General features: G+C 75.9%; 49 protein-coding genes and 3 pseudogenes (2 of these 52 cut by a window edge). 20 read left to right on the forward strand and 32 right to left on the reverse strand.

Annotated features, from left to right (window positions below; genetic code table 11):
• Positions 1-2,327: the 5' portion of a TM0106 family RecB-like putative nuclease gene (locus BJP59_RS16080; RefSeq protein WP_228485124.1), read on the reverse strand. It extends 1,483 nt beyond the left edge of the window; 2,327 of the gene's 3,810 nt are visible here — the first part of the coding sequence; the start codon lies at positions 2,325-2,327; its stop codon lies off the left edge, out of view.
• A gap of 378 nt (positions 2,328-2,705) precedes the next feature.
• Here BJP59_RS16080 and BJP59_RS16085 point away from each other — a divergent pair, with 378 nt between their 5' ends.
• Together BJP59_RS16085 and BJP59_RS16090 are read left to right on the forward strand one after the other, a co-directional pair.
• Complete coding sequence (locus tag BJP59_RS16085) at positions 2,706-3,728, forward strand: hypothetical protein (RefSeq protein ID WP_194521424.1); 1,023 nt, start codon at positions 2,706-2,708, stop codon at positions 3,726-3,728.
• Positions 3,729-3,810: 82 nt separating this feature from the next.
• Positions 3,811-4,023, forward strand: coding sequence for a hypothetical protein (locus BJP59_RS16090; RefSeq protein ID WP_128082896.1), 213 nt, complete (start codon positions 3,811-3,813; stop codon positions 4,021-4,023).
• A gap of 97 nt (positions 4,024-4,120) precedes the next feature.
• On the opposite strand, the gene BJP59_RS16095 is transcribed toward BJP59_RS16090, so the two are convergent.
• The 8 genes from BJP59_RS16095 to BJP59_RS16130 all read right to left on the reverse strand — a co-directional run bounded on the left by BJP59_RS16095 (position 4,121) and on the right by BJP59_RS16130 (position 12,563).
• Positions 4,121-4,885, reverse strand: coding sequence for an amino acid ABC transporter ATP-binding protein (locus BJP59_RS16095; RefSeq protein WP_043656078.1), 765 nt, complete (start codon positions 4,883-4,885; stop codon positions 4,121-4,123).
• Between the two features lie 74 nt (positions 4,886-4,959).
• The gene (locus BJP59_RS16100) at positions 4,960-5,967 is read right to left on the reverse strand and encodes an amino acid ABC transporter permease (RefSeq protein WP_034655424.1); all 1,008 of its coding nucleotides are present in this window, start codon (positions 5,965-5,967) and stop codon (positions 4,960-4,962) included.
• 144 nt (positions 5,968-6,111) lie between these two features.
• Positions 6,112-7,062, reverse strand: coding sequence for an ABC transporter substrate-binding protein (locus BJP59_RS16105; protein WP_021483556.1), 951 nt, complete (start codon positions 7,060-7,062; stop codon positions 6,112-6,114).
• 246 nt (positions 7,063-7,308) lie between these two features.
• On the reverse strand, positions 7,309-7,476 hold the full coding sequence (locus BJP59_RS16110; protein WP_076404313.1) for a methionine/alanine import family NSS transporter small subunit: 168 nt from the start codon (positions 7,474-7,476) through the stop codon (positions 7,309-7,311).
• Complete coding sequence (locus tag BJP59_RS16115; protein ID WP_194521425.1) at positions 7,473-9,137, reverse strand: sodium-dependent transporter; 1,665 nt, start codon at positions 9,135-9,137, stop codon at positions 7,473-7,475. Before BJP59_RS16115 ends, BJP59_RS16110 begins: the two co-directional genes overlap by 4 nt.
• A gap of 128 nt (positions 9,138-9,265) precedes the next feature.
• Positions 9,266-10,558, reverse strand: a complete 1,293-nt coding sequence (locus BJP59_RS16120) for an FAD-binding protein (RefSeq protein ID WP_228485125.1) — start codon at positions 10,556-10,558, stop codon at positions 9,266-9,268.
• 127 nt (positions 10,559-10,685) lie between these two features.
• Positions 10,686-11,837, reverse strand: coding sequence for a DNA glycosylase AlkZ-like family protein (locus tag BJP59_RS16125; RefSeq protein WP_194521427.1), 1,152 nt, complete (start codon positions 11,835-11,837; stop codon positions 10,686-10,688).
• Between the two features lie 36 nt (positions 11,838-11,873).
• Complete coding sequence (locus BJP59_RS16130) at positions 11,874-12,563, reverse strand: LmeA family phospholipid-binding protein (protein WP_194521428.1); 690 nt, start codon at positions 12,561-12,563, stop codon at positions 11,874-11,876.
• Positions 12,564-12,681: 118 nt separating this feature from the next.
• On the opposite strand from BJP59_RS16130, the gene BJP59_RS16135 reads away from it, so the two are divergent.
• Positions 12,682-13,467, forward strand: a complete 786-nt coding sequence (locus tag BJP59_RS16135; RefSeq protein ID WP_194521429.1) for an LLM class F420-dependent oxidoreductase — start codon at positions 12,682-12,684, stop codon at positions 13,465-13,467.
• Between the two features lie 108 nt (positions 13,468-13,575).
• On the opposite strand, the gene BJP59_RS16140 is transcribed toward BJP59_RS16135, so the two are convergent.
• Positions 13,576-13,716 carry a hypothetical protein gene (locus BJP59_RS16140; RefSeq protein WP_157446567.1) on the reverse strand — a complete coding sequence of 47 codons (141 nt, stop codon included), beginning with the start codon at positions 13,714-13,716 and terminating at the stop codon, positions 13,576-13,578.
• A 51-nt stretch (positions 13,717-13,767) separates the two neighbouring features.
• Positions 13,768-14,541 (reverse strand): DUF1266 domain-containing protein, encoded by a 774-nt coding sequence (locus tag BJP59_RS16145; protein ID WP_194521430.1) that lies wholly within the window; start codon positions 14,539-14,541, stop codon positions 13,768-13,770.
• Between the two features lie 235 nt (positions 14,542-14,776).
• On the opposite strand from BJP59_RS16145, the gene BJP59_RS16150 reads away from it, so the two are divergent.
• The 3 genes from BJP59_RS16150 (at position 14,777) to BJP59_RS16160 (ending at position 19,818) form a co-directional block, all read left to right on the forward strand.
• Positions 14,777-17,320, forward strand: a complete 2,544-nt coding sequence (locus tag BJP59_RS16150; RefSeq protein WP_194521431.1) for a tetratricopeptide repeat protein — start codon at positions 14,777-14,779, stop codon at positions 17,318-17,320.
• A 76-nt stretch (positions 17,321-17,396) separates the two neighbouring features.
• Positions 17,397-18,875, forward strand: a complete 1,479-nt coding sequence (locus BJP59_RS16155; protein WP_194521432.1) for a multidrug effflux MFS transporter — start codon at positions 17,397-17,399, stop codon at positions 18,873-18,875.
• 127 nt (positions 18,876-19,002) lie between these two features.
• A complete protein-coding gene (locus BJP59_RS16160; protein ID WP_194521433.1) occupies positions 19,003-19,818 on the forward strand; it encodes a uracil-DNA glycosylase in 816 nt (271 codons plus the stop codon).
• Between the two features lie 204 nt (positions 19,819-20,022).
• Here the strand turns inward: BJP59_RS16160 and BJP59_RS16165 are convergent, their stop codons facing one another.
• Positions 20,023-20,187, reverse strand: coding sequence for a hypothetical protein (locus tag BJP59_RS16165; RefSeq protein ID WP_157446563.1), 165 nt, complete (start codon positions 20,185-20,187; stop codon positions 20,023-20,025).
• Between the two features lie 279 nt (positions 20,188-20,466).
• Complete coding sequence (locus BJP59_RS16170) at positions 20,467-20,919, reverse strand: VOC family protein (protein ID WP_228485126.1); 453 nt, start codon at positions 20,917-20,919, stop codon at positions 20,467-20,469.
• A 59-nt stretch (positions 20,920-20,978) separates the two neighbouring features.
• Between BJP59_RS16170 and BJP59_RS16175 the strand changes: the two genes are divergently transcribed.
• The gene (locus BJP59_RS16175; protein WP_194521434.1) at positions 20,979-21,752 is read left to right on the forward strand and encodes a helix-turn-helix domain-containing protein; all 774 of its coding nucleotides are present in this window, start codon (positions 20,979-20,981) and stop codon (positions 21,750-21,752) included.
• 18 nt (positions 21,753-21,770) lie between these two features.
• Here the strand turns inward: BJP59_RS16175 and BJP59_RS16180 are convergent, their stop codons facing one another.
• The 7 genes from BJP59_RS16180 to BJP59_RS16210 form a co-directional block, all read right to left on the reverse strand.
• Positions 21,771-24,899: an AAA family ATPase gene (locus BJP59_RS16180; RefSeq protein ID WP_194521435.1), complete on the reverse strand. Its 3,129-nt coding sequence runs from the start codon at positions 24,897-24,899 to the stop codon at positions 21,771-21,773.
• Positions 24,899-26,185, reverse strand: coding sequence for an exonuclease SbcCD subunit D (locus BJP59_RS16185; protein WP_194521436.1), 1,287 nt, complete (start codon positions 26,183-26,185; stop codon positions 24,899-24,901). The genes BJP59_RS16180 and BJP59_RS16185 overlap by 1 nt, the downstream gene beginning before the upstream one ends.
• Before the next feature lie 65 nt (positions 26,186-26,250).
• Positions 26,251-26,625, reverse strand: coding sequence for an STAS domain-containing protein (locus tag BJP59_RS16190; protein WP_021483854.1), 375 nt, complete (start codon positions 26,623-26,625; stop codon positions 26,251-26,253).
• A 337-nt stretch (positions 26,626-26,962) separates the two neighbouring features.
• Positions 26,963-27,496 (reverse strand): aminoacyl-tRNA deacylase, encoded by a 534-nt coding sequence (locus tag BJP59_RS16195; RefSeq protein ID WP_194521437.1) that lies wholly within the window; start codon positions 27,494-27,496, stop codon positions 26,963-26,965.
• Positions 27,497-27,556: 60 nt separating this feature from the next.
• Positions 27,557-28,090 (reverse strand): DUF2087 domain-containing protein, encoded by a 534-nt coding sequence (locus tag BJP59_RS19930; RefSeq protein ID WP_228485127.1) that lies wholly within the window; start codon positions 28,088-28,090, stop codon positions 27,557-27,559.
• Between the two features lie 128 nt (positions 28,091-28,218).
• Entirely contained in the window at positions 28,219-29,958 is a 1,740-nt protein-coding gene (locus BJP59_RS16205; RefSeq protein ID WP_194521438.1) for an ABC-F family ATP-binding cassette domain-containing protein, read from the reverse strand.
• Positions 29,959-30,177: 219 nt separating this feature from the next.
• The gene (locus tag BJP59_RS16210; RefSeq protein WP_194521439.1) at positions 30,178-32,238 is read right to left on the reverse strand and encodes a D-alanyl-D-alanine carboxypeptidase family protein; all 2,061 of its coding nucleotides are present in this window, start codon (positions 32,236-32,238) and stop codon (positions 30,178-30,180) included.
• A gap of 197 nt (positions 32,239-32,435) precedes the next feature.
• Between BJP59_RS16210 and BJP59_RS16215 the strand changes: the two genes are divergently transcribed.
• Both BJP59_RS16215 and BJP59_RS16220 read left to right on the forward strand, forming a co-directional pair.
• Positions 32,436-32,954, forward strand: a complete 519-nt coding sequence (locus BJP59_RS16215) for a hypothetical protein (RefSeq protein WP_194521440.1) — start codon at positions 32,436-32,438, stop codon at positions 32,952-32,954.
• A 175-nt stretch (positions 32,955-33,129) separates the two neighbouring features.
• Positions 33,130-33,702 (forward strand): hypothetical protein, encoded by a 573-nt coding sequence (locus tag BJP59_RS16220; RefSeq protein ID WP_021482147.1) that lies wholly within the window; start codon positions 33,130-33,132, stop codon positions 33,700-33,702.
• 243 nt (positions 33,703-33,945) lie between these two features.
• Here BJP59_RS16220 and BJP59_RS16225 read toward each other — a convergent pair whose 3' ends face one another.
• Positions 33,946-34,755, reverse strand: a complete 810-nt coding sequence (locus BJP59_RS16225) for a tetratricopeptide repeat protein (protein ID WP_194521441.1) — start codon at positions 34,753-34,755, stop codon at positions 33,946-33,948.
• A gap of 198 nt (positions 34,756-34,953) precedes the next feature.
• Between BJP59_RS16225 and BJP59_RS16230 the strand changes: the two genes are divergently transcribed.
• Positions 34,954-36,129: a GAF domain-containing sensor histidine kinase gene (locus tag BJP59_RS16230; RefSeq protein ID WP_228485128.1), complete on the forward strand. Its 1,176-nt coding sequence runs from the start codon at positions 34,954-34,956 to the stop codon at positions 36,127-36,129.
• A 21-nt stretch (positions 36,130-36,150) separates the two neighbouring features.
• On the opposite strand, the gene BJP59_RS16235 is transcribed toward BJP59_RS16230, so the two are convergent.
• The 3 genes from BJP59_RS16235 to BJP59_RS16245 form a co-directional block, all read right to left on the reverse strand.
• Positions 36,151-36,663 carry a GNAT family N-acetyltransferase gene (locus BJP59_RS16235; RefSeq protein ID WP_228485129.1) on the reverse strand — a complete coding sequence of 171 codons (513 nt, stop codon included), beginning with the start codon at positions 36,661-36,663 and terminating at the stop codon, positions 36,151-36,153.
• 28 nt (positions 36,664-36,691) lie between these two features.
• Positions 36,692-37,165, reverse strand: coding sequence for a pyridoxamine 5'-phosphate oxidase family protein (locus BJP59_RS16240; RefSeq protein WP_081599918.1), 474 nt, complete (start codon positions 37,163-37,165; stop codon positions 36,692-36,694).
• Between the two features lie 145 nt (positions 37,166-37,310).
• A complete protein-coding gene (locus BJP59_RS16245) occupies positions 37,311-38,039 on the reverse strand; it encodes a response regulator (protein ID WP_081599919.1) in 729 nt (242 codons plus the stop codon).
• Positions 38,040-38,252: 213 nt separating this feature from the next.
• Between BJP59_RS16245 and BJP59_RS16250 the strand changes: the two genes are divergently transcribed.
• Together BJP59_RS16250 and BJP59_RS16255 are read left to right on the forward strand one after the other, a co-directional pair.
• The gene (locus BJP59_RS16250) at positions 38,253-39,152 is read left to right on the forward strand and encodes a universal stress protein (protein ID WP_194521442.1); all 900 of its coding nucleotides are present in this window, start codon (positions 38,253-38,255) and stop codon (positions 39,150-39,152) included.
• A gap of 51 nt (positions 39,153-39,203) precedes the next feature.
• Positions 39,204-40,223 carry an arginase family protein gene (locus BJP59_RS16255; protein ID WP_194521443.1) on the forward strand — a complete coding sequence of 340 codons (1,020 nt, stop codon included), beginning with the start codon at positions 39,204-39,206 and terminating at the stop codon, positions 40,221-40,223.
• A 117-nt stretch (positions 40,224-40,340) separates the two neighbouring features.
• On the opposite strand, the gene hutI is transcribed toward BJP59_RS16255, so the two are convergent.
• From hutI to BJP59_RS19935, 8 genes and pseudogenes are all read right to left on the reverse strand, one after another.
• The gene (hutI, locus tag BJP59_RS16260; protein ID WP_194521444.1) at positions 40,341-41,636 is read right to left on the reverse strand and encodes an imidazolonepropionase; all 1,296 of its coding nucleotides are present in this window, start codon (positions 41,634-41,636) and stop codon (positions 40,341-40,343) included.
• Positions 41,633-43,312, reverse strand: a complete 1,680-nt coding sequence (hutU, locus tag BJP59_RS16265; RefSeq protein ID WP_194521445.1) for a urocanate hydratase — start codon at positions 43,310-43,312, stop codon at positions 41,633-41,635. The genes hutI and hutU overlap by 4 nt, the downstream gene beginning before the upstream one ends.
• 31 nt (positions 43,313-43,343) lie before the next feature.
• A complete protein-coding gene (gene hutH, locus BJP59_RS16270) occupies positions 43,344-44,957 on the reverse strand; it encodes a histidine ammonia-lyase (protein ID WP_194521446.1) in 1,614 nt (537 codons plus the stop codon).
• Positions 44,958-45,411: 454 nt separating this feature from the next.
• Positions 45,412-45,633 (reverse strand): annotated as a pseudogene (locus tag BJP59_RS20440) (Abi family protein); the annotation flags it as partial.
• A 74-nt stretch (positions 45,634-45,707) separates the two neighbouring features.
• Positions 45,708-46,043, reverse strand: a pseudogene (locus tag BJP59_RS20445) (Abi family protein); the annotation flags it as partial.
• Between the two features lie 173 nt (positions 46,044-46,216).
• The gene (locus BJP59_RS16280; RefSeq protein WP_194521448.1) at positions 46,217-48,601 is read right to left on the reverse strand and encodes an ATP-binding cassette domain-containing protein; all 2,385 of its coding nucleotides are present in this window, start codon (positions 48,599-48,601) and stop codon (positions 46,217-46,219) included.
• Between the two features lie 237 nt (positions 48,602-48,838).
• Complete coding sequence (locus BJP59_RS16285; RefSeq protein ID WP_031316030.1) at positions 48,839-49,249, reverse strand: VOC family protein; 411 nt, start codon at positions 49,247-49,249, stop codon at positions 48,839-48,841.
• A 226-nt stretch (positions 49,250-49,475) separates the two neighbouring features.
• Positions 49,476-49,874 (reverse strand): annotated as a pseudogene (locus BJP59_RS19935) (helix-turn-helix transcriptional regulator); the annotation flags it as partial.
• Here BJP59_RS19935 and BJP59_RS16295 point away from each other — a divergent pair.
• From BJP59_RS16295 to BJP59_RS16330, 8 genes are all read left to right on the forward strand, one after another.
• Positions 49,873-50,691 (forward strand): IclR family transcriptional regulator, encoded by an 819-nt coding sequence (locus BJP59_RS16295; protein WP_194521450.1) that lies wholly within the window; start codon positions 49,873-49,875, stop codon positions 50,689-50,691. The pseudogene BJP59_RS19935 and the gene BJP59_RS16295 overlap by 2 nt on opposite strands.
• Before the next feature lie 161 nt (positions 50,692-50,852).
• Positions 50,853-51,821, forward strand: a complete 969-nt coding sequence (locus tag BJP59_RS16300) for a metal ABC transporter substrate-binding protein (protein WP_085387088.1) — start codon at positions 50,853-50,855, stop codon at positions 51,819-51,821.
• A complete protein-coding gene (locus BJP59_RS16305) occupies positions 51,818-52,582 on the forward strand; it encodes a metal ABC transporter ATP-binding protein (RefSeq protein ID WP_021482568.1) in 765 nt (254 codons plus the stop codon). The genes BJP59_RS16300 and BJP59_RS16305 overlap by 4 nt, the downstream gene beginning before the upstream one ends.
• Entirely contained in the window at positions 52,579-53,451 is an 873-nt protein-coding gene (locus BJP59_RS16310; RefSeq protein ID WP_061267940.1) for a metal ABC transporter permease, read from the forward strand. Before BJP59_RS16305 ends, BJP59_RS16310 begins: the two co-directional genes overlap by 4 nt.
• Positions 53,452-53,585: 134 nt before the next feature.
• The gene (locus BJP59_RS16315) at positions 53,586-54,086 is read left to right on the forward strand and encodes a hypothetical protein (protein ID WP_168946229.1); all 501 of its coding nucleotides are present in this window, start codon (positions 53,586-53,588) and stop codon (positions 54,084-54,086) included.
• Positions 54,087-54,162: 76 nt separating this feature from the next.
• A complete protein-coding gene (locus tag BJP59_RS16320; protein ID WP_194521451.1) occupies positions 54,163-55,821 on the forward strand; it encodes a bifunctional phosphatase PAP2/diacylglycerol kinase family protein in 1,659 nt (552 codons plus the stop codon).
• Positions 55,822-55,991: 170 nt separating this feature from the next.
• Positions 55,992-56,291 (forward strand): hypothetical protein, encoded by a 300-nt coding sequence (locus BJP59_RS19940; protein ID WP_021483060.1) that lies wholly within the window; start codon positions 55,992-55,994, stop codon positions 56,289-56,291.
• Positions 56,292-56,485: 194 nt separating this feature from the next.
• Positions 56,486-57,171, forward strand: partial view of an LLM class flavin-dependent oxidoreductase gene (locus BJP59_RS16330; RefSeq protein ID WP_194521452.1) — the 5' portion only. The gene runs 406 nt beyond the window's last position; only the first 686 of its 1,092 coding nucleotides appear in the window; the start codon lies at positions 56,486-56,488; the stop codon falls past the right edge of the window.

Below are 57,171 nucleotides of genomic sequence, written 5' to 3' on the forward strand. Positions count from 1 at the left end.
TCGCGCACGACCAGCACGTCGCGCTCGCCCGCCGGCGTCGCGCGGCGCCGGGCGTCGAGGATCGCCCCGCCGGTGAGCCAGCCCCGCACGCCGTCGACCGCCGTCCGGGCGCAGGGCGGCAGCGGCGGGTCGTAGAGCACGAACGGGGCGACGCCCACGCGCAGGTCGCTGCCCTCGGGCAGCCGTCCGACGAGCTCGAGGCGCCGGGACCACGTGCGCCGTCCCGGCTCGACCTCCCACCCCGAGACGACCTCGGCCTGCTCGACGAGGAACGCGTTCCGCCGCCCCAGCCACTCGTCCGGCGGGAGCGCGAGGCGGGAGTAGTGCTCGTGCCAGAACGGCTTGGCCTCGCGCCGGTGGTACCCGGCCGCCGCCCCGTACATCGCGAGCGCCTGCTCGTCCGCCGTGCGCCGCGCGCGGTCCTCGCCGACGGCCTGCCGGATCTCCTCCTCCAGCAGCACCGCGGAGGACCGCTCGCGCTCCCCGGCCCCGGTCTCGGTCTCGGTCTCGGCGAGCGCACCGGTCGTGGCAGCCGCGGCGCTCGCGACGCCCGGGCCCGCCGCGACGCCGGTCGTCGTGGCCGTGCCAGCCGTCGTGGCCGCGGCGTCGGCGTCGCGACCCGCGGTCCCGGCGACCGCCGCGGCCGCCTCGCGCAGCCACGCGGCGAGGCGCAGCGTCGACACGCAGTCGTACCGGTTGTAGTCCGCGATCCCCTGCAGGAGCTCGGCCGCCTCCTCGCTGCGGCCCGCGTCGCGCAGGGCGGTGTACTCGGCGTACGCGACGACGGACGCGGCGCCCGTGGTCACGTCTCCGGTGCGCAGCTCGTCGCCCATGTAGAGCGGCTCGAGCTTCTTGATGGACCGCGAGCGGTCGGACACGTGCAGCGCCTGCCGCACGACGGCGTACAGGTCGACGAGGACGCCGTCGCGCAGGAGGTCGTCGACCTCCTCCTCGTAGACGCCGTGCCGCGCGGCGATCGCGAGCAGGTGCGCGCGCTCGTAGTCGGCGTAGTGGTAGACGTGCAGGTCGGGGTGGACGCGGCGGCGCGCGTTGACGTGGTCGACGAACGCGACGAGCGCGTCCCGCTCCGCCGCGAGGTCGTGCGCCCACAGGGCGTGGAACGGCGGCCGGTCCTCGGGCGTCGCCGGACGCTCGACCCACCCGAACAGGTAGTCGATCCCCCAGCTCGTGCCGCCCGCGTCCGTCCACAGCGGGTCGCCCTCGAAGTCGAAGAAGAGGTCGCCCGGGCTGGGCTCCGGCAGGGCGAGCACGGGCGCCGGGTCGTCGATGCGCCACGACAGCTCGTGCGGCCCGGATGCGTCGGCCCACACGACCGTGCCGTCGGACGGGCCGGTGCCGAGCTGGAGCGCGGCCTGGCGTCGCACGCGCGCGAAGGTCGACCGGCTCATCCCGGCCGGGACCGGCGTCTCGTCGGTCGCGGCGGCGAGCTCGTCGATCGTCCGGATCCCCGCCGCGTGCAGGGCCGCGCGCTGCGACTCGTACACGCCACCGACGAGGAGCACGTCCCGGCGCGCCTCCACCTGGGCGCGGCAGTCGGCGCAGCGCCCGCACGCGCGGACCGCCGGGTCGTCCCACGGGGCGCGGCCCTCGCGCGCGACGTGCTCGGCCGTCAGGCGCACGAGCCGCTCGCGCCGGTCCCGGTAGACGGGCAGAAGGTCGGCCAGGCGGTGCGACGTGCGCTCGCGCGTGCCGAGGACGAGCGAGACGTCCGGGTCCACGGGGACGCCCGCGGCGAGGAGCTGGTCGCCGTAGGCCGCGAGCTGGAGCAGGGCGGGGACCTTGGCGCGGCGCGCGAGCTTGGCGTCCACGACGGCGTAGCGCGCCGCGCCCGCGTCGTCCGTGCCGGTGCGCACGAGGAAGTCGGCCCGGCCGTGGAACGCGCCGTCGAAGAAGGCGGCCTGGTGCACGACGTCCGCCCCCGCCTCGACCGCGGCGAGCGTGCGCGCCTGTGCGGCGACGAGCTCGTCCCACGAGGTGCCGCGCGGCGGCTCGACGTGCACGACGCCGCGGCCGGTCGCCGGGTCGAACAGGCCGTGCTCGGCCTCGTAGCCCGCGAGCACCGCGCGCTCGTGCCTGGCGCCGAGCTCGGCCGTGCGGGCCAGCATCGCGTCCTCGCCCTCGTCGCGGCGGGGCGCCCGCCCGAGCTGCTCGTCGAGCCGGCACAGGAGCCGGTACTCGCAGTCCGCGGCGACGACGAGGTCGCTCGCCGACAGCACGAGCGCCTGCTCGCGGGGTGGCGCCGCGCCGGCACCGGCCCGGTCGGCCACGGTCGCGGCCCGCAGCACCGGCTCGTCGACGAGGAACACGCACACCTCCGGTTCGGGACGGCCGCCGACGGCCGTCGCCGCCGACCGTCCGTCGGTCTGCGTCCGTTCTACCAGCGGCCACCCACGCGTCCGCGCCACCCACCCGCACCGGCCCCTCCGCCCGCCGCGCCCACCGACCACCCGCTGAGCACCCAGGACCGCCCGCCGTCCTCCGCGTCCCCATCACGCATCCCCGGCCGACCCGTGCCCGGGATGAGGCGATTCGTGCCGACGGGCGGGGCTCCCCTACTGTTCCCGTCGGACGTCCCGCCCGGACGTCGTCGTCGGACGTCGCCGCGGCACGTCCACGCCGGACGGGAGCCCCGCGGCTCCCGGCGCCCCCGCCCTCGCCCGGCGGGCGCCACCGAAGGAGGACCCATGGCCGTGCGCTTCGTACCGCCGCCGGGGTGGCCCGTGCCCGCGGGCTTCACCCCGACGACCGAGTGGCACCCGGACCCGTCCTGGCCGCCGCCCCCGCCCGGGTGGGTGTTCTGGGCCGACGACGCCGCCCCCGCGCCCGGCCCCGTGCCGCCCCCGGAGGCGCCCGTCCTGCACAGCACCGAGCCGCTGCCCGTCGGGTCCGGCGCGCCGACCCGCCGGTCGTTGCGCGCCCGCTCGTCGGGCGCGACCCCGGCGGTCGGCCCCGAGGCCGACAGGACGCGCGTCGCGGCCGCCGTCCCGGCCGCCCCTCCGGCCCCGGGCGCCGTGGAGGACCACCCCGTGGCGAGCTCGACGATGATCCTCCCCGCGCTCGGCGGGATGCTCGACGACCCGGCCGCGCGCCCGTCGCCCGTCCCCGTCCCGGCCGCCCGCCCGGCGACGCCCGTCCCCGCCGCCCGCCCGACGCCGTCCGCCACCCCGGGTGCAGCCCCGGCGGTCCCGGCCCGGGCCGGGCGCTCCGGCGTCGTCCCGGTGGGGCCGCTCGCCCTGCCCGCGGCCGACGACGACGGCGACCACGCGCCGGAGCGGGGGCGGCGCTGGCTCGTCCCGACGGCGGTCGGCCTCGCGGGCGTCGCGGTCGGCCTGCTCGTGGGCATCGGCCTCACGCTCTCGGCGCAGGGCGAGGCGCAGCGCGAGCGGGCCGAGGCGCAGCGCGTGCAGAGCGAGGTCGCGGCGGAGCGCGAGCAGCTCGAGTCCGAGCGGGCCGACCTCGACGCCCAACGTGCCGAGCTCGACGCCGCGACGGCCCGGCTCACGGAGCGCGAGGAGGCCGTCGCGCAGGCCGAGGAGGACGCGGCGAAGCGCTCGCAGGAGCTCGACGACCGCCAGAAGGAGCAGGACGACCGCGAGCAGGAGGAGCGTCCGGGGAACGGACCCGGGAACGGCGGCGGCAACGGGAACGACGGCGGCGACGGGGACGGCGGCGGGGGCGGCTGGGACTGGGGCGACTGGGGCTGGTGACCCGGCGGTCTCCACGAACGCCTCACGGACACGTCACCGCTTCCGGTCGCGGAACACACGTCCCTCACCGACAGTGGGAGGCGTGCTGACGCGATCTTCCTCTCCCACCCCCGACAGCGAGACCCCGATCTACGACGCCCTCGTGGTCGAGCACGAGAACATGCTGCCGCTCGTGCACCTCGGCCGGGCGCTCAGCGGGGAGATGGTCACGGTCGCCCGCCCCACGGGGCTCTCGCCCCGCCTCGCGCCCGCCCACGGGGCGCCCGCGCTCCCGCGCCGCCGCCGCGCCGGCTGAGCGCGAGACCGACCCGCCTGCCCGCGGTCGGCCCGTCGAGGGTCGGCCCGGGCGCCGGGCCGGTCTCGCGAGGCTGCCCCGCCGTGCGGGGCGACGCCTACAGCACGTGGGCGAGGAACGACCGCGTGCGCTCGTGCTGCGGGTCCCCGAGCACCTGCTCCGGGCTGCCCTGCTCGACGATGACGCCCTCGTCCATGAAGACCACGGTGTCGGCGACCTCGCGCGCGAACCCGATCTCGTGGGTCACGACCATCATCGTCATGCCGGACCGCGCGAGGTCGCGCATGACGGCCAGCACCTCGCCGACGAGCTCGGGGTCGAGGGCCGACGTCGGCTCGTCGAACAGCATGAGCTCGGGATCCATGGCGAGCGCCCGCGCGATGGCCACGCGCTGCTGCTGACCGCCGGAGAGCTGCGCCGGGTAGTGGTCGGCGCGGTCCGCGAGGCCCACGCGGTCCAGGAGCTCGGACGCGCGCGCCCGCGCCTGCGCCTTGCTCAGCCCGCGCACCTGGACGGGCGCCTCGGCGACGTTCTCGAGCGCCGTCATGTGCGGGAACAGGTTGAAGCGCTGGAACACCATGCCGATGCGCGAGCGCTGCCGCGCCACGACCTTGGGGTGCAGGCGGTGCAGGCGCGTGCGGCCGTCCTTGGTGACCTCGCGGTAGCCCATGAGCTCGCCGTCGACCCGGACGCGGCCGCCCGTGATCTCCTCGAGCTCGTTGACGCAGCGCAGCAGCGTCGACTTGCCCGAGCCCGACGGGCCGAGCACGACGCACACCGAGCCGCGCGCGACCTCGAGGTCCACGCCCTTGAGCACGTGCAGGTCGCCGAACATCTTGTGCAGGCCCTCGACCTGCACCATCGGGGTGGCGTCGGTGGAGCGGCCCGCCTCCGGGGAGGTCCGGGGCGCCGCGGATGCCGTGTCGTGCGTCCCGCTCACGGGGTCACCTCCAGGAAGGGGTCGTCCTTCGTCGTGCCGGACGCGGCGATGAGGTCCTGCCGGTTCGGCTTGCGCCCGCGCCCGCCCGGGCCGCGCCCGCGGCGCCGCGTCGGCGTCTGCGTGCCGAACCCGCGGCCGTAGTACCGCTCCACGTAGTGCTGGCCGACCATGAGGACGCTCGTGATGAGCAGGTACCAGATGGCGGCGACCATGAGCAGCGGGATCGGCAGGAAGAGGCGGTTGCCGATCGCGTTCGTCGAGTACTGCAGGTCGAGCGTGAACGGCACCGCGAGGACGAGCGACGTCGTCTTGAGCATGGAGATCGTCTCGTTGCCCGTGGGCGGCACGATCACGCGCATGGCCTGGGGCAGCACGATGCGCGTGAGGATCTTGCCGTCCTTCATGCCGAGCGCCTTCGCGGCCTCGGTCTGGCCCGGGTCGACCGACCCGAGGCCCGCGCGCACGATCTCCGCGAGGTACGCCGCCTCGTTGAGCGAGAGCCCGATGAGCGCGCACACGAACGCGGTGAACAGGTCCGCCGTGCGGAACTCGAAGAACTCCGGCCCGAACGGGATGCCGAGGCTCAGGCGCGGGTAGAGCACCGAGATGAGGCCCCAGAACACGAGCTGCGTGTAGATCGGCGTGCCGCGGAAGAACCAGATGTAGCCCCAGCTCACCGACCGCATGACGGGGTTGTCCGAGCGCCGCATGATCGCGAGGAGCACGGCGAGGACGATCGCGATGAGCATCGAGCCGAACGTCAGCACGAGCGTCCAGCCCACGCCGCGCACGACCGTCACGTCGCGGAAGTACAGCCAGACGACGTCCCACCGGAACTTCTCGTTCGTCAGCAGGGCGTTGGCCGCCATCGCGGCGAGCACGAGCAGCAGGGCGGCGGAGATCCACCGCCCGGGCCGGGGGACGGGGACGGCGTGGATGCGGTCGGGGACCGGGTCGTCGGCCGGTCCGGCGGCGGCGCCGCGGGGGGAGCTACCGGTCGTCATGGTGCACCTCGGGGGGTCGGGGCTCGGGAGACGAGCCGGGCCGCGCGGTCGTCGTCGTCCGCGCGGTCGTCCCGGCCGCCGGCCGCGGGCGCCGGGTGGGCGCCCGCGGGACGGCGGGACGGACGGGAGCTGGCGAGGGGGTCGTCAGCCGACGGACGGGTTGAGCTCGGCCGTCTCCAGGGCCGCGTCGCCGCTGCCCCAGGCCCCGAGGATCTCCTCGAGCTGGCCGCTGTCCATGAGCGACTGCAGGGCTGCCTGGATCGCGGCGGCGAGCTCCGTGTCGTCCTTCGCGACGACGACGCCCTGCGGCGCGCTGTCGAACACGTCGCCGAGCTGCTCGAGCTGGCCGCCCGTCTGCTCGACGGCGTAGCCGATCACCGGCGAGTCGGCGTAGAGGACCTGCGCCTTGCCGCCCGCGACGTTCGTCGTGGCGTCGGACTGCGAGTCGTACTGGAGGATGTCGATCTTCTCCTCGCCGGCGTCGGTGCACGCCTGGCTCTGCACGGCGATGTCCTCGTCCTGGACCGTGCCCGTCTGCACGGCGACGGTCACGCCGCACAGGCTCTCGGGGTCGATGTCGTCCGGGTTGCCCGACGCGACCGCGTACGCGGAGCCCGCGTTGAGGAAGGCGATCATGTTCGCCTCCTGCATGCGCTCCTCCGTGATGGTGAACGAGGAGATCCCGGCGTCGTACTTGGTGCCGAGCGCGGGGATGATCGCGGGGAAGTCGGCCGACTGGACCTCGACGTCGAGCCCGAGCGTCGCGCCGACGGCCTTGATGACGTCGATGTCGAACCCGATCGGGGTCTTGCCGTCGGCGTCGATGAACTCGGCGGGCGCGTACTCGGTGTTCGAGCCGACGACGAGCGTCCCCGCGGACGCGACGTCCTCGGGCAGGAGCGCGGCGGCCGCGTCGTCGACCTCGACGGTCGACGGGTCGAACGACGGCGCCGCCGACGTCTCGTCACCGGAGCCCGACGTGCTGCCGTCCGTCCCGGTCTGGGACGCGTCGGTGCACGCGGCGAGCAGGAGGGTGCTCGTCGCGGCGAGCGCGACGAGACCGGTGAGGGGGAGCTTGCGCGGGGTCGTACGCATGGTGTCTCCGATCGGTGGGGGCCGGGCAGGGGCAGCGTAGACACCGATCGTCTCCGTCGTGTTACGTCAGCACCCGGCCCGTGAGGGCAGAGGAACGTACGGGGAACAGAGGACCCGGCGGTGCGCGGCACCTGCGCACGAGTGTGGGGCCGTTCGGCCCCGCTCACCAAACCGGCGGGGACATCGAGGCCTAACCGTGACGAACCGCACCCGGCCTCGGCGCGGTCCGGCGCGGCGCGGCGCGGTCTACGTGTCGCGTGCGGCGGGCGCCTCGTCCTCGCGGTGGTCGTCCTCGTCCCCGGGCGGGTAGTCCGCCCGCTCGGGCTGGGCGCGCAGTCGCAGGATCGCGACGAGCAGCCCGCCCCACACGACGACGATCGCGAGCACGAGCAGGATCACGGCCGAGGTGGTCATCGGGTCTCCTCCCGGTCGGCACCGGTCGCGGCCGTCGTCGCGCGGCCTGCCGTCGCACGGCCCGTCGTCCCGCGGCCCGACGGCGCCCGGCCCGGCCCCGCCGCGGCGTCACCCGGCGGGTACGGCGGCCAGGGGACGAAGTCGTCGGGGCTGCGGCGCCAGCGCATCGCGGTGAGCACCAGGGCGGCGAGCACCATGAACGCGATCGCGCCCCAGCCGACGAGCGCGAGGTACCAGGCGGGGTACCCCTCGTAGCCGTCGACGACGAGCGTGACGATCCTGGACACGAGCATGTAGCCGAGCACGAGCGGGGCCAGCACGGCGACGAGCACCTGCCACCAGGGGCCGAGGCGGAACGTCGAGACGGCGTTGAGGTGGTAGCGCAGCTCCGGTCCGCGCCGCAGCACCCACAGCACGAGGACGGACATGAGCACGGCGGACCCCACGATGCCGATGTTGTTGGCCCACTGGTCGGCGGTGTCGAGGGCGACGAGGCCGGTGGTGGTGGAGAAGAGCAGGACGGAGATGACCGCGCTCACCACGCCGAGGCGCACGGACGCCTGTCGCGGGGTCCAGCCGAACTTCTCCTGGAACCCCGCGGACACGACCTGGAGGATGGACAGCAGCGACGTGAACCCCGCCATGGCGAGGGACCCGAAGAACAGCGCACCGAAGATCGGGCCGCCCGGCATCTGCGACACGATCGCGGGGAACGTGACGAACGAGAGGATCGGCCCGCTGATGCCCTCGAGCTCCCCCACGCCGACCCCCTGCTCGTGCGCGAGGAAGCCGAGCGTCGCAAAGACGCCGATGCCGGCGAGGATCTCGAACGAGGAGTTGGAGAACGCGACGACGAGCCCCGGCGTCGTGAGGTTGGACCGGCGTCGGCGGTAGGACGCGTACGTGACCATGATCCCGAACGCGATCGACAGCGAGAAGAAGATCTGGCTGTAGGCGGCGATCCACACGTTGGCGTCGCCGAGCGCCGACCAGTCCGGGGTGAACAGCGCGTTCAGCCCGTCCGCCGCGCCCTCGAGGAACAGCGAGCGCACCACGAGCACCGCGAACGCCACGACGAGCAGCGGCAGGAACACCGTGTTCGCGCGCTGCACGCCCTTCGCCACGCCGAGCGCGAGGACGACGATCGTCACGACCCAGACCGCGACGAGCGGCACGAGCACCGCCGGCACGAACTCGAGGCTGACGCCCGGGTCGGCGAGCCGGAGGTAGTCGCCCGTGAAGAACGCGGCCGGGTCGTCGCCCCAGCGCAGGTCGAACGAGAAGACGAAGAAGCTCACGGCCCACGCGATGACCGCGGTGTAGTAGAGCGCGATGACGAAGCAGATCATCACCTGGAACCAGCCCAGACCCTCGAGCCACCGCGCGATCCGCCGGAACGCCGTCGGGGCCGAGCCGCGGAAGCGGTGCCCGATCGCGTAGTCGAGGAACAGGATGGGGATGCCCGCGGTGAGCAGGGCGACGAGGTACGGCACGAGGAACGCCCCGCCCCCGTTCTCGTACGCCACGCCGGGGAACCGCCAGATGTTCCCCAGCCCGACCGCCGAGCCGATGGCCGCGATGATGAAGCCGACCTGCCCGGTCCACTCCTCGCGCGGCTGCTGGGTCGCGGGGTCGCCGCCGGCCGTGTCGGTCGCTGCCACAGTTCTCCTCGGTACCTCTGTCGTGCCGTGCCCGCGCGGGCGCCGCGCGGGTCGGCGCGGCGGCGAGCCTCTCGGTGCTCGGACGACCGTAACGACCGGTCGGGCACCGTGCGAGCCGACGGCGGTGCTCAGCCCGCGAGCAGACGCTCGACGTACCCGCCGAGGAAGCGGCCCTGCGGGTCGTACCGCTGCGCGAGCGCGCCGAAGTCGTCGACGCGCGGGTAGAGCGCGGCGACGGAGCCCGGGTCGTGGACGAGCGCGTGCGAGAGCTTGCCCCAGTGCGGGCGCGCGCCGAGCGGGAGGAGCGCGGCCTCGACGTCGGGCAGGACGCGCGCGACGTCGTCGGGCAGGGGCCTCCACGTGAGGTGCACGCCGACGGCCGGGCCGTCGAACGGGCTGAGCCACAGCGGCTCGGGGTCGGGCGCGACCGTGCGGATCTCCCCCACCTGGAGCAGCGGGGTGACGCGCGGGCCGAGGTCGCGCATCGCGGCGAACGCCTCCTGGGCCCGCGCGCGTGGCACGAGGTACTCCGACTGCAGCTCGGCGCCGTTGCTCGGCGTGAAGTCGAGCCGGAAGTGCGGCAGCCGCTCGTTCCACGGGCCGGGCTCCCCGAGCTGGGGCGTGCAGTGCACGGGGTCGATGCCGGGCAGGGGGTGCAGCATCGTCGTGGCGGGTGTCGCACCGAAGAGGTCCGCCCGCGCCGCGCCGGCCTCCCCCGGCGCGAGGCGGGACTTGCGCCAGACCTGCTGGACGCCGTCGGGCCCCCAGTCCGTGAAGAGGCTCACCGAGTACGCCGACGCGGTGATCTCGTCGTAGTGCGCCGTCACCGCGTCCCACGGCAGCCCGACGTGCGCGTCCTGGCGCACGTCGAACGTCGGGACCGTCTCCAGCTCGACGCGCGTCACGACGCCCAGCGCCCCGAGCGCCACGACCGCGCCGGGGAGGTCCGCGTCGCCGCGTCGCAGCGTCCGGCGCTCGCCGTCGCCGGTCACGAGCTCCAGCCCGACGACGGCGCTCGCCAGCGAGCCGACCGCGTCGCCCGAGCCGTGCGTCGCCGTCGCGACCGACCCCGCGACCGAGATGTGCGGGAGCGACGCGAGGTTCGCGAGCGCCCGGCCCGCCGCCTGGACGTGCCGCGTCACGTCGCCGTACCGCAGGCCCGCCGCGACCGACACCACGCCCGAGGCCGGGTCGACCTCGACGGGGGCGCGGCCGTCGTCGTACCGGTCGAGGACGACGTGCGTGCCCGTCGTGTCCGCGACGTCCCCGAACGAGTGCCGCGACCCCAGCGCCTTGACCCGCGCCGACCGCCGCACGACGTCGGCCAGCTCCTCCGGGTTCGCGGGGTGCGCGACCCCGGAGGACCCGTAGGTGAGGTTCCCGGCCCAGTTAGCGAGACGCGGAGCGTCGACGTTCGTCACGCCCTCCACCCTGCCACTCCCCCCTCCCAGACCACCCATCCCCCGCCCCCGGTCTCACCACCCCGAGCACGGGGTCGGCGACCGTCTCGGGGCCGATCCGGTCGCGGATCCCGTGCTCGGCGGCTCGTCACGCGCGGAGCGTGGCCCAGTGGGCGCGGACCGCGTCCGCCTGGGCGGCGAACGCCGCCTCCTCCGCGGGCGACGGCGCGCGGCGCCACTGCGGCTCGACGACGACGTCGCGCGTCCCGACGACCCAGCGCCACCGCCCGACGACGACGCCGTCGACCGCGACGGCATGGATGAAGGACCCGAGCCGGTCGCCGAGGTCGACGCCGTCGGCCACGACGACCCTGCGCGACTCGCCGAAGGACTGGAAGAGCTCGTCGTAGCTCTGCAGCAGGTCGACGACCGGCCGGGCGGGGTCGCCGTCGGGCGCGAGCGCACCGACGAACGGCGCGGGGTCGAGCACCCGGTCGCCGGGGTCCGCGAGCCGCCAGAGGGTCAGCCCGTCGAGCGCACCCGCCCCGGGCACGGCCACGACCTCGTCGTCGAGCAGGTCGAGCGCGCGCCGCACGTCGGTGAGCGTGAAGCCCGACCACTGGGCGACGTCCTTGACCGTCGCGTACGCGCGGCTCGCGAGGTAGCGACGCAGCAGCTCGACGAGCGCGGCGTCCCGGTCGAACCGCTCGCCGAGCGGCCCGTAGCCGGGCGGGACGCGGTCGTCGAACGCGGCGTACGTCTGCTGCTTGCCGTCGAGCGGCCCGCTGACCAGCAGCCGGTCGAGCTCGGCGCGCATGAGCACGTAGCCGAGCGCGATGCCCTCGAGCGGGCGGCCGTGCGCAACGAGCAGTCCCGCGAGCTCGCGGCGCGTGCGGGGCCGCTCCTGCACGGCCGCGACGACGAGATCGGTCTCCGGCCCGTGCCCGGCGGTCCCCACCTGCCGGTACAGCGTCCCGTTGGCCTGGTGCACGCGGGGCGCGCTGAGCTCGAGGAGCCAGCGTGCGTCGTCGGGCCGGACCAGGTGCCAGGTGGGCCGCAGCACGTGCGTGCGCAGCACCTCCCCGCGGTCGCACGCGGCGACCGCGCCCGCCGCGCCGGGCCGCGCGTCCGGCCGCAGCCGCCGCGTGAGGCCCCACAGAGAGGGGTGGAACTCCTGCCCTTGCACCGCGACGAGGTGCCCGACGGCGGTCGGCAGGTCGGGCAGGTCGGGCGAGCGGAGCCGCTGCGCGGCGAGGCGCGCCGTGAGGACGCGGCACCCGTCGACCGCCTCGGTGCTCACGACCCCGCCCCGCTCACGACGGTCGCACCGCCCGGGTCACGAGGCCACCAGGTCCGCGGCGACGACGTCGGTCCCCGTCACCGCGACGCGCACGCCGCCCTCGACGGCGGACACGGAGTCGAGCGCGACGCCGTCGGGCAGGTCGAGCGGGACGCGCAGGTCGGACAGCGCGCCCGAGAGCCCGGACGGCAGGTCGTCGACCGAGACCGTGCCGAGGCCGGTGCGGACGGCGACGACGTCGACGGCGAGCTCGGCCGGTCCGGACACGCGCGGCGTCACGTCGACCGTGATCGTGGTGCCCAGGACCTCGAAGCCCAGGGAGAGCACGCCGCCGGTCGCGGTGACGTCGACGTCGAGACCGCTCTGCTCGGCGACGACCTGCTGCAGCGACTCCGCCGCGATGACGCCCGACGCCGTGCCGGACGCGATCCGGTACGGCTCCGACGTGCTCACGCCGTCGGCCTCGACCTGGAGGTCGGAGATCGCGTAGCCGCCGAACGACGCGGAGTCCGCGGAGCCCGTGACGTGCGTCAGCGACCCGCGCACGAGCTGCGTGAGGAACGGGAAGCCGGTGATGTCGATCTGGGCGCCGGACACGTCGTCGGCCTGCTGCTCGAACGCCGTGACCGCCCCGCGCTCGGTGGCGCGCACCGCCACCCGGTCGGCCACGACGGCGACCGCCACGAGCACCACGAGCGTCACGAGCAGGCCCACCAGTCGCTTCATGCGCCCCACCCTAGGTCCGCCGACCACGACCTTGCCGTCGTTCTGACGCTCGTGGCGCCGACGAGGTCGTGCTCGACGCGGGGTGTCGTCGTTCTCGGCCCGGACGTAGATTCCGAGCATGACCTCTCCTCGGCACCCCTTCCGCATCGGCGTCCAGCTCCAGCCGCAGCACGCCGACTACGCCCAGATCCGCGACGCCGTGCTGCGCGCGGAGGACCTGGGCGTCGACATCGTTCTTAACTGGGACCACTTCTTCCCGCTCACGGGCGACCCCGACGGCAAGCACTTCGAGTGCTGGACCATGCTCGGGGCGTGGGCCGAGCAGACCGAGCGCGTCGAGATCGGCGCCCTCGTCACGTGCAACAGCTACCGCAACCCGGACCTCCTCGCCGACATGGCGCGGACGGTCGACCACATCAGCGGCGGTCGTCTGATCCTCGGGATCGGGGCGGGCTGGTTCGAGAAGGACTACGACCGGTTCGGGTACGAGTTCGGCACCGCGGGCGGCCGCATCGCCGACCTCGCCGCGGCGCTCCCGCGCATCAAGGCCCGCTGGGCGGCGTCGAACCCGACGCCGACGCGCGACATCCCCGTCCTCGTCGGCGGGGGCGGCGAGCGCAAGACGCTGCGCGTCGTCGCGGAGCACGCGGACGTCTGGCACTCGTTCGGCGACGCGGAGACGCTCGCGCGCAAGAGCGCGATCCTCGACGAGCACGGCGCGGCCGTGGGCCGCGACACCGCCGCGCTCGTCGAGCGCTCGGTCGCCGTGTCCCGGCCGCCGGCGGAGTCCGCGGACGCGCTCGTCGCCGCGGGCGCGACCCTGTTCACCGTCGGCACGAGCGGGCCCGACTACGACCTGTCCCTCGTGCGCGAGTGGATCACCTGGCGCGACGCCCAGGGCTGACCGCGGCGCTGCCCCAGGCGCCGGCCCCGCCCACGGCGCCGAGCACGAGGTTGCTGTCGCTCTGACGCCCAGGACGACAGCAACCCCGTGCTCGGCGGTACGGTCTGGTCAGAAGAGGGCGCGCGCCAGGTTCGACAGGGCCGCGTGGACCTCCGAGCGCAGGCCGTCGTCGGCCGCGACCACCGCGACGCCGACGCCGACCACGACGAGCAGGAGCCCTGCGCGCCACCACCACGCCGACCGGTGCACCGTCCGCCCTCCCGTCCTGTCGCTCTCGTCCCGTCGCTCTCGTCCCCGCCGTCAGTACGACAGTGTGCGCCAGGGCGACGACTCGGTGTCGAGCAGCCGCCGGACCGCGCGCTTGAAGTCGGGCAGGTCCTGGTCGACCGGGGTGCGGTTGCCCGCGGACCAGAACGCCCGTCCCGCGAGGAACCCGTCGCCGAACTGCTCCCACGACGCGTACGCCGGGCGCGACATCGCGACGGCCTCCTCGATCGCGGCCCACGCCCGCTCCGGGGTGACGTAGCCGGCGTCGACCGCGAGCCGGCTCACGTGCACGACCCGCGCCGCGTCCCACGCCGCGATCGACGGCGGCAGCGGGTCGGCCAGCTCGCCGTGCCCGCCCATCTGGGCCGACGCGCTCCACCCCTGGTAGAACGCGACCGCGCGCTCGGGGTCGAGGCCCCGCGCCGTCGCCTCCTGCCGCGCCTGGGCGACGTGCTGGTCCGCCGCACCCTTCGCGTCGCGACGGCTCAGACGGCCCGAGTACAGCTCCTCGACCTTCGGCATCGCGATCGCGTAGTAGCCCCGGTGCCCCTGGGTGAGCAGGAGCTCGTACGTGCGCTCGACGTCGTCGGCGCCCCGCACGTCCCACCCGGCCGCGAGCGGCTTCGCGGCCGTGCGCGCGTCGGCCTCCACGGTCAGCGCGTTGATCGGCAGCACGCCCTCGACGGCGTAGACCGCACCGAGCGCGAGCCCGCGCTGCTGCGCCGGCGTGAGCGCGGGGGCGTCCTCCTTCGCGTAGAGGTCCGCCGTCGTCGAGAACATCTCCTTGAGCTTGTCGAACAGCCCCACCGGTCGCTCCTTCGTCCCGCCGCGCCCCGCGCGGACCCGTCGTGCCGCGGTCGTCGCGGCCTGCGGAGAGCCTGACGACGCCGCGCGCCCGCGGCACGCATCCCGAACGATCCCGAACGGGCCGGGCGTGCGCGTCACCCGGACCAGGGTCACCGCCGACCCGCCCGCACCCCGCCGCCACGTCACCGGGCGAGCACGCCGCGCAGCGGCGGGCGGCCGTCGCTAGCCTGACGCCGTGCCCCCCGACCCGCCGCCGTCCCCCGTGGGCGCAGGGTCGGTGGACGAGCTCGCCGCTCGGCTGCGGGCGCTGCGGGCGTGGGCAGGAGACCCCTCGTACACCGAGATCGCGCGGCGCGTCGGCGCGCTCCGCACGGCCCGGGGCGTCCCCGCCGCGGAGGCGCGCCCCGGCCGCGTCACCGTCTACGACGTCTTCCGGGCGGGCCGCTCGCGGCTCGACGTCGATCTGCTCGCGGACGTCGCGCACGTCCTCGGCGACCGGCAGCCTGCGGCGTGGCGCGCCGCGTACCGGACGGCGACCGTCCCCGCGGCCGTTCCGGAGCCCGCTCTCCCGCCGACCGTCCGGCTGGGACCGTTCACGCCCGACGGGCCGCTCGTCGGTCGGGCCGACGACGTCGCGCGGCTCGCGGCGGCGCTCACCGGCCCGCCTCCTGCACCCTCGCAGGAACAGCCGCGCGTCGTGACGGTCACGGGCCTGCCCGGGTCGGGAACGACGAGCGTCGCGCTCGCCGCGGCCCGCGAGGTCCCGGCGGACGTCGTCGCGCTCGTCGACCTGCACGGGGAGGCGGACGGCCCGCGCCCGGCCGCCGTCGTGCTCGACGCGCTGCTCCAGGCGCTCGGCGCACCCCCGCCCGACGCGCAGGCGCGCGACCTCCCCGCCCTCGCCGCCGCGCTCGCGACCGCGCTCGACGGGCTGCGCGCGACGATCGTCCTCGACGACGTGACCGACGGCGCCCAGGCCGCCGACGTCGTTGCGCACCTGCCCGGCACCGCGCGCGTGGTCGTCGCGGCGCACCAGGTCGTCGGGCTCCCCGGCGAGACCGCCACGACCCTCGCACCGCTCGGCGAGGACGACGCCCGTGCGCTGCTCGCGGCACGCGTCGGCCAGGGCCGCACCGCCGCGGAGCCGGAGGCCGCCGCGCGGCTGGTACGCGCGTCCGGAGGCCTCCCCGCGGCGCTGGCGCAGATCGCCGACGACGTCCGCGCGCGCCCCGGCTGGTCGCTCGCCGACCACGTCCGCCGGGTCGAGGACCTTCCCGGACCGGCCCTCCACCCCGCGCTCGCCGTCGTGCACCGCCGTCTGCCCGCCGACCACGCCCGCGCCCTGCGCCTGCTCGCCCTCGTCCCGGTGCCGCTCGACTCGATCGAGGTCCCCGTGCTCCTCGGCGTCTCGACGAGCGAGAGCCGCGACGCGCTCGCCGCCCTGGGCCGCGCGCACCTCGTCGCGGCCGGGCCGCGCGGGGAGGTCGTCGTGCCCGACGCCGTGCGCGCCCTCGCCGCCGACCTCGCCCGCACGGACGACCCGTTCTCGGCGCGGGCCGCCGTCGTCGGGCGGCTCGCCGCGCGGCTGCTCGACGACGCCCGGCCCGCCGTGCGTGCGACGTCGCCCCACCACGACGCAGCCGCGCCGGGCGTCGGAGCGGGCGGAGTACCGGGCGAGGCGCCTCCCGGTCGCACGGCGGACGCCGCGGTCGCGTGGCTCGACGCGCACCGCGACCTGCTCGTCGCGACGTCGGCGCTCGCCGCGGAGCACGAGCTGCCCGACGCCGTGACCGACCTCTCCGCGCTCCTCGCCCCGTACCTGGACTCGGCGGGGCACGGGGACGACGCGGTCGCGGTGCACACGGCCGCCGTCGAGCACGGACGGCCGTCGGGCCGGTCCCAGGCGGGGCGCGACCTCGGCCGGGCGCTCGAACGGCTCGGCCGGTACGACGAGGCGCTCGCGCAGCTCGTCCGCTCGCTCGAGCGCGGCGACGACCCCCGGCCCGGCCAGACGCTCAACCGCGTCGGCAACGTGTACAAGCGCCTCGGGCGGTTCGACGATGCCGAGACCGCGTACCGCGACGCCGCCGCCGGGGCGCGGACCGCGGGCGACCCGGTGAGCGAGGGCCGCGCCGTCGGGAACCAGGCGGACGTGCACCGCATCCTCGGCCGGCACGACGACGCGCGCGCCGGCTACGACCGCGCGCTGGCGCTGTCGCGGCGGGTCGGCGACGCCCTCAACGTCGCCATCGTGTCGAGCAACGCGGCGATCCTCTCGGAGGCGGAGGGCGGGCTCGACCGCGCGCTCGCGCTCCACCGGGACGCGCTCGCGAGCGCGACGTCGCTCCGGGACGCAGGCCTCGGGACGCGCAGCCGGGTGCACGTGGGGCGGCTCCTCGCCCGCACGGGCGAGGCCGCCGCGGGCGTCGCGGAGCTGCGGGCCGCCGTCGCGGCGGCCGTCGACCTCGGCGACCCCGACGCCGAGGCCGAGGCCCGCAGCGCGCTCGGCACCGCGCTGCTCGCCGCGGGCGAGGTCACGGCCGCGGTCGCCGCGGGCGAGGAGGCGCTCGCGCTGGCCCGCCGGGTCCGGGCCCGGCTCGTCGAGGCCGAGGCGCTCAACGCGCTCGGGGAGGCGGTCCGCGCGGCCGGCGACGCCGAGCGCGCCGCACACCTGCACGACGCCGCGCTCACCCTCGCGGGCGACCTCGACGACCGGCTGGAGCACGCGCGGGCCCTGCGCGGGCTGGCCGCCGCCCGGGCCGACGTCGGCCGCGCCTGACCCGCCGCACGTCTCAGCATCCGATCACGTACGCCGTGCGGGAACACGCGGCGCACCACCGGTGGTTGCCGCTGTCATGGCCTCCACCCCACCCGCGACCCCGGCGCCGACCGCGCCCGTCGCCGCCCGCCCGGGCACCGCACCCTCGCCGAGCCCCGCGGCCCGCACCGGGCGCATCAGCGCCGGTCTCGTCCTGCTGCTCTCCGCGCTCACCGCCGTCGGGCCGCTGACGATCGACCTCTACCTCTCCGCGTTCCCGCGCATCGTGGACGAGCTCGGCACGACCGAGTCCCGCGTCCAGCTCACCCTCACCGCGACCCTCGCGGGCCTCGCCCTCGGCCAGCTCCTCATCGGGTCGGTCTCGGACGCGGTCGGCCGCCGCGCTCCCCTGCTGGTGTCCCTCGCGGTGTACGTGGCGGCGTCCGTCGGGATCGTCTTCGCCGGCTCGGTCGCAGCGCTCACGGGCCTGCGGTTCGTCCAGGGCCTCTCCGCGGCCGCCGGGATGGTGCTGTCCATGGCGATCGTGCGCGACTCGTTCGAGGGCTACCAGATCGGCAAGGTCATCGCGCGGCTCATGCTCGTCGTGGGCGTCGCGCCCATCCTCGCGCCGACCATCGGCGCGCAGTTCCTGCGCCTCGGGTCGTGGCGCGGCATGTTCGTCGCGCTCGCCGTCGTGGGGGCCGTGCTCTTCGTGCTCGTGCTCCTGCGGCTGCGCGAGACGCTGCCCGTCGAACGCCGCCGGAGCGGGGGGACGGTCGCGGCCCTGCGCTCGTACGGCTCGCTCCTCGGGGACTGGTCGTTCATCGGCCTCGCGCTCATCGCCGGCTTCTACATGGCCGCGATGTTCACCTACATCTCCGCGTCGACGTTCGTGTTCCAGGACTTCTACGGGATGTCCGCGCAGCAGTACGCGATCGTCTTCGGCGTGGGCGCGGTATCCGTGACGGCGGGCAGCCAGATCAACGGCGCGCTCGTCGGGCGCGTCACGCCCGAGCGCATCCTCCGGGGTGCGGTCGCGGCCGGGTTCGTCCTCTCGGGCGGGCTCCTCGTCGCCGCGCTCGCCGGTGGCGGGCTCGCGTGGCTCGTCCCGCTCATCGTGCTCACGCTCGGCACCGCAGGCTTCGTCATGCCGTCCGTCCCGGCCATCGCGCTCGAGCGCAACGCGCACCGCGCCGGCAGCGCCGCGGCCCTCATCGGCGCGTTCCAGTTCGGCGTCGGGGCGGTCGTCGCGCCGGTGACCGGCCTGCTCGGCGGGTCACCGCCGGTGACCATGGCCGCGGTGATGTTCGGCGTCGTCGTGGTCGCGGGCGCCGTGCTGCTCGGCCTACGGCACACGTTCGGCGCACCGCTCCCGGCCGACGCCGCGGGCTCCCTCGGCACGCCCGACCCCGCCGTCGGCGTCCCCGCCCCGGCCACGGACCTCCCGGACGCGCCCGCCGAGGCCACGGTCCCGGCCGCCGTCGAGCCCCACGACGGCGCCGTCTCGGCTGCCGACGCTCCCCACGACACTGCGGCGCTCGCCGGCGCGACGGCGCCAACGAACCGCCAGGCCTGACGGCCGACCACGGCCCTGCCGCCCGCTGAGCACGGGGTCGGCGACCGGATCTCGCGGATGTCGGTCGCCGGTCCCGTGCTCGGCGGGCGGGGGCGCGAGCAGGTGGGGGCGCGGGCAGGATGGGCGGGTGACGCCCGACGACCCCGACTACCCGCTCGCGGCCCGGACGGCGCCGACGCTCGCGGCGCTGGACGCCCACCTCGTCGAGTGCCGGGCGTGCCCACGGCTCGTGGCCTGGCGCGAGCACGTCGCCGACGTCAAGCGGGCGTCGTTCCGCGACGACGACTACTGGGCCCGCCCCGTCCCCGGGTTTGGCGACGAGCGCGCGGGGATCGTCGTCGTCGGGCTCGCGCCCGCCGCGCACGGGGCCAACCGCACCGGACGCATGTTCACGGGCGACCGCAGCGGCGACTTCCTCTTCGCCGCCATGCACCGCACGGGCCTGGCCAACCAGGCGACGTCGGTCTCCGCCGACGACGGCCTCCGCCTCACCGGGATCCGCGTCACAGCACCGGTGCGGTGCGCACCCCCGGACAACAAGCCGACGCCGGAGGAACGACGCCGCTGCGGCCCGTACCTCGCGCGCGAGGTCGAGCTGCTGGGCGCGACGGTGCGCGTCGCCGTCGTCCTCGGCGGGTTCGGGTGGCAGGCGCTGCTCTCGACGCTCGCCGAGCAGGGCTGGGCCGTGCCGCGTCCGCGGCCCCGGTTCGCGCACGGTGCGGAGGTGACGCTGCGCCGGGCCACCCCTCGCCCCGGCCCGGGGGCGTCGCTCCCCGGCGTCGTGCCCGACGGCGGCTCCCCGCCCCCGGAGCAGACCCTCACCGTGCTGGGGTGCTTCCACGTGAGCCAGCAGAACACGTTCACCGGCCGGCTCACCCCGCAGATGCTCGACGACGTGCTGCTGCGGGCGCGCGAGCTCGCAGGCCTCGGCGCACCGGTCTGACGTGCGCGCGCTCCCGACCGCGCACGGTGGTGAGCCGGCGGACGTTTCCGGGCTGCGGTCGCCCGACCCACGGTGAACGGTGGCGAGCCGCCGGACCGTACCGGGGCGCGGTCGCCGGGCCCAAGGCCTGCGGCTCACGGCTCACGGCTCACGGCTCACGATGAGGAGCCGCCGGACGCTCCGGGCCGCGAGCCCCGGCCGCCGCTAGCGGGCGGCGGTGGCCGGGGACTGGCGGCGCGGTGCGTCGGCCCAGCGGCGGCGCTCCGCCACGCGCGGGGCGACGCGGCCGACGAGACGGAGCTGCTCCCGGCGCGCGATGACCTCCATGCGCCGCAGCTCGCGCTCGAGCGGGGACGATGCTGCTGACATTGCTGCTCTCCTTCGACGGCTCCCGGACGACGCCGCCGGACGCGGCCGTTCCCGGGAGAGGACGCGACGACCGGGCCGTCGCTCTGGTCCTCGAGGAGGGACGGACACGCGGCCGGTTCGTGACATCCCGACTCCTGGGGTCATGTCACGGCCTCCGTGGTGGTGCGCCCGGCCACGCCTCGTCCGGCCGAGCCGTGAGCAGCAGCCCTGCACCCCGGGCCTGGGGTCCTGAGCCCGGAGCCCGGAGCCCGGAGCAACCCTCGGGAACCCACGCGCCGGCTACGCCGTCGGGAGGGCGGACTCCTCGTACTGCTCGACGAACTCCCCCGTCGGCGGGATGGGCGTGATGACGTCCACGAGCACCCCGTTCGGGTCGGCCGTGATGAAGTGCCGCTGCCCGAACGCCTCGTCGCGCAGCGAGCGCAGGATCGGCAGTCCCGCGGCGACGAGGCGCGCGTGCACGCCATCGACGTCCTCGACCTCGAGGTTGAGCAGTAGCCCGCCCGCGCGACCCCGGCCGCTCTCCGGGATCGTCTCGTGGTCGCCGTCGAGCACGGCGAGGTTCACCGACGCGTCGTGCGTGGACTGGAGGTGGACGTACCAGCCGCTCGTGAAGAGCGGCCGGAAGTCCAGGTGGTCGCGGTAGAACGCGACGGTCCCTGCGACGTCGCCGGTCATGAGCACCGGGTACCAGCTCGTGATGCGCACGGTCTTCTCCTCGTCGTCGGCCACCGGGCGGCGGCAGAAACAAACAGGCTGTATGTATCGAGGGTGGCCTACAGTCTGTCGGTATGCAAGAGCGCCGCCGGACCAACGCCGAACGCACCCACGCGACCCGCGCGGCCCTCGTCGCAGCCGCGCGCGACCTCTTCGTCCGCGCCGGGTACGCCGCGACGTCGACACCCCAGATAGCCGCCGCCGCGCGCGTCACGCGCGGCGCGCTGTACCACCACTACGCCGACAAGCAGGACCTCTTTCGCGCCGTCACCGAGGCCGAGGCGGAGGCGGTCGCCCGGGAGATCGAGGAGCGCACCGCCGCCGAGCCCGGCACGGCAGCCGCGGAACGACCGGACACGCCAGACACCCCATACGGCCCGGACGCCCCGGACGCCCCGGACGCCCCGGACGCCCCGGACGCCCCGGACGCCCCGGACGCCCGCGCGATGCTCGTGGAGGGTGCGCGCGCCTACCTCGACGCGATGGGTGAACCCGGCCGCACGCGGCTGCTCCTCGTCGATGCACCCGCCGTGCTCGGCCCCGCAGAGGCCGACGCGCTCGACGCCCGCCACGCGCGCCGCACCCTGCGGGAAGGGCTCGGCGCGGCGCTCGGCGCCCAGCCCGGCGGGGGCAGCGCGAGCCATGGCTCCGGCGCGGGCGACGACGTCGCACGAGACCTCGCGGACGAGGAACGTCTCGACGCGCTGACGCTCCTGCTGTCCGCAGCGTTCGACCGCGCCGCCCTCGCGCTCGACGCGGGCGCGCCGCCGGGACCGGTGCGGGCTGCCGTGACCGAGCTCGTCGACCGCGTGTGCGCGCCGACGCCAGCGCCGCGCCCTCGGTCCTGACGAACGGCGCAGCCCTGGTCAGGCCCGCACGGTGAGCGTGCTGCCGCCGCCGGAGAGGCGGCGGACCTCGACGCGCTCCGCGACGGACTGCTTGAGCGCCTCGACGTGGGAGACGACGCCCACGACGCGCCCGCCCGCGCGCAGCCGGCCGAGCGCCGCAAGGACGGCCTCCAGCGTCTCGGGGTCGAGGCTGCCGAAGCCCTCGTCGACGAACAGCGTCCCGAGCTCGATGCCGCCCGCCTCGGCCGTGACGACGTCCGCCAGCCCGAGGGCGAGGCACAGCGACACGTAGAACGTCTCCCCGCCGGACAGCGTGCGCGGGTCGCGCTCGCGCTCCGTCACGTGGTCGAGCACCTTCATCGCGAGGCCGCGCTTGTGCGCCCGCACGTCCTCGCGCGTCGCGCTGCGCACGAGCTCGTACCGCCCCGACGACATCTCGGCGAGGCGCTCGTTCGCCGCCGCGACCACGTCCTCGAACCGCTGTACGAGCACGAACGTCGCGAGCGAGAGCGCGTGCGCGTTGTCGCCCGTGCCCGACGCGAGCGCCGCCATGCGCACGACCGGTCCCGCCGCGTCCCGCGCCGCGGTCCAGCCGTCGACCGCCGCCCCGACGCCCTCGGCCGCCGTCCGGGCCTCCTCGGCCCGCCGCGCGACGAGCTCGTGCTGCCGCGCCGCGGCTCCGGCCACGGCCTCTGCCTCGGCGACGGCGGCGCGCGCGGCCGGGACGTCGGCCCGCGCGTCCTCGGGCAGGTCGGCGAGCGCCGGGTCCGCGAGGCCGGTCGCCGTCGCGGTCCGCGCGGCGTCGTGCTCCGCGACGCGCTGAGAGAGCGCGTGCCGCTCGGCGTCGTCGAGCACCGCGGCGAGCGCCTCGGCCGCGTCCGCGAACCCGGACCGTGCGACGAGCGCGGCGACGTCGGCCGCACGCTCCTCGCACGCCCGCTGCGCCGCGGCGACGGCGCTGCCCGCGTCCGCGAGCGCGTCGATCGTGCGCACCCGGCCCTCCAGCGCGGCCGCGAGGACGGCGACGGGGTTGCGCGCGCCGCCCTCGTCGGCGAGCGGGTCGGGCAGGTCCACGAGCTCCACGAGCGGGCCCGCCGCGTCGAGCTCGGCGCGGATCTCGGCGCGGTCGCGCGCGAGGGCCGCCTCGGTCTCCTCGAGCCGCGCGGTCGTGCCCGCGACCGCTTCGGCGAGCCCGGCCGCCCGGGTCTCCAGCGCACGCGTCTCCGCGTCCAGCTCCTCGAGCTCGCGCTCGGCCTCGGCGCGCTCGCGCTCCGCGACGCGCGCGGCGGCCACCAGCTCCTCCGCGTCCGCGACCCGCTGCCCGGCCTCCTGCGGGGTCAGCCCGTCGGCGTCCCGACGACGGGCCTCGCACCGCTCGGAGAGCACCTGCGCCCGGGCCGAGACGTCGTGCAGCAGGCGCTCGGCGTCCGCGCGCTGCCGCTCGGCGCGCTCGACGTCCTCGACCGTCGGGTGGTCCTCGGCGAGCGGCGCCGGGTGCGGGTGCTCGGCCCCGCCGCACACCGGGCACGGCTCGCCGACGGCGAGGCCCGCGGCCAGCTCCCCGGCCAGACCCGCGATGCGCGCGGCCCGCAACCGGGCCTCGTGCTCCACCGCCTCGTGCGCCCGGGCCGCGGCCCGCGCCCGCTCGGCGTGCGCCTCGGCCGCCCCGGTCGCGAGCGCCGCCGTCTGGCGCGCTGCCTCCTCGACCGCCCGGGCGCGATCCGCGCGCTCGCGGAGCACCCCGAGCGTGCCCGCGGTCTCCGCGAGGGACGCGACCCGCGTGCGCAGGGCGTCGCGGCGCACCGGGCGTGCGTCGAGCTCGGCCAGCACGCGACCGCGCTCCTCCGCCGCCTGCGCGACCTCCTTGCGCCCGTCGGCGAGCTCGCGGTCGCGCCCGGGCAGCGACGCCCCCACCGGGACGAGCCGCGCCACGCGGACGGCCGCCGTCGCGACGTCGGCGCGCAGGGCCTCGAGCGTCGTCGGGTCGGCGTCGGTGAGGGCGGCGGGCGCCCCGGTGCGCGCGAGCGCGAGCCGGTCGTGCGCGGCGCGCAGGGTCTGCTCGGCGCGCGCGAGGCCCTGGGCGGCCGGGGCGACGACCGCGGCACGTGCCGCCGCGTCCGCCCGACGGCGGCACTCGGCCACCGCCGCCTCCTCCTCGTCGAGGCGTGCCGCCTCGGCCCGCAGCCGAGCTCGCCGCTCCAGCGCGTCGTGCCGAGCGCGCTCGTGCTCGAACCGCTCACGCGCGGCGGCGAGCGTCGCGTCGGCCCCCGCCGCGCGCTCGGCCAGCGCCGTGGCCTCGGTGTCGAGGCGCGCGACGTGCGCGACGGCGAGCGCGTGGACGCCCGGCGCCGCCTCCGCAGCGGCCGGGGCGTCGTCGTCCGCCCGCCGCAGCCGGTCGTCGTCGTCCGCCGCCTCGCGCAGCCGCCGCGCGTCGTCGGGCCCGAGCCCGGCAGCCCCCGCGAACCGCTCCGCCGCGCCCACGACGCCCTGCCGCGCGGCATCCGTGCGCGAGCGCGCCGCGCGCGCGAGCTCCGCCAGGCGCGCGGCGGCGCGGTGGTAGAGCTCCGTGCCGAAGACCTTCTGGAGCAGCACGGCCCGGTCCTCGGGCTTCGCGCGCAGGAACGTCGCGAACTCGCCCTGCGGCAGCACGACCGTCTGCACGAGCTGGCGCCGGTCGAGGCCCACGAGCCGGCGGATCTCGTCGCCCGCCTCGTCGAGCCGTGCGGACAGCAGCTCGCCCGCGGCGTCCTCCACCGCGTCCGGCGCGTCGGTGGGCGGCACCTCGGCGAGCCGCCAGAGCCGCACCGAGGCCTGCTGCGTCGTGGTGCCGGTGCCGCGCTTCTTGGGGCGGCGGTACTCGGGCGTGCGTCGGACGCGGAAGACACCCGCCGGGACCTCCAGCACGAGGTCGACGTACGACTCGACGTCCGGTCCCGCGAACGCCGAACGGAGACGGTCGTCGCTCGCGGCGTCGGAGGCGACCTTGCCGTAGAGCGCGAACACGATCGCGTCGATGATCGTGGACTTGCCGGCGCCCGTCGGCCCCTCGAGGAGGTAGATCCCGGACGCGCCGAGCGCCGCGAGGTCGATGTGGTGACGGCCCGCGAACGGCCCGATCGCCTGGAGGGTGAGGGAGTGCAGGTGCATCAGGCGCTGCGCTCCTCGGCGAGCGCGAGCTCGAACGCCTCGCGCAGCACGACGACCTCGGCCTCGCTGGGGGCGTGGCCGGAGACGTGCTCGACGAAGTCGCGCGCGACGTCCAGCGGGTCGCGCCCCGGCCCGACGGCGGTCACGACCTCCCGCTCGGCGACACGCGGCGGGCGGTGCGTCACCTGGAGCGCGTGCGGGAACCGGGACCGGACGCGGGCGTACAGCTCGGCGGGCCGGACCGGGTCCGTCACGACGACGCGCAGCCAGTCGTCGACGTGCGGGTCGCCCGTCTCGCCGAGCAGCTCGTCGAGCGAGCCGGTCACCTCCGCGAGGCGGCGCGGCACGGGAGCGGCGACGAGCTCGACCGCCGCGTCGGCGTCCGTGCGGAGCCGGTCGACGTCGACGAGCGCGGTGGACTTGCGCTGGTGCAGCTCCGAGAAGGAGAACGCGAGGGGCGAGCCCGAGTAGCGTGCGACGGTCGCCACACCGCCCCCGACCTCTCCGCCGCCGACCTCCGGGACGGTGACGCGCTGCGGCCCGTGCAGGTGGCCGAGCGCCACGTAGTCCACCCCGCGGCCCGCGAACGCGGCGGCCGGGACAGCGTCGACGCCGCCGACGCGGATGTCGCGCTCGGAGTCCGACGCGAGACCACCCACGACGAACGCGTGCCCGACGACGACCGCCCGCACCCCCGGGTCCGCGGCGCGGCGCCGCGCGAGGTCGGCGCCCGCCCGGCGCAGGGCCGCCCCCATGACGGCCTCGTGGGACCGCGCGAGCGGCCGCGGCCTCACCGGGTCGCCGCCCACGCCTTCGGCGCCCGGAGCGCCGGCGTCCGGCGCGTCCGCGAGGACGTGCCGGGCCGTGTCCGGGTCGAGGTACGGGAGCGCGTAGACGAGCAGCGGGGAGCCGTCGCCGCTCGCCGCACCGGGACGCGGGCCCAGGACGACGGGCGCACCGACGTCGGCCAGGCGCGCCCGCACGTGGACGCCCGGTCGCAGGAGGCGGTCGCCGAACCCGAGCCGGACGGCGGAGTCGTGGTTGCCCGGCGTGACGACGACGTGCGCGTGCTCGGCGAGCCGCGTCACCGCGTCCGAGAGGAGGGAGACGGCGTCGACCGGCGGGATCGCGCGGTCGTAGACGTCGCCCGCGACGACGACCGCGTCGACCGCCTCGGAGCGGGTCAGCTCGACGAGGTGGTCGAGGTGCGCGGCCTGGTGCTCCAGCAGGTCGACCCCGTGCAAGGTGCGCCCGAGGTGCCAGTCGGAGGTGTGCAGGATGCGCATGCCCGCACCGTACCGGCCGGTTCCCACAGCCCCGGGGACCCGGGGCGGCGGCGGGCGCGCGGGTGTCAGACGGCGCCGACGACCTCGATCGGACCGGTCGAGGCGCCACTGCGCTCGACGGGGATGCGCCCGCCCATGCCGATCATGTCGAGCAGCTCGACGATGCTCGGCGACGGGTCGCGGAGCACGACCTCGCGGCCGTCCTCCTCGCCGAGCATGTAGAGCTGGATGATGAACGCGATGCCCGAGGAGTCGATGAAGGTGACGTCGGCGACGTCCACCACGACGCGCCCGCGGGTGTCGAGCACGTAGGACATCGCCTCGCTCGCGCGGTCGCGCAGCGCCGCGTCGACCTCGCCCCACATCGTCACGACCACGCCGCCGTCCGCCGGGGCGTAGACGATCCCGCTCGTCCGGTCGATCGCGCTGCCTGTGTCCACGGTTCCCGCTTCTCTCGAGTCGTCCTGCTGCTGTCGGCCGCCCCTCCGGACAACGTCCGGCGGTGGTGGCCTGTTCCCTGCGCCTGCCTCACGGCTCCGTCCGGTTGCCGGCCGTGACCGTCGGGCGGCGGGTCGGACCAGGCGACCGTGACCGGAGCACCCCAGAGTCTGCACCCGGCGCGGGGCGCACACCAGCCCGCGCGACGGTCGACCGCGACCTTCCTCCGAACCCTCACAACCCGGACCGCGCCGGTGCCTGCGCGCGCCTCCCGGAGCCCCGGGAGCGCCACGCTGAGGTGCAGCCCGGGCGGCGTCGCAGGGCTCGCTCCCGGACCCGCTACAGGGGCTCGGTGACGTCGGCGACCTGGGCCCCGAGGGCCGCCACGAGGGCCTGCCCGTCGACCGTCGCGGCCACGCCGTGCTCGCCCGCGCCGATCGAGACGAGGTGGTCGCCGTCACCCGGGGTCTCCGGGGTGGCCGCCTCGCCCGCGACGTCCACCTCGTCCGCGCCGCGCACGGCGACCACGCGCACGTCCGCCACGACGGGCCACGCGTGCGTGGCGCCGAACGGCGTGATCGTGCCGCGCTCGTACCCCGTGACGTCGCGCGCGACCTCCTTGTCCGGCATGGACAGGCGCGACACCCCGAGCAGCGCGCGCAGCTTGGGCCACGAGATCTGCCGGTCGCCCGGGACGAGCACGAACAGGTAGTCGTCCTCCGCACGCCGCACGACGATCGTCTTGAGGACGCGCGCCGGGTGCACGCCGCGCGCGGCGGCGGCCTCCTCCAGCGACCCCACCCGGCCGTGCCGGGTGAGGGTGAAGTCGATGCCCGACGCCTCCAGCGCCGCCACGGCGCGCTCGCTGCTCATGAGAACCGACCCTAGCCCTCGCCCCCGACGCACGGGCTGCCGTAGCGGGGCCGCCGCCCGTCAGACGTCGTCGAACTCCGTCACGACGGTGCGCCAGTACTCGGCGCCGTCGCGCGTGCGGTGCACGAGGCCCGCGTCGACCATCGCGCGCCGCAACGACACCGGGTCCGCGGCGCGCGCCGCGAGCCGCCTGGTCAGCGTGAGCTCGGTGACGGGCTCCTCCAGCGGGAGCACCTGCGCCGCGAGGTACCGCACGACGAGCTCGCGGTCGCGCCACCGCTTCGGCATGCGCAGCAGGCGTCCGTCCGTGAGGAAGCGGTCGGGGCCCGTGGGGCGCGGCGTGGGGGCGGTCACGAGCAGGGCCGCGAACCGCTCGGGCGCCGCCCGCAGGAAGCCCGTCTCCTCGCGCACCACGACGCCCGCGGCGAGGAGCGGCGCGAGCCGACGGCGCTCGTCGGCCGACAGCACCGCCTCCGCGGGCCCCTCGGTCACGACGCGCGCGAGCACCTCGAGCCGTCCCGCGTCGGCGAGCGACGCGACCACCTGCTTCCACGCGTTGTCGGGCACCGGGGCGCCCGTCCGGTCGTCGTCCACCGCCCGACCCTACGCACGCCGCGCCGCGCACGGCCACCGCGTTCCCGGACCCTGCACCCCGCGCTCCACCTCCCCGCGCCCGACCCGCGCTCCGCCCGGCGGCCGGGCGGACGGGCGCGGCGGGGACGTCAGGCGAGGTGCACGGCGTCGCCCTGCCAGCGGCGCCGCAGCCACCGGTCGTGCGACGCCACGACCACGGCGCCCGGCCACTCCTCCACGGCCTCCATGAGCTCGCCCGCGAGCGTGAGCGACACGTGGTTCGTCGGCTCGTCGAGGAGCAGCACGTCGGGCGCCTGCGTGACGAGCATCGCGAGCACCACGCGCCGGCGCTGCCCCACGGAGAGCTCCGCGAGCCGTCGCCCCAGGTCGCGCGGCGCGAGGAGGCCGTGCGCGTCCACGGACGCGTCGCGCGCGTCCGCCGGGTCCACGCCCTGCGCGAGGGCGAGCAGCTCGCGCGGGGTGCGGTCGTCGTCGTGCAGGTGCACGTCCTGCTCGAGCAGCCCCACCCGGACCCCGCGCGCCCGGCCCACGGTGCCGGCGTCGGGCACGAGGTCGCCCGCGAGCACGTGCAGCAGCGTGGACTTCCCGGCGCCGTTGGCCCCGGTGACGAGCAGCCGGCTCCCCCGGGCGACCTCGATCGACGGGACGCCCGACGCCGCCATGTCGAGCCGGTCCGGCCGCTCGCCCGGAGCCTCCCCGCGCCCTCCGCGCCCGGGCCGGTGCACGACGACGCCCCGCGCCCACGCGACCACGTCGCCACCGCCCGGAGCGAGACGGGTCCCCCCGCTCGGCGGTGCGAAGCGCAGGGGCGGGGGCGGCTTGCGCACCTGGTCGCGCTCGAGCGCGTCGAGCCGCTGCTGCGCGTTGCGCACGCGCCGCGCGACCTGGCCCTGCACGCGCTCGCCCTTGAAGTCGTAGAGGATCTTCGCCTGGTTGCCCCGCTCACGGTTCTTCGCGACGTCCCGGGCCGTCACCGCGACGCCGCGCCGCAGCTCCACAAGCTCGGCCTGCTCCGCCTCGAAGCGCTGCTCCCAGCGCTCGCGCTCGACGCGCTTGGCCTCGAGGTAGTCGCCGTACGTGCCGCCGTAGAGGGTCCCCGCTCCCCCGCCGCGTGCCGCGTCCCTGCCGCCCGCACCGCGGAGCGGCTCCGCGACCGGGTCGAGGTCGAGGATCTCGGTGCACACCTCGTCGAGGAACACGCGGTCGTGGCTCGCGAGCACCACGGCGCCCGGGAGCGCGCGCAGCGCCGCGGCGAGGAACTCCGCCGCGGCGTCGTCGAGGTGGTTCGTCGGCTCGTCGAGCAGCATCGCGCCGGGCTGGCGCACGAGCAGCGCGGCGAGGCCGAGCCGCGTGCGCTGGCCACCGGACAGCGACCCGACCTCGCGGCCCGCGACCCCGTCGACGTCGAGGCCGAGACCCGCGAGCGTGCGCGCGGCCCGCGCGTCGGCGTCCCAGACGTCGGCGAGCTCGGCGCGCGCGAGAGCGCGCGCGTACGCCTCCTCGGCACCGGGGACGGGTTCGCCGCCCGGGTCGCCGGCGAGGGCGAGCGCCGCCTCCTCGAGCTCGCGCTCGATCCCGCGGACGCGCGCGAGCGCGTCGTCGACGACCGCGCGGACCGATGTCGCCGGCGGGTACGGGAACTCCTGGTGCAGGAACCCGAGGTCCGAGGGCCGGCTCACCGTGCCGTCGTCGGGCGCGAGCGTGCCCGCGAGCACCCGCAGGAGCGTGGACTTGCCGACGCCGTTCTCGCCGACGAGGCCCGTGCGGTGGCCGGGGTCGACGGCGAGGTCGACGCCGCGCAGGACCGTGCGGCCCGCGAAGGACACGCGGACGTCGGACGCGCGCAGGACAGGGGTGGGACGTGCCATGGGTGATCACCTACCAGGTGCCCGGGTGGCGCGCGCACGCCGCGGAGGGCGGCGGGGGCCACGGCGACGGGCTCGACGGGACGGAGCGGCCGGGGCGGGTGAGGATCACATCGCGCCCGACGCTACGCCGTCGGCCCGGGAGGCGCACGGCATTTTCCGGCGCCACCCTCGCGCCGGGCGCGGCCACGGTTCCGCCCGGGCCCGACGACGCCCCTCGGCTCAGGGGGTGGTCGGCTCCGTCCCGGGGGCCGTCGGGGCCGGGGTCGGCGCGACCGTGGGCTCGGGTGCCGGGTCCGTCGGCTCGGGTGACGGCTCGGGCTCGGGCTCGGGCTCGGGCTCGGGCGGCGGCCCGGACGAGACGACGATCGCGACCGTGCTTCCCGGCGCGACCTGGGTGCCGGAGCCCGGCGCGACGGACAGCACGGTCCCCGGCGCGGCAGGGTCGGCCTTCGTCGTGACGCTGACCTTCAGCCCGGCGCCCTGGAGCGCTGCCTCCACGGCGGCCTGCTGCTTGCCGACGAGGTTCGCCGGGACGGCGACGGTCGTGGGCGGCGGCGGGTCCGTGGGCTTCGTCGGCGGGGGTTCCGTCGGCGTGGGCGTCGGTGCCGGTGCCGGGGGCTGCGGCGCGGGCGGGGTCGTCGGCTTCGGCGCGGGGGCGCTCGGCGTCGCCGGCTTCTGCGGCGTGGACGGCGCGCTGCTCTCGGCAGGCGTGTACCGCGTCGGCATCTTGCCCGCCGCGAAGAACTCGAAGTGCCACGGCTCCGGCTTGGACCCGTTGGGCCGCGCCCACGCGGGGTTGTCCCAGCCGTAGTCCGGGCCGTGCGTGCGGAGCCAGACGTACTCGAGCGACGTCCCCGACGGCACGTTCCCGCCGACGTCGATCGCGAGCCCCCACCCGTGCTGCGACGTGCCGGGCACGGCCGCGAGGTAGGGCTTGACCGCCTTGAGGCGCACCTGCTCGTCGTACGGGCGGTACGCGTCGGTGATCTTCAGCGCGTACCCGAACTCCTTCTCGAACTCCGCGGCGAGCGCCTCGAGCTGCTCCGCGGCGTCGCAGCGCAGGCTCTTGCCCGGCGCGAAGTCGAGCGCGCACAGCGCCTCCGGCGGGATGCGGCCGTTCTGGTACTGCGCCGTCGAGCCCGCGTACCGCTCGACGACCTCGGCGAGCCGCTCCGCGAGGGTCGTGCCCGCGAGCGCCGTCGCCCCGGCGGCCGGGACGACCCCGACCGGTACGAGGTCGGTGCCGAGCAGCTCGGCGAGCGTCGTCGCGGAGGCGAGGACGTCCTCCAGCGTCACGTCGCCGTGCGCGTGGTCGTCGCCCTCGGCGTGGTCGCCGTCACCGCTGTCAGCCGAGCCGTCGGCCGGGTCCTGGGAACCGTCGAGCTCACCGGGGGCCACCCCGTCGGGCGCGGGCACCTCGTCCTCGGGCAGCGTCCGGTCGCCCGGCGACCCCGCGTCTCCCGCGGATCCCGTGCCGCCGGGGGCGGTCGGGTCCAGGGGCGTGCTCGTGCCGGGCGCCGGGCTCGGCGTGCCGCCGGGGCTCGGGGAGTCGCTCGGCGAGGGGTCGGTGGACGCGCCGGGGGACGGGCTGCTCGTCGGGCTCGGCGAGGGCGCGGTGGGCGTCGCCGCGGTGCGGACCGCGTCGGTCGCTACGTCGCCGGCGGCGTCGACCGTCGCGGGCTGCTGCGCCGGGCGGTCGGTCGCGGGGTCGTCGGTCTCGTCGTCCGTGCCCGTCGTGGTGTCGTCGGTGCCCGCGCCTGCGCCCGTGCCGGGGCCGAGCGGCTCCGGCAGCTCGGGGACCTGCGCGCCGTCGAGCGACTCGTCCAGGTCGAGGTCGCCGTCGGGCACGAGGGGCGCGGGGACGCGGCGGGCCGCGTCCTGCTGCGCGAGGTAGGTGGCCAGGAGCATGCCGAGCTCGGCGCGGGCCTGCTCGACGGGCGGGGAGACGTGGCCGTCGTCGAGCGCGTTGGCCGTCGCGAGGACCTCGATGGCGCCGTCGAGCTGCTGGCCCTCGTCGAGGCCGGCCCCGAGGGTGCTCGAGAGCGCCGCGACCTGGGTCGCCGTGGCCGTCTCCTGCGCGAAGAACGACGCACCCGGGCGAGGCTGGGCGCTGCCGGCGAGGGCCGCGGCGAGGGTGATGGCGAGCGCCGAGGAGATGAGGACGTGCGACACGGCCCGCGCGCGCCGTCCGAACGACTCCGGGCCCACCGCGGCGGCGGGCGCGGGCTCGGGCGTCACGGGCGCGTCGTCCGCGCCCTCGTGCTCCGCCGTGGTGCTCACCGCTCACTCCCGTGCTTCGTGCCCTGCCACGGACCTGCGGTCCCGCACGCCGGATGTGCGCGTCGTCGCGCCCGACGTCACGGCTGCGCGCGCACACGATCGGTGTGCTGCACGCCACAGTGCCCTCGTCCGCCTACCGTACACCGCCTCCACGAGGCTCTCACCCCCGTCTCATGTTCGCGGTGGACAATCGCTCCATGAGTTCACCGACACGTCACCGCAGGTCAACGTCCCGCGCGCTCGCGCTCGGGGCAGCCGTCGCCGCGACCGTCGCGCTGGGCGGGTGCGCCGAGGACGGCTCGGTGAGCGTGCCGGAATTCACCCTGACGGGCGACGGGGTCCAGCAGTTCCTCGACGACGCGCGCTCCCAGGTCGAGACGATCGGCGAGGACGTCCGGTCGCTCACCGACGACCTGGGCACCCTCCCGGACGACACGCGCACCCGCGCCGAGGAGGCCGTCGCGTCCGCGCAGGAGGCCGCCGACGAGGCCCGCGCCGCGGCGGACGAGGCGGCGTCCGCCACGGACGAGACGCGCGCCCAGGCCGAGCAGCGCCTGGCCGACGCCGAGGCCGCGCTCGAGGACGCGTCCACCGAGCTGGGCGACGTCGCGGGCTCCCTCTCCGGTGCCGACGCCGCGGTGCGCGACGCGATCGAGAGCCTGCGCACCCGGGTCGACGAGCTCCGCGCGGACCTCGAGGACGCGTCCGGCTCCTGACCGCACGGGCCGCGCGCGGGCGGCCCGCGCCCGGTATCGCCGGACCCTCGTCGGCACCGGGGACCTAGGTCCCCGGGCCCGGCGACTTTTGCCTGACGTCCACCCTTCCTTCACAGGGGTTTGCTTGGTCTCAGGAGCCCGACCGCACCGGACGGGTCGATGAGAGGGGACAGTGATGAAGGGGACGATCGAGCGGAACGCCAACGCGCCGCTCCCCACGGTCGAAGGCACCGAGCCGGAGACCCTCAGCCTCGCGGAGCGCGCCACGCGACCCACCCAGGTCGTGCTCGGCGTCCTGCGGATCACGATCGGGTTCTACTTCCTCTGGGCCTTCCTCGACAAGACGTTCGGGCTCGGGTTCGCCACCCCCGCCGAGCGGTCGTGGATCAACGGGAACAGCCCGACCACCGGCTTCCTGTCGAACCTCGAGGGCACGTTCTCGGGCTTCTTCAGCGGCCTCGCGGGGAACGCGTTCATCGACGTGCTCTTCATGGTCGGCCTGCTCGGCATCGGGCTCGCCCTGATCCTGGGCATCGGGATGCGCATCGCCGCGGTGAGCGGCACGCTCCTGCTCCTGCTCATGTACCTGGCCGAGCTCCCGCTCGTGACCAACCCGATCATCGACGACCACATCACGATGTCGCTCACGATCATCGCTCTCACGCTCCTCGGGGCGGGCAGCGTGCTCGGGCTCGGCAAGACGTGGAAGAGGATCCCGTTCGTCCAGCGCAACGCCTGGCTGGTCTGACGGTTCGACCGCCCGCCGTGTGCGGCGGGCCACGGGGCGACCGATACCGCGCGACGATCTGAGGCCGTCGCTGCAGGGAGTCGCTCCCGGGGGAAGAGGGGCGTGCGGGCGGTGGGGAGACCACCCGCACGTCCCGCCCTCCGCGCCCGGCAGGGCGACCGACAGCTCGACGGAGCCGGTCGCCCGCCGGGCGCCTTTCTGCGTGCCCGGCCCGCGGCCGCCCGGTCCGGTGCGGCCCCGGCGTCAGCCGAAGCGGGCCAGCAGTTCCGCCGCCTGGGGATCGCCCTGGGCGGCCGCCTCGTGCCACAGGGCCATCGCCTCGGCGACGCGGCCCGCCCGGAGGCGGAGCACCCCGAGGCTCGTGCGCGCCGTCGGCTCGCCGGCGAGCGCCGCCTGCTCGAGCAGGTCCTCGGCGTCCGGCCCGCGACCCGCGCGCACGTAGAGGTCCGCGAGGGCCGCCGCGACGCGCGCCTCGCCCGCCCCGGCCCACCCCTCGAGCAGCGCGACGGCGGCGTCCGGGGTCAAGGCGCCGCTGCGCACGAGCTCGACCGCCGCTTCCCAGCTCTCGCCCGACGTCGCCGCGAGGACGTCGTCGGCCGCGTCCCGCTCCCCCAGCTCGGCGAGCACCTGCGCGAGCCGCACGGCCGCGCCCTCGACGCCCTGCGCGAGCTCGTACCAGCGGCGGGCCGCGTGCAGGTCGCCGCGCTCCGCCGCGACCTGCGCGGCCATGAACGCCCCCAGCGCGTCGCCCGCCAGACCGGCGAGCTCGAAGCAGCGGAACGCCTCCGCGGCGTCGCCCGCCTCGTGGTGCGCGACGCCCAGCCGGTACACGGCCCCGGGCACGCCCTGCTCGACGGCCGCCTCGTAGAACGGGACCGCCGCGGCCGGGCTGCCGAGCGCACGCAGGTCGTCGGCGATCGCGACGAGCTCGGCCGGGTCGTCGGGGTGCAGGTGCCCGACGGCGGACCGCAGGTCCGCGAGGGCGCTCGCCGCGGCCTCGGCGGGCGCCCCGGAGTGCGGGGCGACGTCCGCGCCCTGGTCGGTGGTCGGCATGCGGCACCGCGTCCCTTCGGCCCCCTGCGTCGACGGCCCGGTGGTCCGGGACCTGCACGACGGCGACGTGCGGCCGACGGCAGGACGGCGTCGGACGTCCCGAGATGTGGACGCACGATAGCGCGGCGGTGTCGCCCACGTCACACCCCGGGCGAGACGGGTGCCGCCCGGCCGCCGGGGTCTGGGAGACTGCATCGGGTGAGCGGAACGACCGACCTGCCGGCCAGCGCCGGGCAACGCGTGCTGGACGCCGTCGTGGCGGTGACGAGCGACCTCGACCTGCCGCAGGTGCTGCGGCGCATCGTCGACGCGGCGATGGAGCTCACGGGCGCCCGGTACGGCGCGCTCGGGGTGCTCGACGCCTCGGGGCGCGAGCGCCTCGCGCAGTTCATCCCCCTGGGCCTCTCGGACGACGAGGTCGCCGAGATCGACCACTGGCCGCACGGCGAGGGTCTGCTGGGCGAGCTCATCGACCACCCGGCGCCCATCCGCGTCCCGGAGATCGCCGACGACGTGCGCTCGGCCGGCTTCCCCGAGGGCCACCCGCCCATGCACACGTTCCTCGGCGTGCCGGTGCGGGTGCGCGACACGGTGTTCGGCAACCTCTACCTCACCGACAAGCAGGTCCCCGGGGGCAGGTGCGAGGAGTTCACCGCGGAGGACGAGGCGGCCGTGGTCGCGCTCGCCGCCGCCGCGGGCGTCGCCATCGAGAACGCGCGGCTCTACGGCCGGGCGAAGCAGGTCGGCGTCCTGGAGGACCGCGACCGGATCGCGCGCGACCTGCACGACGTCGTCATCCAGCGCCTCTTCGCGTCGGCCATGACGCTCATGAGCGTGCAGCCGCTCGTCAGCGACCCGAACGCGCGCACGCGCATCGAGGAGACCGTCTCCGACCTCGACGAGACGATCCGGCAGATCCGGTCCACGATCTTCGCGCTGCACACGGCCACGGACCCGGACGCGCCCTCGATCGAGGACCGGTTCCGCGCGCAGGCCGAGGCCGCGACGACCGTGCTCGGGTTCGCGCCCGAGGTCGACGTCGAGGTGGCGGCCGAGGGGTCGGGCGCGGGCGTGACCGACGGCGGCCCCAGCCTGCCGGCCGAGGTCGCCGACCAGCTCGTCGTCGTGCTCGGCGAGGCCCTGACCAACGTGGCCCGGCACGCGCAGGCGAGCCGCGTCGTCGTGCACCTGGCCGTCACGGCGCACGAGGCGCGCCTCACCGTCACCGACGACGGCGTGGGCATCCAGCCCGGCGGCCGGCGCTCCGGCCTGCGGAACATGCAGGCGCGCGCCGCCGCGCTCGGCGGGTCGAGCACCGCGACCGCCCGGCCCGACGGCGGCACGCGCCTCGAGTGGTGGGTGCCGCTCGGCTGACGCGCCCGCGGGGCAGGGTGCTCAGAGCGCCCGGTGCATGACGTGCAGGCCGACGAGCCCGTGCACCGGGTGGTCGAACGCCTCGGGGACGGTCGCGAGGATCGTGAACCCCAGCGACTCCCAGAGCCGGACCGCGCGCTCGTTCGTCTCCACGACCGCGTTGAACTGCATCGCCCGGTAGCCGTCGGCGCGCGCACCGTCGAGCACGGCGCGCGCGAGCGCCCGGCCGACGCCACGCCCGGCTCCGTCGGGCCCGACGACGAAGCTCGCGTTCGCGACGTGCGCCCCGGCACCGGGGTGGTTGGGCAGGTACTTCGCCGTGCCGAGCACGGTGCCGCGGGCACCGTCCTCCGCCGGGACCGCGACGAGGACGCGCGCGCCCGGGGCTTCGAGCCACGCGGCCCGGGCGTCGGCCTCGGTGATGTCACGCGGGTACGTGTACGTCTCGCCCGCGCGGAAAACCGGCTCGAGCGCCCGCCAGATGCCGGGCCAGTCCGCGGGCGTCCCGGCACGCACCTCGATCGTCGCAGTCACCGGTCGAGCGTAGTGCGCGGGCCGCGGGTCAGCGCAGGATCCTCCGGCCGGTCACGATGCGCGGCACGACCTTGATGACGCGGTCGCGCACGCCGGGCACGAACGTCACGAGCGGGAGCGCGAGCAGCCGCGCGCGCTCCACCGGCTCGGTGACCTCGAACGTGCGGCCGACGAGCACGACGGACCACCCGGAGCGGGCGTCGGCGTCGAACGAGTCGACCTCGAACGCCACGACGGCGCGGCTGGCGGCCACCGCGAGCTTCGAGCCCTCCGCGGTCCGGAACACGACGTCCGGGCCGTCGAGCACGAAGTTCACCGGCTGGATCGCCGGCAGCGCGTGGTCGGTGTAGACGATCCTGCCCACGGGGACGGTCGCGAGGAGCGCGTAGCTCTCCTCCGGCGTGAGCTCCGCGAGCCCTGCCGAGGCGCGCGGGCGCTCGGCCGTCGCGAGCCCCCCGCTCCCCACCGGTGCCCCTGTCCCGGTCCGCTCGACTGTGTCCATCTCCACATCGTCGCGCCGCGGTGTCAGATCCGGGAGTGCCGAAGGTCCCGACGCCGCGCGGTCGCCCGGTCCGTGGGCGTCGGTCCCCGGACCGTGCGCGGGCGAGCCCTCGGGCCCCGTCCCGCCCTGCGGGTCGGTCCCGCCGTCAGGGACGCTGCGCCGGGCCACCGTGCTGCCGGTCCCCGGTGGGACCGCCCGCGCCCGGGGCGCCCTGGCGGGACGCCTCCTCCTGGCGCATCTCGGTCGCGAGGACCGCGACCTGGGTGCGGCGCTGCAGGCCGAGCGTCGCGAGGACGTGGGAGACGTAGTTCTTGACCGTCTTCTCCGCGAGGTAGAGGCGCTTGCCGATCTCGCGGTTCGTCAGGCCCTCGCCGATGAGCGCGACGATCTGGCGCTCCTGCTGGGACAGGCCCTCGAGGCGGTCCGGCGTCTCGTCCGCGGCGTGGCGCAGGCGCTCCAGCACGCGCGCGGTGCTCGCCGGGTCGAGCAGCGACCCGCCCGCCGCGACCGTGCGGACCGCGCCGACGAGGTCGGACCCGTGGATCTGCTTGAGCACGTACCCCGACGCCCCGGCGAGGACGGCCTGGAACAGCGCCTCGTCGTCGGCGAAGGACGTGAGCATGAGGCAGCCGACCTCGGGCAGCTCGGAGCGCACCTCGCGGCACACCTCGACGCCCGAGCCGTCGGGCAGGCGCACGTCGAGGATCGCGACGTCGGGACGCGTCGCCTTGATGCGGGCGAGCGCGGAGGCGGCGGTGCCGGCCTCGCCGACGACGGTGATGTCACCGGCGGCCTCGAGCAGAGCGGCGACGCCGCGGCGGACCACCTCGTGGTCGTCGAGCAGGAACACGCGGATCGGGTGGGGAGAGCCCATGCCCTCAACGTAGCCGGTCGGAGGGGGATTCTCGCGCGCGCCCGCCCGTGGCGCCGCGGGTGCGGGACCTTCGTCCCGGTGGGTCGTGCCGAGCGTCCCGCGCGTCGGGGGCGGTCGCCGGGTGCGGCGGACCGCCCGCGCGCGGTATCCAGGAGGTGTGGCAGGTGGCGGGACGACCGCCACGAAGGGGACGACAGGACCGAGGTGGTCATGGTGAGCGGATCGACGCAGCAGGTCGTGCTGGTCGGTGTGGACGGCAGCACGACGAGCGGCAAGGCCCTGGACTGGGCGGTGCACGAGGCGGCGCGTCGGGGCGCGGAGCTGCGCGTGCTGCACGTCGCGTACGTGCCCGTCGTCGCGACGCCGTTCGTCGGCGGCGCGTACTACCCGAGCGTCGAGGAGCTCGGCGAGATCGCCGGCCCCATCCTCTCGGCCGCCGCCGAGCGCGCCGCGCGCGTGGACGCGTCGGTGCCCGTGCGGACCCTGCTGCGCTCCGGCCCGCCCTCGGAGGCGCTGCTCGACGAGGCCAAGGACGCCGACCTCGTCGTCGTGGGGTCGCGCGGGCTCGGGTCCGTCGGGTCGATGTTCTTCGGGTCCGTGGGGACCCGGCTGGCCGCCCGCGCGCCCGTGCCGGTCGTCGTGGTGCCACCGTCCGTGGACCACGTGGAGCGCACGACCGACGTCGTGGTCGGCGTCGACGGGTCCGTGCACGGCGACGCCGCGCTCCGGTTCGCCCTCGACGAGGCCGCGCGCACCCGCTCCCGCGTCGTCGCGGTGTGCGCGTGGCGGATGCCCACCGGGCCGCTGTGGGAGGAGAACCCCGCGTTCTACACCGCCGCCGAGCGGGACGCGCGCGCCGAGGCGTCGCGCACCGTGGAGGCCGCGCTCGCGCGCGTGCGCACCGCGGAGCACGACGACGTCCTCGTCGAGACGTTCGTCGTCGACCGCGAGCCGTCCGTCGCCCTCCGGGAGGCCGCGGCGGGGGCCGCGCTGACCGTCGTCGGGTCGCGCGGCCGCGGCGACCTGCGCGGCATGCTCCTCGGCTCCGTGAGCCAGGAGGTGCTGCACCACGCGACGCACCCCGTCGCCGTCGTGCACGCGGCGCGCGACTAGGGTGCCGTCCGCGCAGGGCGGGGCCGCCGTCGGGCCGCTAGCGTCGAGACCGTGAGCGACGACGCGCAGGCCCTCCCGCACGACCCCTCGTGGCCCCGGGCGGGCGACTGGCCCGGGCCGACGGGTGACGCCGTCGACGTCGCGCTGCTCGGCGTCCCGGCCTGGCGCACGTCGCTCTCGCCGACCGGCGCCCACGCGACACCCGCCGCGGTGCGCGCCGCGCTGCGCCGGTACAGCCCCGCGCTCGTCCCCGACCGCCCGCTGCCCGACGGCGGCCCCTCCGCCCGCGTGCGACCCGTCGCCGGCGTCGGTGCCCGAGGCCTCGGAGAGCGGGCCGATCCCGTCGACCTCGCCGAGCTCACGTTCGCCGACCTCGGCGACGTCGACGAGCCCGACGGTGCGGAGGGCGAGGCCCGGACGCGCGCGGCGGTCCGGACCGCGCTGGAGCGCGCACGGCTGCTCGTCGCGCTGGGCGGCGACAACTCCGTGACCGTCGCGACCGCGCTCGGCGCGTGGGGCGACGATCTCGCCACCGCGGGCCTCGTCACGCTCGACGCCCACCACGACCTGCGCGACGGCGTGTCCAACGGGTCACCGGTGCGGCGTCTGGTCGAGGCGGGGCTGGACCCGCGGCGGGTCGTGCAGATCGGCATCGCGGACTTCGCGAACTCCGCCGAGTACGCGCGCCGCGCCGTCGAGCTGGGGATCACCGTCGTGCACGTCGACGAGCTGCGCCGGCGGGGGCCCGAGGAGGTGATGCGGGCGGCCATGGAGGTCGCGGGCGCCGCGGGCGGGCCGGTGCACCTCGACGTGGACGTCGACGTGTGCGACCGCTCCGTCGCCCCGGGCTGCCCCGCGAGCGTCCCGGGCGGGATCGCGGCGTGGGAGCTGCGCGCCCTCGTCCGGGCCGCGGCGCGCGACGACCGGCTCCGCTCCGCCGACGTCGTCGAGGTCGACGCGACGGCCGACGCCCCCGACGGCCGCACGGTCCGCCTCGCCGCCCTCTGCGTCCTGGAGCTCGCGGCAGGCCTCACCCTCCACCCGCCGACCCCGGAGCCGCTGCGGACCTAGGCGCCTCCGCCGAACAGGCGGTTCCGGCGGGTCCACCAGGTGGTCCTGGCACGACACGCGCCCTGGACGCACCAGGACCACCTGTTCGACGCCGGGTGAGTCAGGGGTGGGGGTTGGTCAGGGGTGGGGGTGGCCAGACCGCCACGTCTTCGCGACCAGGGGGACGCCCGGGCGGTAGGCGAGGTGGGTGCGGCTCGGGGCGTCGAGCAGCACGACGTCGGCCCGGGCGCCGGGGGCGAGGTGGCCGACGTCGTCCCGCCGCAGCGCGAGCGCGCCGCCCGCGGTGGCGGACCACACGGCCTCGGCGACGGTCATCCGCATCTCGCGGACCGCGAGCGCCACGCACAGCGGCATCGACGACGTGTAGCTCGACCCGGGGTTGCAGTCGCTCGCGAGCGCGACGACGGCGCCCGCGTCGAGGAGGCGTCGCGCGTCGGGGTAGGGCTGGCGCGTGGAGAACTCGACGCCCGGGAGCAGGGTAGCGACGGTCCCGGCGACCGCTCCCGACGTCCCGTCCGGCCGCGTCCCGCTGTCGGTCCACGAGCCCGCGAGCGCCGCGACGTCGTCGTCGGTGAGGTACGTGCAGTGGTCCACCGCGGCGGCGCCCAGCCCGACGGCGAGGCGCACCCCCTCCCCCGGGGCGAGCTGGTTCGCGTGCACGCGGACGCCGAGCCCGGCGGCGGCCCCGGCCTCGAGCACGCGGTGCGACTGCTCGGGCGTGAACGCGCCGGTCTCGCAGAACACGTCGACCCACCGGGCGTGCGGCGCGCACGCGGCGAGCATCTCCCCGCACACGAGGTCGACGTACGCGTCGGCCCGGCCCGCGAGCTCCACCGGCACGACGTGCGCCCCGAGGAACGTCACCTCGGGCGTCACCTCGCGCGCGAGCCGCACGGACCGCTCCTCGTCCGCGACGGTGAGGCCGTAGCCGCTCTTCACCTCGACCGTGGTCGTGCCCTGGCGGGCCGCCTCGTCGAGGTGCCGGGCCAGCCCGGCGCGGAGCACGTGGTCGGACGCGGCGCGCGTCGCGGCGACGGTCGACCGGATGCCGCCCGCCTCGTACGGACGACCGGCCATGCGCGCCTCGAACTCGGCGGCGCGGTCGCCCGCGAACACGAGGTGGGTGTGCGAGTCGACGAACCCCGGGAGCACCGCGCGCCCGCCCGCGTCGACCGTCACGTCCGGCTCCCGTCCGTCCAGCGCGTGCCCGACGGCGTCCCGCGCCTCCCGGGCCGGGCCCGCCCAGGCGACCCGGCCGCCGTCGAGCAGCAGGACGGCGTCGGTCACGAGACCGGTCGGGTCGCCGTCGCGCGTGCCGGGACCGCCCGGGGCGTTGGTCGTCAGCTCCCCGATGCCGGTGACGAGGGTCGACCCGGGCCCCGAGGACGTGCCCGCCGCGCGGCGACCCGTCACGGCGTCTCCCGCGCGGGGACGCGGAGCCCGCCGCGCTCGGCGGCGGCGATCGCGTCGTCGTACCCGGCGTCGACGTGGCGCAGCACCCCGAGGCCCGGGTCGTTCGACAGCACGCGCGCGAGCTTGGCCGCGGCGAGCGGCGTGCCGTCGGCGACGGACACCTGGCCCGCGTGGATCGAGCGGCCCATGCCGACGCCGCCGCCCTGGTGGATCGAGACCCACGTCGCGCCCGACGACGCGGCCGTGAGCGCGTTGAGCAGCGGCCAGTCGGCGATCGCGTCGGAGCCGTCGGCCATGGCCTCCGTCTCGCGGTACGGGGATGCGACCGACCCGGCGTCGAGGTGGTCGCGGCCGATGACGACCGGAGCGCGCACCACGCCCGAGGCGACGAGGTCGTTGAACGCGAGACCCGCGCGGTCGCGCTCGCCGTGCCCGAGCCAGCAGATGCGCGCGGGCAGTCCCTGGAACGCGACGCGCTGCTGGGCGGCGCGGATCCAGCGGTGGAGGTGGTCGTCGTCGAACAGGTCGAGCACGGCGGCGTCGGTCGCGGCGATGTCGCGCGGGTCGCCCGAGAGCGCGGCCCACCGGAACGGGCCCTTGCCCTGCGCGAACAGCGGCCGGATGTACGCGGGCACGAACCCCGGGAAGTCGAACGCCCGGTCGTACCCGCCGCGGCGCGCCTCGTCGCGGATCGAGTTGCCGTAGTCGAAGACCTCGGCGCCCGCGTCGAGGAACCCGACCATGCCCTCCACGTGCCGGGCCATGGACTCGCGCGCGCGGTCGGTGAGCTCGTCGGGCTTCGCGGCGGCGTAGTCGGCCCAGTCCGCGAGGTCCACCCCGACCGGCAGGTAGGACAACGGGTCGTGCGCCGACGTCTGGTCCGTGACGACGTCGACCTCGACCCCGCGTCGCAGCAGCTCCGGCACGACCGTCGCGCTGTTCCCCTCGACCCCCACCGACAGCGCCCGGCGCTCGCGCCGCGCGTCCTCCACGAACCGGACCGCGGCGTCGAGGTCGTCGGCGACGACGTCGAGGTACCGCTCGCGCACGCGCCGGTCGAGGCGCGACCGGTCGACGTCGACCACGAGGCACGCGCCGCCGTTGAGCGTCACCGCGAGCGGCTGCGCGCCGCCCATGCCGCCGCACCCGCCGGTGAGCGTGAGCGTCCCGGCGAGCGAGCCCCCGAACCGCTTCGCGGCGACCGCGGCGAGCGTCTCGTACGTGCCCTGGAGGATGCCCTGCGCGCCGATGTAGATCCACGACCCCGCGGTCATCTGCCCGTACATCGTCAGGCCCATCGCCTCGAGCCGGCGGAACTCGGGCCACGTCGCCCAGTCCCCCACGAGGTTGCTGTTCGCGAGCAGCACGCGCGGCGCCCACTCGTGCGTCCGCAGCGCCCCGACCGGCTTGCCCGACTGCACGAGGAGCGTCTCGTCGTCCGCGAGCGTCGTGAGCGTGCGGACGATCGCGTGGAAGCTCGGCCAGTCGCGTGCCGCCCGGCCGGTGCCGCCGTAGACGACGAGGTCGTCGGGCCGCTCCGCGACCTCGGGGTCGAGGTTGTTCATGAGCATCCGCAGCGGCGCCTCGGTCTGCCAGGACCGCGCGGTGAGGGTCGTGCCGCGCGGGGCGCGGACGGAGACGGGCGTGCCGAGGCGGTGGGTCGGCTCGTGGGCCATGGTCGTCTCGCTCCTTCGGGTCGGGTAGGTCTCAGGCCAGGTGCCCGACGGCGGCGCTCGCCGCCGCGGTCACGGCACCCGTCGCGACGAGACGGGTCACGGCCTCGATCTCGGGCGCGAGGTAACGGTCCGGTCCGGGTCCCGCGGCGGCCGTGCGCACGAGGTCGCGCACGGCGCCGGTCCCCCGCGCGGGGTGCAGGGACCCGGCGTCGCAGCGGAGGTCGAGGGCACGCGTCGCGGTGAGCAGCTCGATCGCGAGGACGCGGCCCAGCCCGTCGACGGCGCGGCGGAGCTTGCGCGCCCCGGCCCAGCCCATGGACACGTGGTCCTCCTGCATGGCCGACGACGGGATCGAGTCGACGCTCGACGGCACCGCCAGCCGCTTGAGCTCCGAGACGATCCCCGCCGCCGTGTACTGCGCGATCATGAGCCCGGAGTCGACGCCCGGGTCGTCGGCGAGGAACGGCGGCAGGCCCTCGTTGCGGGCCTTGTCCAGGAACCGGTCGGTGCGGCGCTCGCTCATGCTCGCGACGTCGGCCGCGGCGATCGCGAGGAAGTCGAGCACGTACGCGACCGGTGCCCCGTGGAAGTTGCCGTTCGACTCGACGCGCCCGTCCACGGTGACGACCGGGTTGTCGATCGCCGCCGCGAGCTCCCGGCGCGCGACGGCGGTCGCGTGGTCGAGCGTGTCGCGCGCGGCGCCGTGCACCTGGGGCGCGCACCGCAGCGAGTACGCGTCCTGCACCCGCGTGCACTCGGGCCGGCCGTCGGCGTCGAGCGTGCGGTGGCTCGCCACGACGGGCGAGCCGTCGAGCAGCGCGCGCAGGTTCGCGGCCGACGCCGCCTGGCCGGGGTGCGGCCGCATCGCCACGAGGTCGGCCGCGAACGGCGCGTCCGAGCCGAGCAGCGCCTCGACGCTCGCCGCGGCCGCGACGTCGGCCGTCGTGAGCAGGGACCGCAGGTCGTGCAGCGCGAGCGCGAGCATGCCGAGCATGCCGTCGGTGCCGTTGATGAGCGCGAGGCCCTCCTTCTCGCGCAGCGCGAGCGGCGCGATCCCGGCCGCGGCGAGCGCGTCGGCGGCGGGCACGAGGGCTCCCGTCGCGTCCCGGACCTCGCCCTCGCCGAGCGCCGCGAGCGCCACGTGGGCCAGCGGCGCGAGGTCGCCCGAGCAGCCCAGCGAGCCGAACTCCCGCACCACCGGGATGATCCCGGCGTCGAGCATCGCGGCGTACGTCTGCGCGACGACGGGGCGCGCCCCGGTCCGCCCGGTCGCCAGGGTCGCGAGCCGCAGGAGCTGCAGCGCCCGCACGACCTCGCGCTCGACCTCCGGCCCTGACCCCGCCGCGTGCGACCGCACGAGGCTGAGCTGGAGCTGCGCGCGCCGCTCGACCGGGATGTGGCGCCGCGCGAGCGCCCCGAACCCGGTCGAGACGCCGTAGTGCGGGCGGTCGTCGTCCGCGAGCCCCTCGACGACGGCGCGGCTCGCCGCCATCGCCTCGACCGCCGCGTCCGCGAGCCGGACGCGCGCGCCGTGCCGCGCGACGTCGACCACGTCGTCGATCGTCGGCGGGCCGTCGCCCACGACGACGACGCGCGCGGCGCGGGCCTGGTCGGAGACGGCCGGGGAGTGCGTCGTCGCTGCCATGCACCCAGAACACACCGCACCCCGCTATGACGGGAGCCCGAGCGGATCGGTTCCGTCTGGGATCCCAGACTGTTGCGGGCACGGGAACTCACCAAGAGGCGTGCCGGGACACCCGAGGTACCGGCGCGTGCCCTCGCGCGTCAGACGCCGGTCAGCTCAGTCGCGCACGCCAGTCGTCCGGGAGCCCCATGTCGCTCAGAGACACGACGCCGTCGGCGGGGAACTCGTCGAGCAACCTGACGAGCCGGGACGACCAGTCGTCTCCGGGGCGCGACTGTTGCGAGGAGGTGCCGGATGATCGCCAAGGCGGGGTAGAGGCGTGCTTGGTCGCGGGGGTCGAGTCCAGCGATGTGTGCCAGGTCAGGTATCCCGGCGAGAGCACTGGCTCGCACCTGGTCCGTGAAGTTCCGGTTCCAGAGGCGGGCGTGGTGAGCGCAGGTGTTCCGGGTGAAGTTCAGTCCGTGACGGAGTGCTTCCTGGCGATCACGTCACGAGTCGGCCGCCGCGTGTGCTCGTAGAGGATCGACATCATCCCGAAGTCGGTGACCTCGACGGCCACCCAGATGGGCAGATCGCCGTCGTACTTGTCCTTGAAGTGCGCGACGAAGTCCTCCTTCGACCGCGTTTGGAGCTGTGCGAGCTTGCGCAGCCACTCGTCGTGCGCAGACTCCTGCTGCCGCCTCCGGGGGCGGGGCCTGCTGAAACGCCCGTCGAACGCCCGCGGATCCCTTGGACGTAGGGGTCGCGCGCTCCGAGCGTGTAGGCGAGCTCGACCCGGAGGGCGATCTCGATCCGCTCGATCGCGTCCATGACCAGGAGCTTGAGGCGCCTGTCGAAGTCGTAGAGCGTGACGACCTGGTCCAACCGGGTTCCCGGGATCACCTCGCTGGCTCGAACCGGCCGTCCCCGAGCTGCGCTCTCTGCGGAGTCGATGCGGCGATAGGGATACCAATACCCGCTGAGCCGGTAGTACCCGACGCGCTCCACCGCGTGCAGTGCTCGAGCTCGGTCCACCAGAAGACCACGTTGCTCAAGCAGGTCGACCTGCTGCTCGAGCGTCAGATATGGCTTGGAGTAGGTGACCACGCGCCCCCCGACGCAATGAAAACCAGCCCGTGACCGACGAAGTCGGGCAGAGGGGCTGGCCGTGTTGATGACAACCTACATCAGGGAGCCGACATTCCCGACGGGCCGCTCGTCGAGCACGGGGTTGCTGTCGTGATGGGCGCGTTCACGACAACAACCTCGTGCTCGGCGGGTCAGGCGTTCACGTAGGCCGCGAGGTGCTCGGCCGTGAGGGTGGACCTCGCCGCCACGAGGTCGGCCGGGGTGCCCTCGAAGACGACGCGACCGCCGTCGTGCCCGGCGCCGGGGCCGAGATCGATGATCCAGTCCGCGTGCGCCATGACGGCCTGGTGGTGCTCGATGACGATGACGGACTTGCCCGCGTCGACGATCCGGTCGAGGAGCCCGAGGAGGTTCTGCACGTCAGCGAGGTGGAGGCCGGTCGTCGGCTCGTCGAGCACGATCACGCCGCCCTTGTCGCCGAGGTGGGTCGCGAGCTTGAGGCGCTGGCGCTCGCCGCCGGACAGCGTCGTGAGGGGCTGGCCGAGGCTCACGTACCCGAGGCCGACGTCGTCGAGGCGCTCGAGGATCGCCGCGGCGGCCGGCACCTTGCCCTCGCCGGACGAGAAGAACGCGCGCGCCTTCGCGACCGGGAGGTCCAGCACGTCGGCGATGTTCAGCCCGCCGAGCGTGTAGTCGAGCACCGCGGCCTGGAACCGGCGGCCCCCGCAGTCCTCGCACGGAGTCGAGACGGTCTCCATGAAGCCGAGCTCGGTGTAGATGACGCCCGCGCCCTTGCACTCGGGGCACGCGCCCTCGGAGTTCGCGCTGAACAGGGCGGGCTTGACGCCGTTCGCCTTGGCGAAGGCCTTGCGGATCGGCTCCAGCAGGCCCGTGTAGGTCGCGGGGTTGCTCCGGCGCGACCCCCGCACCGCGCTCTGGTCGATCGTCACGACGCCCTCGCGCCGCGACACCGACCCCTCGACGAGCGAGCTCTTGCCCGACCCGGCCACCCCGGTCAGCACGACGAGCACCCCGAGCGGGATGTCGACGTCTACGTCCTGCAGGTTGTGCGCGTCCGCGCCGCGGATCTCCAGCGCGCCCGACGGCGAGCGCACCTCCTCCTTGAGCGTCGCGCGGTCGTCGAGGTGGCGCCCGGTGACGGTGTCGCTCTCGCGCAGCCCCTCGACCGTGCCCTCGAACGTCACCCGGCCGCCGGCCGTGCCCGCACCGGGGCCGAGGTCGACGACGTGGTCCGCGACGACGATCGTCTCCGGCTTGTGCTCGACGACGAGGACCGTGTTGCCCTTGTCGCGCAGCTGGAGCAGGAGGCCGTTCATGCGGTCGATGTCGTGCGGGTGCAGGCCGATGGTCGGCTCGTCGAAGACGTAGGTGACGTCCGTGAGCGACGACCCGAGGTGGCGCAGCATCTTGATGCGCTGCGACTCGCCGCCCGACAGCGTGCCCGACGGCCGGTCGAGGCTGAGGTAGCCCAGCCCGAGCTCGACGAACGACGCGAGGTTCTCGCCGAGGGCGTTGACGACGGGCGCCATGTGCGGGTCGTCCAGGTCACGGATCCACGCGGCGAGGTCGGTGATCTGCATCGCGCACAGGTCGGCGATGTTGACCCCGCGGATCTTCGACGAGCGCGCCGACTCCGACAGGCGCGTGCCACCGCAGTCGGGGCACGGCGCGAACGTCGCCGCGCGCTCGACGAACGCGCGGACGTGCGGCTGGAGCGAGTCGACGTCCTTGGAGAACATCGACTTCTGGATCTTGGGGATCAGGCCCTCGTAGGTGACGTTGATCCCCATCGCCTTGATCTTGGTGGGCTCCTTGTAGAGGAAGTCCTGCATCTGCTGGTCGGTGAACTCGCGGATGGGCCGGTCGCCCGGGAAGAACCCCGACTCGGCGAACCCGCGCACCATCCACCCGTCGGCGGTGTACCCCGGGACCTTGATCGCGCCGTCGCGCAGCGACTTGGAGTCGTCGAAGATCTCCGTGAGGTCGAGGTCCGAGACCGCGCCGCGCCCCTCGCACCGCGGGCACATGCCGCCGTGGTAGATCGCGTTGCGGACGATCGTCTTCTCGCCGGTGGCCGACGTCATGATGCCGCTCGCCTTGCGCGCGGGGATGTTGAAGGAGAACGCCGTGGGCGGGCCGACCTGCGGCTCGCCGAACCGGCTGAACAGCACCCGCAGGATCGCGTTCGCGTCGGTCACCGTGCCCACCGTGGAGCGCGGGTTGGCGCCCAGGCGCTCCTGGTCCACGACGATCGCCGTCGTGAGCCCTTCGAGCACGTCGACGTCGGGGCGGTCCAGCGTGGGCATGAAGCCCTGGAGGAACGCCGGGTAGGTCTCGTTGATGAGGCGCTGTGACTCGGCCGCGACGGTGTCGAACACGAGCGAGCTCTTGCCCGACCCGGAGACGCCCGTGAACACCGTGAGGCGCCGCTTGGGGATCTCGACGCTCACGTCCTGCAGGTTGTTCGCCCGCGCCCCCTGGACCCGGATGACGTCGTGCGCGTCGGGGTCCTGGCGCTCCGAGGTCGGGGTTCCCGTCGTCGTGGCCGTGCTCATGCGTGTCTCCTCGTCGTCGAGCCTCGTCGCGCGGTCGGAAGACCGGTCGACGGCGCCGACCGCCCGCTCCCGGCAGCCCGGGAAGAGTCTGCCGGAGAGCCGGACGGTCGACGGGTGGATGGGTGCGGTGCGTGGACGTCCCGGGGTGAGGACCGGCCGCGCGGTCGGGACTCATCGCGCCGTGCACGACGGCGGCGCGGGACCGGGTCGTCAGGCGGGACCGCGGCGGTGCGGAGGTCAGGAGCGCTGCTGGATGCGGATCTCGTTGCCCGCCGGGTCGCGGAAGGCGCAGTCGCGCACGCCGTAGGGCTGGTCGATCGGCTCCTGCACGACCTCCGCCCCCGCGGCCTCGATCCGGGCGAACGTCTCATCGACGTCGGGCGTCGCGAGGTTGACTCCGAAGTACGCGCCCTTGGCCACGATCTCCAGGAGGGCGCGCTTGTCGTCGTCGTTGAGGCCCGGGGTCGCGGCCGGCGGGTGCAGCACGATCGCGGTGTCCGGCTGGTCGGCCGGGCCCACGGTGATCCACCGCATCCCCTCGTAGCCGACGTCGTTGCGGACCTCGAAGCCGAGCACGTCGCGGTAGAACGCGAGCGACGCGTCGGGGTCGGTCTGGGGCAGGAAGCTGGAGTTGATGGTGAGGTTCATGAGAACGACGCTAGGACCGCCGTCCGGCCTGCGCTTCTCGATTCCTGACCGGTCGCGTGACGCGCCGCGCGACGCACGCCGGCAGCCCGTCCAGCCGCTCCGCGCCGGGGACGGCGCCCGCCTCGGCGGCGGACGCGGCGCCCGACGCGGTGCCCGGTGCAGCACCGTGCGCGGTGCCCGGTGCCGCCGCCGCGGCCGTCCGCGACTCCGCGGGAGCCGGGGACCCGGCGTCGGACTCGGCCGCGCGCCGTCGGTACACGCTCGGCGGCACGCCGACGAGCTCGGTGAAGCGCGTGCTGAACGTCCCCAGGGACGAGCACCCCACCGCGAAGCACACGTCCGTGACGCTCAGGTCGCCGCGACGCAGCAGCGCCTTGGCGCGCTCGATCCGCCGCGTCATGAGGTAGGCGTACACCGACTCCCCGTACGCCGCCTTGAACTCGCGGCTCAGGTGCCCGGCCGACACGTGCACGCCGGCCGCGAGCGCCGTGACGTCGAGCGGCTGCGCGTACTCGCGGTCGATCCGGTCGCGCACGCGTCGCAGGCGCGCGAGGTCGCGCAGGCGCTGGTCGTCGGGCGTCGTCGTCACGCCTCGATCGTGCCACGGGCCTACCGTGGCCTCCATGCCGAGCGACGTCCCCGCCGCGCGCCAGGCCGTGCGCGTGCTCACGTTCCTCGCCGCGCAGGCGGGCCCGTCGCCCGCGGCCGCCGTCGCGCAGGGCCTCGGCCTGCCCCGCTCGACCGTCTACCACCTGCTCTCCGTCCTCGTCGACGAGGGGTTCGTGACCCACCTGCCCGAGGAGCACCGCTACGGGCTCGGGACGGCGTCGCTCGCGCTCGGGTCGGCGTACGCGCGGCAGGCGCCCCTCGCGCGGCTCGCGCGGCCGGTCGTCGCGCGCCTCGTCGAGTCGACGGGCGAGAGCGCGCACCTCGCCGTCCTCAACGGGCGCGAGGTCCTCTACCTCGTCGAGCAGCGCGCCCCCCGCCGCCCCACGCTCGTGACCGACGTCGACGTGCGCCTCCCCGCGCACCTCACCGCGAGCGGGCGCGCCGTCCTCGCCGGCCTCCCCGCGGCCCAGGTCCGCGCCCTCTTCCCCGGCGCCGCGGCGTTCGCCGACCGCACCGGCGTCGGGCCGCAGACCCTCGGCGCCCTGCGCGAGGTGCTGCGCGGCGTCCGACGGCGCGGCTGGGCCGAGGAGGACGGCGAGGTCACCCCGGGCCTCGCGTCCGTCGCGCACGCGGCCGTCGACCACACCGGGCTCCCCGTCGCCGGCATCGCCCTCACCTTCTGGTCCGACGACGCCCCGCCCGCCCGCCGCGCGGAGCTCGCCGCCGCCGTCGGGCGCGCCGCCGCCGAGGTGAGCCGCCGCCTGGGCGCCCGCGCCACCCCGACCCGCCCGTCGGGCCCGACCGCCCCGTCCGCCCCGTCCGCGCCGAGGTAGAGCTCTGGTCTGCCGAGGTAGAGCCCTGGTCTCTTCCCTCGCTGAACCAGGGCTCTACCTCGCGGGACCTGGGCTCTACCTCGCGGGACCTGGGCTCTACCTCGGCGACCGGGATGGAAGCGGCGTTGCGTGCGGCCGACGTGCCGACTAGATTTTTCGGTATGCCGAACTTTTCGACGCGGAAGTCCGCATCCCGCGCTGCCGCAGCCGTCGCGGTCCTCGCCGCAGCGACGCTGAGCGGCTGCTCGAGCGCCACGGACGCGGGGGCGACCCCGCCCGACGACGGCCGACCCGTCGTGCTCACGACGTTCACCGTGCTCGCCGACATGGCGGAGAACGTGGCGGGCGACCACCTGCGCGTCGAGTCGATCACCAAGGTCGGGGCGGAGATCCACGGCTACGAGCCGACGCCCGGCGACGTCCGCAGGGCGGCGGACGCCGACCTCATCCTCGACAACGGCATGGGGCTCGAGGCGTGGTTCGGGCGGTTCGTCGACGGGCTGGACGTGCCGCACGTCGTCGTGAGCGAGGGCGTCGAGCCCATCGCGTTGGGCGACGACACCGCCGAGGAGTACCAGGGCAAGGAGAACCCGCACGCCTGGATGTCGCCCGTGAACGCACAGGTCTACGTGCAGAACATGGCCGACGCGTTCGCGGAGCTCGACCCGGCGCACGCCGACGACTACGCGGCGAACGCCGCGGCCTACTCCGCCGAGCTCGCCGCCGTGCACGACGAGCTCACGACGGCGCTCGACGCGCTGCCCGAGGGCCACCGCGCGCTCGTCACGTGCGAGGGCGCGTTCCCCTACCTCGCGCGCGACGCCGGGCTCGCGGAGAAGTACCTGTGGGCGGTCAACGCCGAGCAGCAGGCGACGCCGCAGTCGGTCGTCGGCGCCATCGAGTTCGTCGAGCAGCACGACGTCCCGGCCGTGTTCTGCGAGTCCACCGTCTCCGACGACGCGATGCAGCAGGTCGCGCGCGAGTCCGGCGCGGCGTTCGGCGGGACGCTCTACGTCGACTCCCTCTCCGCGCCCGACGGCCCCGTGCCGACCTACCTCGACCTCCTGCGCCACGACACCGAGACCATCGTCGCGGGCCTCACCGGCACCACCGCGGGCGGTGACGCGTGAGCGCGGGCGGGCGGGCGCCGTCGGGCACGCCCGCGATCGACGTGCGCGACCTCACCGTCCACTACGGCGACGTCCTCGCGCTCGACGGCGCGACCCTCGCCCTGGGGTCCTCGCACGGGCCGGGGACGGTGTGCGGGCTCGTCGGCATGAACGGCTCGGGCAAGTCGACGCTGTTCAAGGCGGTCATGGGCATGGTCCGGCCGGACCGCGGCACCGTCCTGGTCGACGGCGCACCCCCCGCGCGCGCCCGGCGCGCCCAGGCGGTGGGGTACGTGCCGCAGAGCGAGGACGTCGACTGGGCCTTCCCGCTGAGCGTGCGCGACGTCGTCATGACGGGCCGCTACGGCTACCAGGGCTTCACGCGGCGCACGCGGCCCGCGGACCGGGAGGCGGTCGAGCACGCGCTCGCGCGCGTCGAGCTCACCGACCTCGCCGACCGGCAGATCGGCGCGCTCTCGGGCGGGCAGCGCAAGCGCGCGTTCGTCGCCCGGGGGCTCGCGCAGGGCGCGACGATCCTCCTGCTCGACGAGCCGTTCGCCGGCGTGGACAAGCGCACGGAGGCGACGATCACCACGCTGCTGCGCGAGCTCGCGGCCGGCGGGGCGACCGTCCTCGTCTCGACGCACGACCTGCACGCGCTGCCCGAGCTCGCCGACGAGGCGGTGCTGCTCCACCGCCGCGTCCTGCTGCACTCGACGCCCGCGGAGGTCCTGCGGCCCGAGAACCTCGCGCTCGCGTTCGGCGTGGAGGTGGCCCCGTGACCGACCTCCTCGCCACCCTCCTGGAGCCGCTGTCGTTCGAGTTCCTGCGCACCGCGCTCGCCGTCACGGTGACCGCCGGGATCGTGTGCGGCGTGCTGTCGTGCTGGCTCGTGCTCGTGGGCTGGTCCCTCATGGGCGACGCCGTCTCGCACGCCGTGCTGCCCGGCGTCGTGCTCGCGTACGTGGTGGGGGCGCCGTTCGCGCTCGGCGCGCTCGTCTTCGGGCTGCTCGCGGTGCTGCTCATCGGCGCGGTGCGCGACACGTCGCGCGTCAAGGAGGACGCCGCGATCGGGGTCGTGTTCACGACGCTCTTCGCGCTCGGGCTCGTCCTCATCTCCGTGACGCCGAGCCAGACGGACCTCAACCACATCCTCTTCGGCAACCTGCTCGGGGTGTCGCGTGCGGACCTGCTCCAGGTGCTCGCGCTCGGCGCGGTGACGCTCGCGGTCGTCGTGCTCAAGCGGCGCGACCTCACGCTCTACGCGTTCGACCCGACGCACGCGCACGCGATCGGGCTCTCGCCCCGACGGCTCGGCGCGCTGCTGCTCGGCCTGCTCGCGCTGACGGTCGTCGTCGCGCTCCAGGCCGTCGGCGTGGTCCTCGTCGTCGCGCTGCTCATCACGCCCGGCGCGACGGCGTACCTCCTCACCGACCGCTTCTCGCGGATGCTGTGGATCTCGCCGCTCGTCGCGGCGGTGTGCGGGGTCGTGGGCATCTACGTCAGCTACTACCTCGACACGGCGTCGGGCGGGACGGTCGTCGTCGCGCTGGGCGTAGCGTTCGCGCTCGCGTACCTGTTCAGCCCGCGGCACGGGCTCGTCGGGACGCGGGTCGCGGCGGCCCGACGCCGTCGGCTCGCGCGCGTCTGACCGTCCGCTCCGGCGGCCCGCAACCCGGTCCGGGCCGCCGGACGACGCCTCCTGCGTGCGCTGTGTGCGAAATCTCCATGAATTCGCCCTCGATTCCCTGGTGCTTCTCAGGTTCGCCCGGGAGACTTGTCGCCATGTCAGCGAGGACGAGCGAGCCCACGACGCCGCAGCGCACGCGCACGTCTGCCCGGTTCGCCGCGGCGAGCCTGCTCGCGCTGTCCATGATGCTGCCGATGTGCTCGACGGCGAGCGCCGCCGAGGTCCAGCAGCTCATCGCCGACGCGCAGGTCCAGACGGAGACCATCGGGAACGACCTCGACCGCGTGCACGCCCAGCTCCCCGCCCTGCACCCCGTGCTCCGCAACGACGTGCTCGACGCCGTCGAGTCGGTCGAGGCCGCGACGGCCGAGGCCCGCTCCGCGCTCGAGCGCGCGACCGACGACGACGAGGCGGCCGACGGTCGCGCCGCCGTCGCGCTCGCCGACGCCCAGGTCGCGCTCGACGCGGCGTCCGCCCAGCTCCGCTACGTGACGGACCTCGCGCACGACGCGGGCGAGGGCGTGGCCGTCGCGCTCGAGCGCCTGCAGGCGCACATCGACACGCTCCGCGGCGAGACGAGCCGCGCGGGGGCCTGAGCCCGACCACCTGGCTCACGCGGGCCCGGAGCGCCGTCGCCGCGCGGTCCTCGACCGCCCTTCCTACGATGGCGAGATGCCTCGTGTCACCGGGATCGTCAAGCCTCACGAGGCGCTCCCCGGCGTCGCCCGCCTCGACCGCGCGGTGAACCGCTGGACCAACCGCCGCGCGCTGGGGGCCGCGGCCGACACCGCGCTCTCCCGGCTCTCGACGTGGGCCGACCACAGCGTGCTGTGGGCCGGGGCCGCGGTCGGGATCGCCGCCACCGGGCGGCGCGGGCGCGACGCCGCCCTGCGCGGCTACGGCTCGCTGCTCGTGTCGAGCGTCCTCGCGAACGTCGTCGGCAAGACCGTGTTCGGGGGCGTGCGCCCGTCGCTCGACGGCCTTCCCCTGTGGCGCCGCGTGGCGGACCCGCCGACGTCGCCCTCGTTCCCCTCGGGTCACTCGGCGTCGGCCGCCGCGTTCGTCACGGGCGTCGCGCTCGAGTGGCCGACGGTCGGGCTGGCGCTCACGCCGCTCGCCGGGGCCGTCCTGTACTCGCGTCTGCACACGGGCTCGCACTGGTTCTCGGACGTCGCCGCGGGGGCGGCGCTGGGCGTCGGGGTCGCGCTCGTGAGTCGGGTGCTCGTCCCCGGCCGTGCCGTGCAGCGCCCCGACGTCCCGGCGGGGCCGCCCGCGGACGTCCCCGCGCTCGACGACGGCGCGGGCCTCTTCGTCGTCGTCAACCCGGCGGCGGGCTCGGGCCGGCTGCTCAAGGAGGACCCGCTCGCGGCGGTCCGCGACGGGCTCCCCCGCGCCGATGTCCACGTGCTCGCCGAGGGCGACGACCTGCGCCGTCTGTACGACGACGCCGTCGCGCGGGGCGCCCACGCGCTCGGCATCAGCGGTGGTGACGGCACGGTGTCGACCGCGGCCGCGGCGGCGCGCGCGCACGACCTCCCGCTCGCCGTGCTCCCCGGCGGCACCCTCAACCACTTCGCGCGCGCGGCCGACCTCACGTCGATGCGCGCGACGATCGAGGCGGTGCGGACCGGCTCGGGCGTGACGATCGACGTCGCGGACCTCGAGGTCGACGGGGTCGACGGACCGCCCCGCACCGTGCTCAACACCTTCTCGGCCGGCGTCTACCCGGAGCTCGTCACCGAGCGCGAGAAGCACGAGCACCGGCTCGGCAAGTGGCCGGCCGCCGTCCTCGCGGCGGCGCGCGTGCTGCGGCGCGCGCACCGGGTGCGCATGGAGGTGGACGGGCACGAGGGCGAGTACTGGTCGCTGTTCGCGGGCGTCAACCGCTATTACCCGCAGAGCCTCGCGCCGGTCGAGCGGCACCGCCTCGACGACGGCGTGCTCGACGTCCGCACGGCCCGGGCCGAGCGCCGCGCGAGCCGGCTGCGCACGTTCCTCGAGGTCGCGGCGGGTGACGCGGGGACCCGCGTCGCGCGGCGCGTGCCCGGGGTGCGGGGGCACCTCGTGGTCGACGCGACGTCCGTCCCGGCCCTCGAGCTCCGCTTCCCTGCGCGCGGCGCGGTCGTCGGGCCCGACGGCGAGGCCGTCACGACGGACCGCTCCCCCGACGCCGAGCACGGGCACCCCGGATCGCCGCCCGTGGTGCTCGCGCACGACGGCGAGACGCTCTCGCTCGACGACGTCGCCCCCACCGGGCCGGTCACCGTCCGTCTCACCATGCGGCGCGGAGCGCTGCGTCTCTACGCCCCCAGCGACCCGACGGTGGGTTGATCCGTCCGGCCTGTCCGGTATGTCCCGTGTTCACGGCACCCGGGGAGAACTCCCCCTGTTCACGCACAGGCGTCATGCCCCACAATGAGCCCCGCAGTCGCGCGGACGGCACCCCGTCCGCGCCCCGTCCGGACTCGACCACGTCGGCCCCACCAGAAAGCAGAAGAACCATGGCCCAGCAGTACCCCGCCGCCCCGCAGGCCCACGCCGGCTACTCGGCCCCGATCGAGGACCCGGGCAAGACCCTCGGCATCGTCGGCTTCGTCCTCGCGTTCGTCTTCGCGGTCGCGGGCATCGTCGTCAGCGCGATCGCGCGCAAGAAGAGCAAGGAGGCGGGCTTCGACAACCAGCTCGCCAAGTGGGGTCTCATCCTCAGCATCATCTTCACCGTGCTCGGCGCCATCGGCTTCGTCATCTACATCGTCGCCATCGCAGCGCTCGTCGCGAACGGCGACGTCGCGACGTACTGACGTCCCCGCCGGCCCGCCGGCGCGGCACCGACGGCCGCCGTCCCACCCGGGGCGGCGGCCGTCGTCGTCCCTGCCGGCCGCCCGCGGACGGGTCGCGGAAGATCCGCGGACCGGGCACGGTTGAGACGCGCACGACCGCGCCACCGGTGAGAGCACCGGTCCCCCCGACGGTCGCCCGACCGCAGGAGCAGATCATGACCGACGAGACGACCTCCCCGATCCCCACCGAGAGCGCGACGGCCGCACCGGACCCCGCGACGGTCGAGCTCGGGCTCGACACCTTCGGCGACGTGACCGCCGGGCCGGACGGCGTGCTGCTCAGCGGGGCGCGCACGATCCGCGACGTCGTCGAGGAGGCGGAGCTCGCGGACCAGGTCGGCGTCGACTTCTTCGGCGTCGGGGAGCACCACCGCGCGGACTTCGCCATCAGCGCGCCCGAGGTAGTGCTCGCCGGGATCGCGACGCGGACGTCGCGCATCCGCCTCGGCTCTGCGGTGACCGTGCTCAGCTCCGACGACCCGGTGCGCGTCTTCGAGCGGTTCTCCACGCTGGACGCGCTGTCCGGCGGGCGCGCGGAGGTCATCCTGGGGCGCGGGTCGTTCATCGAGTCGTTCCCGCTGTTCGGCTACGACCTCGCCGACTACGAGGTGCTGTTCGAGGAGAAGCTCGACCTGTTCGTCCACCTGCTCGACGAGGGCCCGGTCACGTGGTCGGGCACGACGCGCGGCGGGCTCGCCGACCAGGAGGTCTGGCCCAAGACCGAGAGCGGGCGCCTGCGCACGTGGGTCGGGGTCGGCGGCTCGCCCGAGTCGGTCGTGCGGACCGCGCGGCACGGGCTGGGCCTCATGCTCGCGATCATCGGCGGCGAGCCCGAGCGCTT

Origin of the sequence: Cellulosimicrobium sp. JZ28, assembly GCF_015327065.1 — a bacterium.
GTDB lineage: Bacteria > Actinomycetota > Actinomycetes > Actinomycetales > Cellulomonadaceae > Cellulosimicrobium > Cellulosimicrobium funkei.

Excerpts from the sequence above, each read along its gene's own strand:
- BJP59_RS16135 (WP_194521429.1), top strand. The coding sequence starts at position 12,682 with ATGACCTCTCCTCGGCACCCCTTCCGCATCGGCGTCCAGCTCCAGCCG.
- BJP59_RS16110 (WP_076404313.1), bottom strand. The coding sequence starts at position 7,476 with ATGACCACCTCGGCCGTGATCCTGCTCGTGCTCGCGATCGTCGTCGTG.
- BJP59_RS16245 (WP_081599919.1), bottom strand. The coding sequence starts at position 38,039 with ATGGGCTCTCCCCACCCGATCCGCGTGTTCCTGCTCGACGACCACGAG.
- BJP59_RS16215 (WP_194521440.1), top strand. The coding sequence starts at position 32,436 with ATGAGTTCACCGACACGTCACCGCAGGTCAACGTCCCGCGCGCTCGCG.
- BJP59_RS16300 (WP_085387088.1), top strand. The coding sequence starts at position 50,853 with ATGCCGAACTTTTCGACGCGGAAGTCCGCATCCCGCGCTGCCGCAGCC.
- hutH (WP_194521446.1), bottom strand. The coding sequence starts at position 44,957 with ATGGCAGCGACGACGCACTCCCCGGCCGTCTCCGACCAGGCCCGCGCC.
- hutU (WP_194521445.1), bottom strand. The coding sequence starts at position 43,312 with ATGGCCCACGAGCCGACCCACCGCCTCGGCACGCCCGTCTCCGTCCGC.
- BJP59_RS16280 (WP_194521448.1), bottom strand. The coding sequence starts at position 48,601 with ATGAGCACGGCCACGACGACGGGAACCCCGACCTCGGAGCGCCAGGAC.
- BJP59_RS16225 (WP_194521441.1), bottom strand. The coding sequence starts at position 34,755 with ATGCCGACCACCGACCAGGGCGCGGACGTCGCCCCGCACTCCGGGGCG.
- BJP59_RS16285 (WP_031316030.1), bottom strand. The coding sequence starts at position 49,249 with ATGAACCTCACCATCAACTCCAGCTTCCTGCCCCAGACCGACCCCGAC.
- BJP59_RS19940 (WP_021483060.1), top strand. The coding sequence starts at position 55,992 with ATGGCCCAGCAGTACCCCGCCGCCCCGCAGGCCCACGCCGGCTACTCG.
- BJP59_RS16315 (WP_168946229.1), top strand. The coding sequence starts at position 53,586 with ATGTCAGCGAGGACGAGCGAGCCCACGACGCCGCAGCGCACGCGCACG.
- BJP59_RS16195 (WP_194521437.1), bottom strand. The coding sequence starts at position 27,496 with ATGAGCAGCGAGCGCGCCGTGGCGGCGCTGGAGGCGTCGGGCATCGAC.
- BJP59_RS16295 (WP_194521450.1), top strand. The coding sequence starts at position 49,873 with ATGCCGAGCGACGTCCCCGCCGCGCGCCAGGCCGTGCGCGTGCTCACG.
- BJP59_RS16320 (WP_194521451.1), top strand. The coding sequence starts at position 54,163 with ATGCCTCGTGTCACCGGGATCGTCAAGCCTCACGAGGCGCTCCCCGGC.
- BJP59_RS16155 (WP_194521432.1), top strand. The coding sequence starts at position 17,397 with ATGGCCTCCACCCCACCCGCGACCCCGGCGCCGACCGCGCCCGTCGCC.
- BJP59_RS16095 (WP_043656078.1), bottom strand. The coding sequence starts at position 4,885 with ATGGTGCAGGTCGAGGGCCTGCACAAGATGTTCGGCGACCTGCACGTG.
- BJP59_RS16220 (WP_021482147.1), top strand. The coding sequence starts at position 33,130 with ATGAAGGGGACGATCGAGCGGAACGCCAACGCGCCGCTCCCCACGGTC.
- BJP59_RS16165 (WP_157446563.1), bottom strand. The coding sequence starts at position 20,187 with ATGTCAGCAGCATCGTCCCCGCTCGAGCGCGAGCTGCGGCGCATGGAG.
- BJP59_RS16130 (WP_194521428.1), bottom strand. The coding sequence starts at position 12,563 with ATGAAGCGACTGGTGGGCCTGCTCGTGACGCTCGTGGTGCTCGTGGCG.
- BJP59_RS16085 (WP_194521424.1), top strand. The coding sequence starts at position 2,706 with ATGGCCGTGCGCTTCGTACCGCCGCCGGGGTGGCCCGTGCCCGCGGGC.
- BJP59_RS16175 (WP_194521434.1), top strand. The coding sequence starts at position 20,979 with ATGCAAGAGCGCCGCCGGACCAACGCCGAACGCACCCACGCGACCCGC.
- BJP59_RS16205 (WP_194521438.1), bottom strand. The coding sequence starts at position 29,958 with ATGGCACGTCCCACCCCTGTCCTGCGCGCGTCCGACGTCCGCGTGTCC.
- BJP59_RS16240 (WP_081599918.1), bottom strand. The coding sequence starts at position 37,165 with ATGGACACAGTCGAGCGGACCGGGACAGGGGCACCGGTGGGGAGCGGG.
- BJP59_RS16185 (WP_194521436.1), bottom strand. The coding sequence starts at position 26,185 with ATGCGCATCCTGCACACCTCCGACTGGCACCTCGGGCGCACCTTGCAC.
- BJP59_RS16180 (WP_194521435.1), bottom strand. The coding sequence starts at position 24,899 with ATGCACCTGCACTCCCTCACCCTCCAGGCGATCGGGCCGTTCGCGGGC.
- BJP59_RS16105 (WP_021483556.1), bottom strand. The coding sequence starts at position 7,062 with ATGCGTACGACCCCGCGCAAGCTCCCCCTCACCGGTCTCGTCGCGCTC.
- BJP59_RS16100 (WP_034655424.1), bottom strand. The coding sequence starts at position 5,967 with ATGACGACCGGTAGCTCCCCCCGCGGCGCCGCCGCCGGACCGGCCGAC.